At 35.5% G+C, this 57,671-nt stretch carries 43 protein-coding genes, 2 tRNA genes and 3 rRNA genes (2 of these 48 cut by a window edge); 18 read left to right on the top strand and 30 right to left on the bottom strand.

What is annotated here, in order from left to right; genetic code table 11:
- The 5 genes from QLQ95_RS22750 to QLQ95_RS22730 all read right to left on the bottom strand — a co-directional run.
- Window positions 1-1,956, bottom strand: partial view of a TonB-dependent receptor gene (locus QLQ95_RS22750; protein WP_482501822.1) — the 5' portion only. It extends 441 nt beyond the left edge of the window; only the first 1,956 of its 2,397 coding nucleotides appear in the window; it begins with the start codon at window positions 1,954-1,956; its stop codon lies beyond the left edge, outside the window.
- A 438-nt stretch (window positions 1,957-2,394) separates the two neighbouring features.
- Window positions 2,395-3,387, bottom strand: coding sequence for an FAD:protein FMN transferase (locus QLQ95_RS22745; protein ID WP_482501820.1), 993 nt, complete (start codon window positions 3,385-3,387; stop codon window positions 2,395-2,397).
- A 249-nt stretch (window positions 3,388-3,636) separates the two neighbouring features.
- Entirely contained in the window at window positions 3,637-5,820 is a 2,184-nt protein-coding gene (locus QLQ95_RS22740; protein ID WP_482501819.1) for a PepSY domain-containing protein, read from the bottom strand.
- Between the two features lie 129 nt (window positions 5,821-5,949).
- Window positions 5,950-6,432, bottom strand: a complete 483-nt coding sequence (locus tag QLQ95_RS22735) for a DUF2271 domain-containing protein (protein WP_482501817.1) — start codon at window positions 6,430-6,432, stop codon at window positions 5,950-5,952.
- A gap of 105 nt (window positions 6,433-6,537) precedes the next feature.
- Window positions 6,538-8,028, bottom strand: coding sequence for an ankyrin repeat domain-containing protein (locus QLQ95_RS22730; protein WP_428238094.1), 1,491 nt, complete (start codon window positions 8,026-8,028; stop codon window positions 6,538-6,540).
- 791 nt (window positions 8,029-8,819) lie between these two features.
- On the opposite strand from QLQ95_RS22730, the gene QLQ95_RS22725 reads away from it, so the two are divergent.
- Both QLQ95_RS22725 and QLQ95_RS22720 read left to right on the top strand, forming a co-directional pair.
- Window positions 8,820-9,794 (top strand): ribonucleotide-diphosphate reductase subunit beta, encoded by a 975-nt coding sequence (locus tag QLQ95_RS22725; protein WP_320493855.1) that lies wholly within the window; start codon window positions 8,820-8,822, stop codon window positions 9,792-9,794.
- Window positions 9,795-9,812: 18 nt separating this feature from the next.
- Window positions 9,813-11,510, top strand: coding sequence for a ribonucleoside-diphosphate reductase subunit alpha (locus QLQ95_RS22720; RefSeq protein WP_320493856.1), 1,698 nt, complete (start codon window positions 9,813-9,815; stop codon window positions 11,508-11,510).
- Between the two features lie 67 nt (window positions 11,511-11,577).
- On the opposite strand, the gene QLQ95_RS22715 is transcribed toward QLQ95_RS22720, so the two are convergent.
- The 3 genes from QLQ95_RS22715 to ribB all read right to left on the bottom strand — a co-directional run bounded on the left by QLQ95_RS22715 (window position 11,578) and on the right by ribB (window position 14,136).
- A complete protein-coding gene (locus QLQ95_RS22715) occupies window positions 11,578-12,552 on the bottom strand; it encodes an IS110 family RNA-guided transposase (protein ID WP_320494668.1) in 975 nt (324 codons plus the stop codon).
- A 348-nt stretch (window positions 12,553-12,900) separates the two neighbouring features.
- Window positions 12,901-13,473: a Crp/Fnr family transcriptional regulator gene (locus tag QLQ95_RS22710; RefSeq protein ID WP_172426917.1), complete on the bottom strand. Its 573-nt coding sequence runs from the start codon at window positions 13,471-13,473 to the stop codon at window positions 12,901-12,903.
- Window positions 13,474-14,136 carry a 3,4-dihydroxy-2-butanone-4-phosphate synthase gene (gene ribB / locus QLQ95_RS22705; RefSeq protein ID WP_482501814.1) on the bottom strand — a complete coding sequence of 221 codons (663 nt, stop codon included), beginning with the start codon at window positions 14,134-14,136 and terminating at the stop codon, window positions 13,474-13,476.
- 173 nt (window positions 14,137-14,309) lie between these two features.
- Here ribB and QLQ95_RS22700 point away from each other — a divergent pair, with 173 nt between their 5' ends.
- Window positions 14,310-15,914: a Na+/H+ antiporter gene (locus tag QLQ95_RS22700; RefSeq protein ID WP_482501812.1), complete on the top strand. Its 1,605-nt coding sequence runs from the start codon at window positions 14,310-14,312 to the stop codon at window positions 15,912-15,914.
- A gap of 95 nt (window positions 15,915-16,009) precedes the next feature.
- Here QLQ95_RS22700 and QLQ95_RS22695 read toward each other — a convergent pair whose 3' ends face one another.
- Window positions 16,010-17,782 (bottom strand): MutS-related protein, encoded by a 1,773-nt coding sequence (locus tag QLQ95_RS22695; protein WP_482501811.1) that lies wholly within the window; start codon window positions 17,780-17,782, stop codon window positions 16,010-16,012.
- A gap of 62 nt (window positions 17,783-17,844) precedes the next feature.
- Complete coding sequence (locus QLQ95_RS22690) at window positions 17,845-18,678, bottom strand: universal stress protein (protein ID WP_095930397.1); 834 nt, start codon at window positions 18,676-18,678, stop codon at window positions 17,845-17,847.
- Between the two features lie 181 nt (window positions 18,679-18,859).
- Between QLQ95_RS22690 and mnmE the strand changes: the two genes are divergently transcribed.
- Both mnmE and QLQ95_RS22680 read left to right on the top strand, forming a co-directional pair.
- On the top strand, window positions 18,860-20,260 hold the full coding sequence (gene mnmE / locus QLQ95_RS22685) for a tRNA uridine-5-carboxymethylaminomethyl(34) synthesis GTPase MnmE (RefSeq protein WP_095930398.1): 1,401 nt from the start codon (window positions 18,860-18,862) through the stop codon (window positions 20,258-20,260).
- A 223-nt stretch (window positions 20,261-20,483) separates the two neighbouring features.
- The gene (locus tag QLQ95_RS22680; protein WP_095930399.1) at window positions 20,484-21,521 is read left to right on the top strand and encodes a threonine aldolase family protein; all 1,038 of its coding nucleotides are present in this window, start codon (window positions 20,484-20,486) and stop codon (window positions 21,519-21,521) included.
- A gap of 166 nt (window positions 21,522-21,687) precedes the next feature.
- Here QLQ95_RS22680 and QLQ95_RS22675 read toward each other — a convergent pair whose 3' ends face one another.
- From QLQ95_RS22675 to QLQ95_RS22665, 3 genes are all read right to left on the bottom strand, one after another.
- Window positions 21,688-21,879, bottom strand: a complete 192-nt coding sequence (locus tag QLQ95_RS22675; RefSeq protein ID WP_095930400.1) for a cold-shock protein — start codon at window positions 21,877-21,879, stop codon at window positions 21,688-21,690.
- Window positions 21,880-22,424: 545 nt separating this feature from the next.
- A complete protein-coding gene (locus tag QLQ95_RS22670; protein ID WP_095930401.1) occupies window positions 22,425-22,859 on the bottom strand; it encodes a GNAT family N-acetyltransferase in 435 nt (144 codons plus the stop codon).
- A 798-nt stretch (window positions 22,860-23,657) separates the two neighbouring features.
- Window positions 23,658-23,963, bottom strand: coding sequence for a hypothetical protein (locus tag QLQ95_RS22665; protein ID WP_482501808.1), 306 nt, complete (start codon window positions 23,961-23,963; stop codon window positions 23,658-23,660).
- Between the two features lie 375 nt (window positions 23,964-24,338).
- Here QLQ95_RS22665 and QLQ95_RS22660 point away from each other — a divergent pair, with 375 nt between their 5' ends.
- Window positions 24,339-25,058: a hypothetical protein gene (locus QLQ95_RS22660; RefSeq protein WP_482501807.1), complete on the top strand. Its 720-nt coding sequence runs from the start codon at window positions 24,339-24,341 to the stop codon at window positions 25,056-25,058.
- Window positions 25,059-25,200: 142 nt separating this feature from the next.
- Here QLQ95_RS22660 and QLQ95_RS22655 read toward each other — a convergent pair whose 3' ends face one another.
- From QLQ95_RS22655 to QLQ95_RS22590, 14 genes are all read right to left on the bottom strand, one after another.
- Window positions 25,201-26,019 (bottom strand): alpha/beta fold hydrolase, encoded by an 819-nt coding sequence (locus QLQ95_RS22655; protein ID WP_428238796.1) that lies wholly within the window; start codon window positions 26,017-26,019, stop codon window positions 25,201-25,203.
- Between the two features lie 224 nt (window positions 26,020-26,243).
- Window positions 26,244-28,610, bottom strand: coding sequence for an FdhF/YdeP family oxidoreductase (locus tag QLQ95_RS22650; protein ID WP_482501806.1), 2,367 nt, complete (start codon window positions 28,608-28,610; stop codon window positions 26,244-26,246).
- Between the two features lie 18 nt (window positions 28,611-28,628).
- Entirely contained in the window at window positions 28,629-29,501 is an 873-nt protein-coding gene (gene fdhD / locus QLQ95_RS22645) for a formate dehydrogenase accessory sulfurtransferase FdhD (protein ID WP_428237228.1), read from the bottom strand.
- A 115-nt stretch (window positions 29,502-29,616) separates the two neighbouring features.
- Entirely contained in the window at window positions 29,617-30,132 is a 516-nt protein-coding gene (locus tag QLQ95_RS22640; RefSeq protein ID WP_428237227.1) for a DsbA family protein, read from the bottom strand.
- Between the two features lie 12 nt (window positions 30,133-30,144).
- Window positions 30,145-30,597, bottom strand: coding sequence for a redoxin domain-containing protein (locus tag QLQ95_RS22635; protein WP_428237226.1), 453 nt, complete (start codon window positions 30,595-30,597; stop codon window positions 30,145-30,147).
- Window positions 30,581-31,300 carry a YoaK family protein gene (locus QLQ95_RS22630; RefSeq protein WP_428237225.1) on the bottom strand — a complete coding sequence of 240 codons (720 nt, stop codon included), beginning with the start codon at window positions 31,298-31,300 and terminating at the stop codon, window positions 30,581-30,583. The genes QLQ95_RS22635 and QLQ95_RS22630 overlap by 17 nt, the downstream gene beginning before the upstream one ends.
- A gap of 11 nt (window positions 31,301-31,311) precedes the next feature.
- Window positions 31,312-32,352, bottom strand: a complete 1,041-nt coding sequence (locus tag QLQ95_RS22625) for a cupin domain-containing protein (protein ID WP_482501803.1) — start codon at window positions 32,350-32,352, stop codon at window positions 31,312-31,314.
- 245 nt (window positions 32,353-32,597) lie between these two features.
- Window positions 32,598-33,149: an antibiotic biosynthesis monooxygenase gene (locus QLQ95_RS22620; protein WP_482501802.1), complete on the bottom strand. Its 552-nt coding sequence runs from the start codon at window positions 33,147-33,149 to the stop codon at window positions 32,598-32,600.
- 45 nt (window positions 33,150-33,194) lie between these two features.
- Window positions 33,195-34,163 carry an NAD(P)H-quinone oxidoreductase gene (locus QLQ95_RS22615; RefSeq protein WP_482501801.1) on the bottom strand — a complete coding sequence of 323 codons (969 nt, stop codon included), beginning with the start codon at window positions 34,161-34,163 and terminating at the stop codon, window positions 33,195-33,197.
- An 11-nt stretch (window positions 34,164-34,174) separates the two neighbouring features.
- The gene (locus QLQ95_RS22610) at window positions 34,175-34,606 is read right to left on the bottom strand and encodes a lipocalin-like domain-containing protein (protein ID WP_320493874.1); all 432 of its coding nucleotides are present in this window, start codon (window positions 34,604-34,606) and stop codon (window positions 34,175-34,177) included.
- A gap of 50 nt (window positions 34,607-34,656) precedes the next feature.
- A complete protein-coding gene (locus QLQ95_RS22605) occupies window positions 34,657-35,214 on the bottom strand; it encodes a hypothetical protein (protein ID WP_482501799.1) in 558 nt (185 codons plus the stop codon).
- A 288-nt stretch (window positions 35,215-35,502) separates the two neighbouring features.
- Window positions 35,503-37,710: an ATP-binding protein gene (locus QLQ95_RS22600; RefSeq protein ID WP_095930415.1), complete on the bottom strand. Its 2,208-nt coding sequence runs from the start codon at window positions 37,708-37,710 to the stop codon at window positions 35,503-35,505.
- A gap of 83 nt (window positions 37,711-37,793) precedes the next feature.
- Window positions 37,794-38,489, bottom strand: a complete 696-nt coding sequence (locus QLQ95_RS22595) for a LytR/AlgR family response regulator transcription factor (RefSeq protein ID WP_111289323.1) — start codon at window positions 38,487-38,489, stop codon at window positions 37,794-37,796.
- 46 nt (window positions 38,490-38,535) lie between these two features.
- Entirely contained in the window at window positions 38,536-39,009 is a 474-nt protein-coding gene (locus QLQ95_RS22590; RefSeq protein WP_250836272.1) for a Dps family protein, read from the bottom strand.
- A gap of 286 nt (window positions 39,010-39,295) precedes the next feature.
- On the opposite strand from QLQ95_RS22590, the gene QLQ95_RS22585 reads away from it, so the two are divergent.
- Complete coding sequence (locus QLQ95_RS22585; protein ID WP_482501798.1) at window positions 39,296-42,553, top strand: AsmA family protein; 3,258 nt, start codon at window positions 39,296-39,298, stop codon at window positions 42,551-42,553.
- Window positions 42,554-42,594: 41 nt separating this feature from the next.
- Here QLQ95_RS22585 and QLQ95_RS22580 read toward each other — a convergent pair whose 3' ends face one another.
- Both QLQ95_RS22580 and QLQ95_RS22575 read right to left on the bottom strand, forming a co-directional pair.
- Entirely contained in the window at window positions 42,595-43,200 is a 606-nt protein-coding gene (locus QLQ95_RS22580) for an NAD(P)-binding domain-containing protein (protein WP_320493877.1), read from the bottom strand.
- A gap of 188 nt (window positions 43,201-43,388) precedes the next feature.
- Window positions 43,389-44,675, bottom strand: a complete 1,287-nt coding sequence (locus QLQ95_RS22575; RefSeq protein ID WP_095930420.1) for a hypothetical protein — start codon at window positions 44,673-44,675, stop codon at window positions 43,389-43,391.
- Between the two features lie 308 nt (window positions 44,676-44,983).
- On the opposite strand from QLQ95_RS22575, the gene QLQ95_RS22570 reads away from it, so the two are divergent.
- Entirely contained in the window at window positions 44,984-45,625 is a 642-nt protein-coding gene (locus QLQ95_RS22570) for a hypothetical protein (protein WP_482501795.1), read from the top strand.
- Between the two features lie 260 nt (window positions 45,626-45,885).
- On the opposite strand, the gene QLQ95_RS22565 is transcribed toward QLQ95_RS22570, so the two are convergent.
- Window positions 45,886-47,292 (bottom strand): alkaline phosphatase, encoded by a 1,407-nt coding sequence (locus QLQ95_RS22565; protein ID WP_482501794.1) that lies wholly within the window; start codon window positions 47,290-47,292, stop codon window positions 45,886-45,888.
- Window positions 47,293-47,428: 136 nt separating this feature from the next.
- Here QLQ95_RS22565 and QLQ95_RS22560 point away from each other — a divergent pair, with 136 nt between their 5' ends.
- From QLQ95_RS22560 to QLQ95_RS22515, 10 genes are all read left to right on the top strand, one after another.
- Window positions 47,429-48,865, top strand: a complete 1,437-nt coding sequence (locus tag QLQ95_RS22560) for a DUF3108 domain-containing protein (protein ID WP_320493881.1) — start codon at window positions 47,429-47,431, stop codon at window positions 48,863-48,865.
- Window positions 48,866-49,293: 428 nt separating this feature from the next.
- A complete protein-coding gene (locus QLQ95_RS22555; RefSeq protein WP_095930423.1) occupies window positions 49,294-49,950 on the top strand; it encodes an outer membrane beta-barrel protein in 657 nt (218 codons plus the stop codon).
- A 332-nt stretch (window positions 49,951-50,282) separates the two neighbouring features.
- The gene (locus tag QLQ95_RS22550) at window positions 50,283-50,540 is read left to right on the top strand and encodes a hypothetical protein (protein ID WP_482501792.1); all 258 of its coding nucleotides are present in this window, start codon (window positions 50,283-50,285) and stop codon (window positions 50,538-50,540) included.
- 68 nt (window positions 50,541-50,608) lie between these two features.
- Window positions 50,609-52,122, top strand: a 16S ribosomal RNA gene (locus QLQ95_RS22545).
- A gap of 126 nt (window positions 52,123-52,248) precedes the next feature.
- Window positions 52,249-52,322: transfer RNA gene (locus QLQ95_RS22540), tRNA-Ile, on the top strand.
- 87 nt (window positions 52,323-52,409) lie between these two features.
- Window positions 52,410-52,483 (top strand) — tRNA-Ala (locus QLQ95_RS22535).
- Window positions 52,484-52,615: 132 nt separating this feature from the next.
- A 23S ribosomal RNA gene (locus QLQ95_RS22530) occupies window positions 52,616-55,497 on the top strand.
- Between the two features lie 153 nt (window positions 55,498-55,650).
- A 5S ribosomal RNA gene (gene rrf, locus QLQ95_RS22525) occupies window positions 55,651-55,760 on the top strand.
- Together the 16S, 23S and 5S rRNA genes with 2 tRNA genes alongside form the textbook arrangement of a ribosomal RNA operon.
- A 324-nt stretch (window positions 55,761-56,084) precedes the next feature.
- A complete protein-coding gene (locus tag QLQ95_RS22520) occupies window positions 56,085-57,134 on the top strand; it encodes a proline iminopeptidase-family hydrolase (protein WP_095930155.1) in 1,050 nt (349 codons plus the stop codon).
- 274 nt (window positions 57,135-57,408) lie between these two features.
- On the top strand, window positions 57,409-57,671 hold the 5' end (the start) of the coding sequence (locus QLQ95_RS22515; protein WP_482501790.1) for a T9SS type A sorting domain-containing protein. Its footprint extends 2,419 nt past the window's final position; the window shows 263 of its 2,682 coding nt (coding positions 1-263); it begins with the start codon at window positions 57,409-57,411; the stop codon falls past the right edge of the window.

Here is a 57,671-nt window from a genome sequence, read left to right as displayed (position 1 = left end):
AGCTTCAAAACCAACAGACTGTGCTTTTCCTAAATTGACAAACGGAGAAGCTTGAATGGCTTCATTTACACGGTCACTAATCTGACGGACAATTTTATCTTCGGTATTTCTCCAAAAAGCATTTCCTGAAACGGTAAGCTTATGATTATTCATTTCGTAAGGACCAAATCGCAAGCCAGCATTAAAATTATTGCTCTGTTCAGGTTTTAGACCAGAATTACTGATGATATTTTCTCCAGGATTACCAAATATTTCATTTTCTGAAGGAAGTCTGATTGCTTTTTCAGCAGAAGCCATCACCATTACTTTTGGAAGAATAGAATAAGAAGCGGCAATTCCGTAACCCGTATAATTTGTTCTTTTAGAAGTAACAACTTCTTTTACGACATTCTGACCATTTTCGGTTACAACTTGCGGATCTCGCTGTTCATTTTTGAGATTGTAGTTTTTTACGAAAAGATTGGCTCTCATTCGAGATTGAAACGCCGTCATTTCATAAGCAAAAGAAGAAACAGTCTTGGCTAAATCTCTAGTAATGATAAAGTTTCGTGTAATTTCGGGTTGCATTTCATCAAAATCATTTCGATCAAGAATATAGGTCATTACATTAACCAATACTTTATGATTTTCGGTTATCGAATAGCTTAAACCCGCTCGAGTATTAAAAATATCCGATTTCATATGGTTGATAGTAGGCGCGCCTTGTTGTGCTCCAGTATTGGTTAGAATGGGTTGGCCGTAGAGACCAAGTGCTTTTTCGCCATTCCAATTGTAATTCCATTTTACGGTATCGTTGATCACATCGTTTCTATGACTATAAACAGTAATAAGAGAAAAATCAAGGTTTTTAATTAGAAAGTCTTTTTTGCTGTAATTCAAACTAAAAACATTTGCTGCAGATTCGCTAAAACGTCCTTTATAAGGTTTTGTCATATATTGTCCATGCTGAATCTGATTGTAATCTTGAGATCCATTATAGCTAATAAGAAGATTGTCTGCCCAATCTACATTGGTAAAACCAGCTTCTAATCTTCCTCCAAAAGATCGATACATGCTTTCAAATCGCTTGGCGCGAATGTATTCGTAACGTCCGTTTGGCGCTATGTTGTAAACCCATTTTCCCCAAACTTCATAATCATTATCAGAGTAATTTTGAAAAGCATTTGCCTTTACTGTGAATCCGTTTTTATCTCTAAAAGAAGCATTAACATTAGATTGAACGGTATTAAAAGAACCGTAAGAAACAGAAGCATTCAAACTATTTTTGGCACCTTTTTTCAAAACGACATTAATTGCACCTCCAAGCGAATCATCTGCTAAATAAGCAGGAACTACTCCTTTAAAAACTTCAATTCTTTCAATTAATGCAGGTGGAATGCTATTTAAGCTAAAAGAGGCCCCATAAGTCTGAATTGGAACTCCGTCAATAAAAATTCTGATGGCATTTCCAGACATTCCGTTGATATTGTAAGTAACAGCAGAACCTAAACCTCCATTTTGTCTGATTCTTACACCTCCCGAACGGTCTAATAAATCGTTGGTTTGCAAGTTTCTTTTTGCCGCTTCTTGGGTTTCAATCACGTTAACAGCAAAACCTTTTTCTATAATGTCTTTTTTGAAGGTCTTTTTTTCAATTTTTACTTCTTTAAGCGCTTTCGGATCTGTTATTTTTTCTAATGCAATATTGATCTGGTGCAACGGACGATTAACAGAGATATTTATTGTTTTCGGTTTAGCCTCCATAGAAGAAATTTCTAAGTTGTAGCTTCCGTAAGCCAAACCTTTTATTTCAAACTGACCGTCATTGTCAACTACAACAAACTTTTTCGTTCCTGCAACTTGAACCGATGCACCAAAAGCGGTTTCGTTATTAGCAAAATAGACTTTTCCAGTAATTTTTCCGGTTTGTGACCAAGCCGAAATGGTAAATAAAAATAGAAGTAAAACTGTTCTCATATTGAGTCTGCAAATAAAAGTGCTGCAAACTTATATGATAATTTAAATTTAATCTAAATAAAGCAATTAGAAGATCATTAGAATTGAGTGGAGGATTCTAATGTTATTTTAATGTTGTTTTTGAGTTACGAGTTGTGAGATGTTAGATGTTAGATGTGAGATGTGAGTTGTGAGATGTGAATAGGGAATTTGTGTTGTCCTCCTGAGCGAAGTCGAAGGATATGTACAAAGTGGATTTTTTAATCTCGCAAAAGTCGCGAAGTCGTAAACTTTGAATTAAAAAAACTTAAAAGAACAGGAAATAAACTTCGCGTCTTCGCGACTTTGCGAGATTATTTCATTCCAATTATCAATACTATACTTTGCGTATATTCTTCGAATTCGCTCAGGAAGACAGTCGAATTATCATTTCACATCTCACATTTGACGTTTCACCATTTACAATTTATAAGAGAAGTTTTTAGACTTAACAACTTTCCCTTTATCAGTAATCATAACACAACTATAATCAGGGAATTTTTGAAGTAAAAGCAAGCCTTCTTTTAGGCCTAAAACCATCATTGAAGTGCTTAATCCGTTTGCGGTTTCTGCGTTCGGACCAAAAACGGTTACACTGCATAAGCCCGTTGCAGGATAACCCGTTGCAGGATTTATGATATGAGAATAACGTTTTCCGTTAAAAACAACAAACTTTTCATAACTGCCAGAAGTAGTTACAGCACCTTCTTTAAGCGGAATTGCGGCCAAAATCTTTTCGGGCATAAACGGATTTGTAATTCCGATTTTCCAATCTTTTCCGTTGGGTTGTTTTCCCCAAGTGCTCATATCTCCAGAACCGTTTATAATTCCGGCTTGGACACCTTTTGCAATCATCATAGCACGACATTTATCGGTTGCATAACCTTCGCCTAGAGCGCCAAAACCAATTTTCATTCCTTTTAATTTCAAGAAAATAGTTGATGCTGTGCTATCTAAAATGATGTTTTTATAACCCACTTTTTCCACCGATTTTTTTATGGCTTCCGCCGAAGGCATTTCGGTCATCGAACCATCAAATTTCCAAATGCGATCTAAAGCAGCAAAACTAACGTCAAATCCGCCATTGGTAATTTTAGAAAGTTTAATCGCTCTTTGTGCTAATTCGAAGACTTCGCGATCTACTTTTATAGGTTTTACTCCAGCATTTTGATTGACTTCAGAAACTTGAGAAGTGGGTTTCCAATCGGAGATTAGATTTTCAATTCTTGTAATTTCAGCAATAACTTCATCTATATTTTTTTCTGCAGAAATTGAATTTTTATCTACAATAGAAATGTCAAAACGTCCGCCCATAAGAAGAGTCGTTCTCTTACGTAATACTTGCGAATATGAAGATAAACAGCAAACAATTACAAAAAATAATGAAATTTTATATGACATTAATTTATTCATGAAAATGTATTTAAAGAGCTCCGGAGGAGCAAAATATTTATAGAAATAGATTAGGCATCCATGGATAAAGCTCCAGAGGAGTGATATCTCTAGATTATTTATGTCGCCCCTCTGGGGCTTTAGCTGTATGCGGATAAAATTGAATCTATAAATATGTCATCCCTCTGGGATTTGTTTTAAAATTAAGAATTAAGAATTAAGAATTAAGAATTCAACTTAGAAATCAACAATCTAAAATCTAAAATTACTCTAATAACAGTCTGTCAAAAATTGTTTATTGGCTTTGTATTCTTCCAGTGTTTTTAATCCTTTAGCTATACACAATTCACTTAATATAGCTTCGACATCTTTCTGCATGGCAAGCGAACCGCAGATCATAACGACACCGCCTTTTTTGAATAAATTCGTAAAGAATGATGAATCTCTTTTAATCAAATCCATTACATAAATATGTTCGGCTTCACGAGATAGTGCCACATGAAAATTATCCAGATGCTCTTTTTGCATCATTATGTTAGCAAACTTTTTATATGCCATTAACGTAGGCGTTTCCATCCTAAATCCGCTATACAAATGAAGTTCCTGTTTTGCTTTGTTCTGTTCGATCATTCCTAAGAAAGGAGCAATTCCTGTTCCGTTAGAAATAAAAGCCACCTTTTGCGCTTTCTTTGGAAGATGAAAAGCAGGATTTTTTACAATTTGTGCTTTTATCACATTTCCTGGCTCCAGAGCATTCAAAAAGCCAGAACCTAATCCGTTTGGATGCAGTTTTACAACAAGCTGAATATTCCCAGAATGATTCCCGATAGAGTAGAGGCGCTCTCTAGAATCGTTGGCCGGATAAATTGCTAATAAATCTCCTGAACTAAATTTAGCTCTTGCATTTGCTCTTAAAGTCAGAATAAAAGTATGTTCCGTTTCAGAAATTGGTGTTTTATCCAAAACCATTAATTTTTGCAGACCTTTTGGAACATGGTTGTATAATGATGGAGTGGTAGCCAACGGAATTCCCGTTTTTTCACTCCATAATTTTACCCATTCTACAAACTCAACAGCCGATTTATCATTTACAGTTTGCAAATCTAAATAACGATCTGCCCATTTTTGCTTTTCTAAAAGCTGGTCAATTTCAATAGCAAATTGGCAAAAATCAGGATATGATTTAGAACCAAAACCAACCACAGAGAAATTAATATTCTGATCTTGATTTTGTCTTTCTAATATAGTTTTGAATTGAGTTGCATTAGAAGGAGCATCTCCCAAACCATGAGTTGAAGTAAAAACAATAATGTGTTCCGCCTTCGGATAAGTCGAAAATTTATTTAATTCGCTAACAAAAACTTTTTGTCCATGATTGATTAATTGTTTCTGAATTGAATTGGCAAATCGGAACGAACTTCCATTCTCTGAACCAACCAAAAGAATAAAAGTACTTTCGCTGGCTTTAAATTTATTTTTAATTCGGCTAGATCTTCTTTTTAAAGTAATGGCAAAACCAGAATAAATAAAGAATAAAATATTGATGCAAGCAATTGCTAAAATTACAGCCCAGATTCCGTTAATTCTTCCAGTATGAAGATCTAAACTTAATGCTGCAAATTGAGTTCGCATTGGCGAAAGCTTTTCAGAAATTACAGCTCCTGTAACCTGATTTACTTCAACCTCTCGGTCTTTCAATTCAATAATATAATATTCTTCGGGATCATCAGTAAAAGGAAATTCAATTTTCTTTACATCAGATAATAAAGTGGTATTGAAAATTGAAGTTGTTTTGGCTTTGTCTGAAAGTTCTGTTTTTACGGGTTTTGTTTTTTCTTCGCCCATAAAAAAGTTGAATCTTTCTAGCGATAAATAAGTTCCGGTAAGTGAAATGATCAAAATCGGAATTAAAGCCAATCTTCCTAAAAGCACATGATAGTATTGCGCAAAATATTCTTTGATTATTTTAGAAAAGAAATTTCGGATGCCGCGCTGTCTTTTTAAAACTAGTACGAAACCTGAAATTGATATTAGAAATAAACAAAAAGAAATTACGCCCACAAAAAATCGCCCTGCTTCATGAAGAAACAATGAACGGTGCAAACTTGTAATCCAATTTATAAATTCAATTTTCTTTGCTGGAGTTCCGAGTGTTTTTCCCGTTTTTGGATCAATGTAGGCTTTAACGTCATTTCCATCTGCATCAATTGCCTGAAGTGTTACAAACTGATTGTAATCTACACTCAATTCTGTAATTTCTGGATACACTTTCTTTAAAATTGGCAACGTTTCGCCCAAAGTTATTTTATTAAAATCTTCTGCTTTGTACGGAAGTGTTTTTTCCTGAACCGCATCGACAGCCAGAATGATTCCTGTTACCGAAGCCAAAAGCAAAAAAATAGAAGAAAATAAGGCTAAAGCCAAGTGCGCATAACGCCAGAAAGAAAGAGTCATTGAGTATTCTATTATAAAACGTTTAAAGCTTTGTCAAAGTTTAAAACGATGACAAAGCTCAGATTTTAATTCTAAGCACAAAAATAAAATTTGTACTCATTATAAGGTTAAAAAATAATGTGCTAAAGATTATATTTTGTTTAACCTTACATATTTGATGTAACCTTTACCGTCTGTTTTTTCAGCTAGACCTTCAGTTGTTAGCGGAATTTCAAGATCGCTTACATAGTATTTCTGGTCTTCAACAGCCGACTCAAAATGAAGTTTATAGCCTTTATTGATTTTAGAATTTTCGATTTCGATTGTTGTCACACTGCGGTCTCCGCCAGTTACAGAAGCACCAGTTTTAGCGCTGATATCATCATTTTTCTGAGTATGGAATTTGTTCCATTCTTTTAATGATTTGTACCATTTTTTATCATCGCCCATTACATAAAGTGTCTTTTCGTACTCACCAGCCGAATTAACAAGAGAAACAACGATATAAGCACCTTCTCCCATATAGTTATTCATTTGAAGCATGATTTTGTATTTGCTTGATTGCGCCTGAGATTGGAAAGAAACTAAAAAGATAAAAGCGCTGGTAAGAGCAATTTTTAATATTGATTTCATGAAAAATTATTTGTATTGATTGTAATTTAAATTCCAAAAATCAAATTCCAAATTCCAAACTCTATTCTTGGAATTTGGAATTTAAAATATTGATTATTAATTATTTTATTTTAAAAACTCAACTGAGATATTATTTTTGGTAAGCAGATCATTTTCTTTTGCTAAAGCATAAGCCGTTTCGTCAAACTCTGTGCTGATGTCTTTTTTAGCTCCTGCTGAAACTAAATATTTTAAAATAGCATCATCTTTAGAGGTCATTGCCGCTCTGTGCAAAGCCGTTAAACCATCTTTATTTTTAGCGTTGATGTCTACTTTTAAATCAGTTATTTTTTTAAGAAGAGACACGTCGTTTTTCGTAATCGCAATATGATACAAAGTGTTTCCATCTTTTTGAGGAGTTGCAAGGTTTAACCCTTTGTCTTGAAGTAATTTGGCTTTAGCATCAAAAGGATCTTTGGCCGCTTTTTCTCTTCCTGCAGGGCGATACGATTGTACTAAATAAACCCCTAAATTATTTCCGTCTTTATCTTTTACGTTTACATCTGCGCCTTTCGTCAAAAGTAAATTTACAGCATCTGGAGTTCCGTTTCTAACAGCAAAAGTCAAAGCCGATTCTCCTTTTAGATTTTGTGCATTTATGTTTTTAGCTTTCGGAAGAAACAATTCTAAAACAGCAGTTTCTCTAGCTCCAGCTGCTACCATAATTGGTGTATTTCCTTCTTTATCGGCGATGTTTGCATCAACATCTTTTCCTAAGAAATATTTAATGATCTCAGTTTGATTTGGTTTTCCAGCCAAGAAGTGTAATACATTTTGTCCCGCTTTATTTTGAGAAGTCGCTTTAATTTTTACTTCTTCAACCAAATATTTATAAGTTTCAAGAGTATTAGTTTCTCTACGGCTTCCTTGCGCAGCAAATAAAAGTGCATTGCTAGTTGGTTTAATGCCTTTTTCTAAAAGTTTTTTCAAAAGAGCAATATTCCCAGATCTTGCAGCATATGTAAAAGCAGTGTTTCCATCATTGTCTACATCTTTTAAAGACATTCCTTTTGTAGCGAAATAGTCAGCAGCTTTTAAATCTTTATCAGAAGAAATGGCTAAAAGCAAAAGGTTAGCTCCATTCGCATATTTTTTTGTCGGATTAAGTCCAGCTTTAAAGAAAGCGTCGTACATAGCAGCATCTGATTGGCCGTTTGAAGCGGCGAAATCAGCAGGAGCAGTTCCGTGGCTGTCTTCAAAATTTATATCAGAACCTTTTCCAATTAAGTATTGAACCAATTCGGTATTTCCTCTATAGGCTGCCCAGTGCAGGTAGATACGATTATCGTGCGTTAATTTTGTGATCGAATTTCCAGGCTGCTCCACTAAAAACTTGATAGTTGCAAAAGGAGCATCATTATTAATAGCCAACGTTGTAACATCAAATGCATTAGCATTAGCTTCAGCTGGATTATTTCCTTTAGCGATTTCTGCCTGAACCGTTTCAACAGTCGGTGAAGTTTTCCAGAAAGCAGCATCTAGCAACGCGTTTTTTTGCTGAGCACTTACAAATAAAGTAGCAGCAAATGCAAAAGAAACGAAAAGATTCTTTTTCATATTTCGATAATTTATGGTTATTGAATTGTACAAGATTAAATTTATTTTTTAGGAATATTTTATTCTATTTAGAATAAATAAAAATAAAAGCAAATGTAAAAATTAATATTCTTAAACCAAGAATAATTTGATGTAAAAGGGGAATTTGATGCTATTTTTCTAAAAATTAAGAATCCCTTAAGTAAATTTTAATTTTGTTTTAATTCGGTCTCTTTTTATAAGAAGAAAAAATGCTTTCGAGATGGTTTTCTAACTTTATGGAGATAATAAGTTTGAAAGCTAGGATTTGTGCTGCTAATTCATTTCTGAGGTGCTGATTTTACTAGGATAGTATATAATTTTAAGATTTCTTTTATTGTAAATATTTGTAGTAAAGTAGATTACAGTTTTTTATAGTATCATCGTTATTTAGAATTATTATTAATAAATGACGTTTTTTTAGTTTGAAATTTGACTTTAATTTTCTCTTTCTTGAAATCGGATGTTGATAACTGTTTTGGTTTTCGACCTTAAAAAGCACTTTTTTTCATGTTAATAACTCAACATTATTTTTAGGGAAACTGCTAGCTCATTGTAGATTACAGAGCAATATTTTCATGTTGATAAAATTTGCTTCATCTTGATTTTTTGAAGTTTTAAAACTGTTGATAATTGAGCAGATTTTTAACATCTAAAATTGGACAAAACAATAACTGTGGGCTAAATTTGTAAATATAGAAATCACGCTAATACCTCCCCAAAATAAGCGCTCGTATTTCTATTTCAAAACAGTCACTTAAAACTCTATATATATGTCAATTTTTGATAAAAGAATCAATTATAAACCTTTTGAATATCCTGAGGTTCTGCAATTTACCGAAGCTATTAATAAAGCTTATTGGGTACACACTGAAGTAGATTTTACTGCCGACACACAAGACTTTCATGCGCATTTGGATTTGGCAGAAAAAACAGCAATTAAAAATAGCTTATTGGCTATTGCACAAATAGAGGTAGCTGTAAAAAGTTTTTGGGGTAATATATACGAGCATTTTCCAAAACCAGAATTTAACGGATTGGGAACTACTTTTGCAGAATGTGAATTTAGACATTCTGAAGCCTATTCTCGTTTGTTGGAAGTTTTAGGGTATAATGATGAATTTGAAAAGCTATTGGATGTTCCTGTAATTCGCAGACGTGTAGATTATCTTTCGAATGTATTGAAAGACACGAAGTCTCAGGACAATAGAAAATACATGGTGTCACTAATTTTGTTTAGTATTTTGATTGAAAACGTTTCTCTTTTCAGCCAATTTGCCATTTTATTGTCATTCACAAGATTCAAAGGATATATGAAAAATGTGAGCAATATTATTGCTTGGACATCAATTGATGAGCAAATTCATGCTAATGGCGGAATTTATATCATTAACAAAATTCGTGAAGAGTTTCCAGAGTATTTCGATGCAGGGACTTTAAAATTAATTAGAGAAACAGTTAAAGAATCAATTTCTGTTGAAGCAGATATTTTAGATTGGATTTTTGAAGATGGAGCGATTGAAACAATAAATAAAGAAGATTTGGTTAACTTCATGAAATTTAGAATTGATGAAAGTTTGAAACAAATCAATATCGAAACTATCTTTAATGTTTCTCCAGAAGAATATTCAAAAATGACTTGGTTTGAAGAAGAAGTTTTTGCAAACAGTTTAGATGATTTCTTTGCGAAACGTCCAGTAGAATATACAAAACACGACAAGAGTATCACAGCAAACGATCTTTTCTAATACAAGCCCATAATACATATGAATACGATAGACACAAACCCAGCAAATAACAATTTTGAGCCACAAAACGATGCTAAAATGTGGTGGAAAAATTCTGAAAGTGAACAGATTTTAAATCGCGGTTATCTTTTAAAAGGAGAAACTGTAGAAGGAGCAATCGATAGAATTTGTACCGCCGCAGCTAGAAGGCTTTACAAACCAGAATTGAAAGAATCTTTCATGGAAATGATCGAAAGAGGTTGGATGAGTATCAGTTCGCCAGTTTGGGCAAATATGGGAACAGAAAGAGGTTTGCCAATTTCTTGTTTTAATGTGCATGTTCCAGATAAAATTGAAGGAATTACACATAAGCTTGGAGAAGTAATCATGCAAACTAAAATCGGAGGAGGAACTTCTGGTTATTTTGGTGAATTGCGTGAACGCGGAAGTGCTGTAACTGATAACGGAAAGAGTAGTGGAGCAGTAAGTTTCATGAAGCTTTTTGATACAGCTATGGATACTATTTCGCAAGGCGGAGTTCGTCGTGGTGCATTTGCAGCTTATTTGGATGTAGATCATCCAGATATTGAAGAGTTCTTGAAAATTAAAAGTATTGGAAACCCAATTCAGAACTTGTTTACAGGGATTTGTGTGCCAGATTACTGGATGCAAGAAATGATTGATGGTGATGCAGAAAAAAGACAAATTTGGGCAAAAGTATTAGAAAGCCGTCAGCAAAAAGGGTTGCCTTATATTTTCTTTAGTGACAACGTAAATAAAAATAAACCACAAGTTTATAAAGATCAGAATTTAAGAATCAATGCCAGTAATTTGTGCAGTGAGATTATGCTTCCGTCAACTCATGATGAATCATTTATCTGCTGTCTTTCTTCTATGAACTTAGAGTTGTATGAAGAATGGAAAGATACTGAGGCAGTAAAATTAGCGATCTTTTTCTTAGATGCTGTTTTACAGGAATTCATCGAAAAAACAGAAGGAAACTATTATCTTTCTGCAGCTAATAAATTTGCTAAAAGACACCGTGCATTAGGTTTAGGAGTTTTAGGATGGCATTCTTATTTACAGAAAAATATGATTCCGTTTGAAGGAATGGAAGCAAAAATGAAAACAACAGAGATTTTCAAACATATTAGCGATAAAGCCGATAAAGCAAGTCAAGAACTTGCTAGAATTTATGGTGAGCCAGAATTGTTAAAAGGTTACGGAAGACGTAATACAACCACAATGGCAATTGCACCAACGACTTCATCTTCTGCAATTTTAGGACAAACTTCGCCAGGAATTGAACCTTTTAGCAGTAATTATTATAAAGCTGGATTAAGCAAAGGTAATTTCATGCGTAAAAATAAATACCTTAAAAAACTGTTGGAAGAAAAAGGATTGGATAACGAAGAAGTTTGGAGAGGTATTATGCTAAACGGAGGAAGTGTTCAACATATGGAACAATTGACTCAGCAGGAAAAAGATGTTTTCAAAACATTCAAAGAAATAAGCCAGTTAGAAATTGTGCAGCAAGCTGGAATTCGTCAGAAATTTGTTGATCAAGGACAGAGTTTAAATCTTAATATTCCAGCAGAATTAGCCATTAAAGATGTAAACCGTTTGATGATCGAAGCTTGGCAGCAAGGAGTTAAAAGTTTGTACTACCAAAGAAGCCAAAGTGTTTCTAAAGAATTGGTAACAAGTCTTGTTTCTTGCAGCAGTTGTGAATCATAAAAATCATAAAGCCGAATCTTAAATTTGATTCGGCTTTTTTATTCATATCTATTTGTCATTTCGATTTCTATGATAAAACCAAATCTTTTTCATAAAAGGTTTGGTTTTTTATTACTGCAAAAACTCTATGGATTATTTTGTTTCTCACAGCATTTAAAACACTCATTTTGTTTTTTCCTTCATCAACTTTTCTAATGTAATATCTTCTCAGATCATTATCGAATCTAATTGCACTCATTGCTGCCAAATGCAGAATGGTTTTTAGGTTTTTATCTGCAAGCATTGATACTCCGGGTCTTCTTTTTAATGATGTTCCAGATTGAAAATCAAAAGGCACGACTCCGCTGTAGCATGCCATTTTTCTTGGATCAGTTATAACTGTAAAACCTTCTGTTTTTGATAATAATGTCCATGATAGAACTTGGCCCACTCCAGGAACAGATCTTATCAGTTTCTGTTGCTGGCTTAAACTTTGGTCATTATGTATTACTTTTTCAATATCATTTTCAATAATCTTAATCTGTGCATCAATGCTTTTAATAAGTTTGATGTTTAAGCTTTTCAATTCTTTATCCATTGCAATGCCTTTCATTAATTTGTAGTCATGCTGCTGAACCATAAGCTGTTTTTTGATTTTTATTCTTAAAGCTCTTTCGGTTAATAATATTTTTATCTTTTTAATGGAGCAGGAACTTGGTTTCCATTCCCTATTTTCCTGATAATTTTTTTCAATAAAACTACAAATTCGCAACGCATCAATTTTATCATTTTTGCCTCTGACAAGACCTATGCTTTTCTTGATATGCAAAGCAGATATTACATAAACCTTAAAGTTGAATTTTTCAAGTGCTTCAAACAGATTCCAATTGTATCTGCCAGTATTTTCCATAGCGATCATTACATTTTCACCTGAATATTTTTTGAAAAAATGCTTTATTGCCTGAATCTTATTCTCAATAGAAAAATAATTTACTGATTCCTCTTTAACACAAATATCCAAAGTCTTGCTGCTGATATCAATGCCGATAATAATGTTTTTCATAACTTTGCTTTTACGATTCAACAAATGATTTGAGAAATTCATCATAAGCTCAACTCCTTAATAACGGGTCACTAGCCCAAATTTCTATCTGAGTCTTTGATGAAAAGGAAGCTAAAGTCTTAATCGAAATATGAGTCACAAGCTCGGAGGAACGAACAGTTTACTTTTGCTTCCTTTCTCAATCATAAATCTACTTAAAATTTCAAAAAACAAATCTAAAGGAGGAACGAGGAATCACACGCGAAAATCCACAAAGATTTTCCACGTAGTTTTGTCATGTCGACGGAGGAGACCCGAGCAATAGCGAATTGGCGAAGCACATCTCCGCAAGTAACTCCGTAATCAAAATCAAACTTTCGACTTCAACCGACTCAAAGTTTCCTGAGAAATATTAATGTAAGAAGCTACAATTTTATTAGGAAGCCGTTTTACAATTGCGGGATTTATTTTCAATAGCTGATGATATCTTTCCAAGGCATCCATAGTGGTAAATGACATTAAACGATTGGCATTATTTACATACGCTTTCTCCAAATAATTGCTGTAAAATGTTCTCCATTCTGGAATAATTTTCATTAAATGATTAAAATCCTCATGTGAAATACTTAATAGTTCAGATTTTTCAATAACCTGAATGTTTTCAGTCGCGGGCATTTTGGTAATAAAACTTACCAAAGCGGTAGCAAACTGATTTTCAAAAGCAATATATCGTGTAACGTCTTTTCCTTCTTCATTTATAAAAAAGATTCTTAAACAGCCTTTTGCAACAAAAAAAGTTTCATGACTAATTTGACCTTGAGCTAGCAAGATTTCATTTTTTCCTTTTTTTATAAGTTTGAAATAAGAGAGAATGGTTTCTAGATCTTCATCAGAAACGTCAATGCTTTTTCGAATGGAATTGCTAAGCTGTTCGTATATCATTTAATTATAATCTCTAACGAATTTGCGGTAATGAATAATATCTTCAATAGATAAAACCACCAAATCGTGTTCTTGCGCAAAGCTAATGATTTTGTCTAGTTTAGCCATGCTTCCATCTTCGTTCATCAACTCACAAAGCACAGCTTCGGGTTGCAGATCTGCTAGTTTCATTAAATCGACACTTCCTTCGGTGTGGCCGTTTCTTCCTAGAACGCCATTATCGTTTGCTCTAAGTGGAAAAATATGTCCCGGTTTTGCTAAATGTTCTGGTTTTGCATTTGTTGCAATCGCTGTTTTTATAGTGGTAATTCGATCTTTTGCAGAAACTCCAGTTGTCACTCCGTTTTTAGCTTCAATAGTTATGGTAAAAGGAGTTTGAAAACTGCTGGTATTTTCTTTTACCATGTAGGGGAGTTCCAATTCGTTTGCTTTTTCATTAGTAAGACAAAGACAAACAATACCGCTGCATTCGCGAATCATTAATGCCATATCCTGAACGTTGATATGATGTGCAGAAAAGATAAGATCGCCCTCGTTTTCACGGTTTTCATCGTCGGTTACCAAAACACCTTTTCCGCTTTTAAGCTGTTCTAAAGCGTTTTCAACACGTTCTTTACTCGAAATTCCAAATTGCACTAACGGACTTAATTCTGTACTTATCATGATTTATTTTTAGAAATAATAAGAAACAAATCTAAAGCACCTTAAAACCAAAAACTTTGATGTAAGTCAATAAATGGCTGTTCTATTTTTTAATTCTAATTTAATTTAGTTGTCATAAAATCTTAATTTAGCATCAAATTTTACAACCCAAAATTTAATAAATACCACCTCAAATGGAGAATATTACCGTAATTATAATGCTGCTTTTTGGCGTTGCATTTCTTAGCCTTGTTAGTAAAAGATATAATTTCCCGATTCCGATTGTTTTGGTTTTATGTGGCGTTATTATTAGTATCGTTCCGGGACTTCCTGTTATTGCTTTAAGTCCAGAAATAGTATTTATTATATTTTTGCCGCCTCTTTTGTATCACGCTGCTTGGCATACGAGCTGGTCTGACTTTAAGCAATCCATACGTCCGATAACTTTTGCCGCTGTTGGTTTGGTTTTTTTTACGACAGGATTAGTAGCTGTTTTTGCACATTGGCTTATTGATGATATGTCTTGGCCGTTAGCTTTTTTGCTTGGGGCAATTGTTTCGCCTCCAGATGCGGTTTCTGCAACAGCCATTACAAAAGGTTTAGGGCTTAATCCGAGATTAATTGCTATTCTAGAAGGAGAAAGTTTAGTAAACGATGCTAGTGGTCTTGTGGCGTACAAATATGCGCTTACGGCAATCACAGCAGGTAATTTTGTTTTATGGCAGGCAGGATTAAATTTTGTCTTAATGTCGGTTTTGGGTATTGCAATAGGTTTAGCGGTTGGTTATATCATGTTCTATATTCATAAAAGATTTGTTTGTGATGATATTATCGAGGTAACACTAACATTATTGACTCCATTTGCTTCGTATTTGCTTGCCGAGCATTTTGAAGGCTCAGGAGTTTTGGCTGTGGTAACGACAGGTCTTTTTCTGGCGGCGAGATCGGGAACCATTTTTTCTCATGAAAGCCGAATTATGACGAATACGATTTGGGATGTACTCAATAATATTCTAAACGGTTTGATTTTTATTTTAATCGGACTTCAGTTGAGGCAGATTATTGCTGGAATCAGTAATTATTCGGGAAATTCTTTACTTATCTGGGGTGCAGTTATAAGTATAGTGGTGATTTTGGTTCGTTTCTTATGGGTTATTCCAGCAACGATGATTCCCAGAATGATTAGTAAAAAGATTCGGGAGAAAGAGCAATTTGATTACCGAAATATGATCATTTTTGGTTGGTCTGGGATGCGTGGTGTGGTGTCTATGGCTGCAGCGCTGGCACTTCCTTTAATGTTGAATAAAACAGAAGAATTTCCGCTTCGAAATTTAATTATCTATCTAGTTTTCTGCGTTATACTTTCGACTTTGGTAATACAAGGTCTTACGCTTCCATGGCTTATCAAAAAACTGAAAATTGAGAGATACTCGATATTGGCAGAAGAGTATAATATTAGAAATGTAATTGTCTCTGAAACTATCGCCCATATTGAAGATAATTTCTCCTTGCTGAATGATGAATTGCTTCATAATATTAAAAGTAAATATGAGGTAAAATTCAACCGTTTGCAAAAGACAGAACTTCCAGCGAATTTCTTCGGAAATGGAAAACTTCTTGGAGGTGAAATTTTTAATGATTTCACTAAAATCCAAATCGATCTGCTGAATGTAGAACGTGCAAAATTAGAATCGATGCATAAATTGGGTTCTGTAAACGAAGAAATCTTCCGTAAAATAGAAAAAGAACTCGATTTGGAAGAAACGCGTTTGTGGATGGAAATGTACGAGGAAAACTAATTGTAAATTGTAAATTGTGAATTGTGAATTGTGAATTGTGAATTTCTTCTTTACACACAGAGAATAATTAATAATTTACCATTTACAATTCACCATTAAATTACGTTCATTTTCTGCATTAAAAATGTTGCGCTTTTGTTTCTACAGATTCCGTTTCGGAGTTTGTAATCGAAGTGAAGATCGTTGTTTTGAATTTCAACTTCGAAACATTGATTGGTTAAAATTTCAGGATATTCATTCGTAGTCAGACAAACTTCAATATCGTGTGTTGCGATGGCTCCGATTGCTTTTTTAGAAATTATTTTCTTCACGACCTCGATTGTTCCGTTTCTTTTATCGTCGGAATTTGTACCTCTCAAAATCTCATCTAATAAAACAAAAGCAGGCTGATTTTCAAGAGCATCCATGATCTGTTTTAAACGTTTAATTTCAGCAAAAAAGTAAGATTCAGAATCGGATAAAGAATCTGACAATCGCATTGAAACTAATACTGGAAGTGGATGAATCTTAGCTTCTGATGCACAAACAACAGAGCCAATTCCGCCAAGCACCATATTGATTCCCAAACTTCTTAAAAACGTACTTTTTCCTGACATGTTAGATCCAGTTAGAATCACAAAAGATTGCGGGAAAAATTGCGTGTCATTTCCAACTCTTGTAGCAGGATTAAGCAATGGATGACTTAGATTTTTAAATTCGATTTTATATTCAGAATTGATTTCAGGGAAAACGAAATCGTCGTTGTTGTACGCTAAATTAGCCAGACTGTTTAATGCTTCAATTTCGCCAATAATAGAAATCCAATGATTCATTTCAGAAGCATAATCTTCTTTCCATTTTAAAAGCGCTCTTAAAACGTGGAGATTGAATAAAAAAGTTCCATTAAACAAAGTCGCTGTCACAAAGTTATTTATCGTATCCATTCTCGAAAACAACTCCGAAAGCTGTTTTAAATGCTGACTTGCTTTGGCATTTTTAAAATTAAGCTGTTCTTGTAAACGAATTAGTTTTTTAGATTGAAAAGATTCGCGTTCGATTTTTTCAATCAATAAACTGTATTGCTTTATGATTTTATCGACATTATCTGCTTTAGCTATTTCCGATTGAATTCTCTTTACAGCTCTTCCTAAAACAATTAGATTGGCAATAAAGACATACGTTAAATAAGAAAGTATAATGGTTTTTGATGTAATAAAATACGCAGTCAGAAATCCAAAAAATGTGACTGGAAGAATAAATGATAATGCAACTAAAACTTTAGGTAATGAATTATTTGTAAAAGAAGTCCAGTGCTTTATCGCTTCATAAGATTGTTTGGAATCTTCACTAATAATTGACAAAGCCTGAAATTCCTGTCTCCAATCGATTTTACTTTTTAATTCGTTTACAGCTTCTTGATTTTCTAAAATTTCAGCTTTAGGCAGTGTATGCAGTAATAACTCTGCAAGTGTTTTTTTTCCGATAAAAGAAGCGGTTCTGTTTAGATTTTGGAATAACGAATGTTCTCCAAAAATATCCAAATCGTAAGCATACGGATGATGGTAATCTATAAATTCAACTCCATTTTCGAAAGAAGTTTTCTCTCTTTTCAAAAAAGAAATTTCATTCTGATTAATCTTTAAAAGTGTTTCTGCAAGCAATCTTTGAAAAGATACTCGAGAATGTATTTTCATAAAAAAAATAAAACCAGCAAAAGATAAAACAGCTAGAATAACATAAAGTATTTCGTTTGTTTTGATGTAATAAAACATAAAAAACAAAAAAAGAAAAATACTTAATAGCCTCAAAAGGCTTATGCTGTTGTATTTTTTGTTGGTTTTATTATAGAGTTCCGAGTATTTTGCAACGTTATCTGGATATGCTTTCATTCTATTATTTTGCTTGAAATACAAATATAGCTTTTAAGTTACAAAATCATCAAGGATTGAAATTAATCTTCGTGCATTACCAAAATCGGAATAGTTACTTCTTTGGCTATTTTTTTTGAAAAACTGGAGTCAAATATACTTTCAAAGAACGAACGTTTATGTGTTATTGTGGTTAGAACATCAATGTCCTTGTAAAGAATAAAATCAAGAATGGTTTCTTTAACATCATCACTTGGTAAAACTAAAAATTCCACATTTTCTTCAGCAAAATCTCTTTCCCATTCTTTTCGGGTTTCCTCTGTAACATCAGAATTAGAAGTTTTAACGTATAAACTCTTTACTTTAGCACCAGTTTTTTTAGCGATTTTCAGGATTTTTTTAAGTTCTTTTTTGTCTTTTTCTCGGTAGCGTGTCGTAAAACCAATCGTTTTTACCTTTTTGTATTTGGCGTCGATAGGAACACACAAAACAGGAACTTCAACCCCAGAAATCACAGATTCAGTATTAGATCCCGTAAAGAATTTAGTCCAGTCAGAAGCACTGTTGGTTCCCATAATTACAAAATCGACTTGGTCTTCTTCGACCGCATTTTTAAGATTGTAAATTAGATCACCATCCATTAAACGGTGTTTGATTACAATATCTTCTAGATTACGTTCGGCAGCAATTGTTCTCAATTTCGGAATTTCATCCTTAAACATTTCAAATTTTGCTAACTCAATGGAGCTGTATATAGAAGCATAATTCTCTGGAAAGAATTGGCTGTCGTAAACAGGTATCTCGAATGTATGAAGTAAGATTAATTCGGCGTTTACAACTTTAGCAAATTCTAAAGCATGAACAAATGCATTGGTAGCAGCGTCAGAGAAATCGGTTGGAAATAATATCTTTTTCATAGTATTTAAGATTAAGGTTTGTCTCTCAAATTTACTCATTCTGCGTAGAAATTAACCTGACATTTATCAGTATTTTAACACTTAATGATTTATTAATATGAATTATTGCGAAGATTTCTTGTTGGATTGAGGACAAGATTGTACCGAAAAGAAATTAAGCCTTTTTTTATACCTTTGCAGCATGATAAATCAAGATTCTATAGTTGCTTTAGCTACGCCTTCAGGAGCTGGAGCTATCGCCATAATTCGTATTTCTGGAGCTGAAGCCATTACAATTGGTAATTCGGTTTTTAAATCTATTAAAAACAAAGACTTAACCAAACAGAAAACGCATACACTCCATTTAGGGCATATTGTAGATGGAAGCAAAACGCTAGACGAAGTTTTGGTTTCGGTATTTAAAGGTCCAAACTCGTACACGGGTGAAGATACTATTGAAATTTCGTGTCACGGATCTACTTATATTCAACAGCAGATTATTCAGTTATTGCTTCGAAATGGATGTAGAATGGCAGATGCAGGTGAGTTTACTTTAAGAGCTTTTTTAAACGGAAAATTAGATTTATCGCAGGCAGAAGCAGTCGCAGATTTGATTTCGTCAGATAACGAAGCTTCTCACCAAATTGCGATGCAGCAAATGCGTGGCGGATTCAGTAATGAAATTGCAAAACTTAGAGAAGAGCTTTTAAATTTTGCTTCTTTAATTGAATTGGAATTGGATTTTGCAGAAGAAGATGTAGAGTTTGCTGACAGAACACAGTTTCATGAGCTATTAAACCGAATCGAATTTGTTTTAAAACGCTTAATTGATTCGTTTGCTGTTGGAAATGTGATTAAAAACGGAATTCCAGTTGCAATTGTAGGTGAACCAAATGTTGGTAAATCGACGTTATTGAATGCTTTGTTGAATGAAGAAAGAGCAATTGTTTCGGACATTGCTGGAACAACTCGTGACACCATCGAAGACGAATTGGTAATTGGTGGTATCGGATTTAGATTTATTGATACTGCTGGAATTCGTGATACTAAAGATGTTGTAGAAAGTATTGGAATCAAGAAAACATTCGAAAAAATAGATCAAGCGCAAGTTGTGATTTATTTATTTGACGGATTGAAATTTCAGGCTTCAAGTTCTGAATTCGTAAATGAGATTGAGCAGATTAAGAACAAATATCCGCTTAAGCCTTTGCTTATTGTGGTAAACAAAAAAGATATTTTGTCTGCTGATGAAGTAGCAAATATTACCAATCAGCTAGAAAACTTAAATGCAAAACTTTTATTGATTTCTGCAAAAGAAAAGATAGGAGTAGAGGATTTAAAGAATGAATTGTTATCTTTTGTTAATACAGGAGCACTTCGCAATAACGAAACAATTGTTACGAATACAAGACATTATGATTCGTTATTAAAAGCTTTAGATGAAATTCAAAAAGTAAAATTCGGTTTAGAATCTGGACTTTCAAGTGATCTTATGGCGCTTGATATTCGTGAAGCTTTATACCAATTTGGACTTATTACAGGTCAGGTCTCTAATGACGAATTGCTAGGGAATATCTTTGCAAACTTTTGCATCGGCAAGTAGAAGGCGCAAAGAAACACTAAGAAAAAGAAGTAAAAGAGTTAAAATGTTTAAGGAGCATTTTAGCTCTTTTTTTTATTACTTTTTGGGAAGATGGGAGAGACTGGATTTGACCAAGTTACTTGTTCAGCTGCAAATCCTGTATGATATTTTGGTGCAAGAAATAAATTATTAGTCGCTTTGAGGAAAAGAAATCTATTAGCTTTGCGCTTCTAAATTTTATTTTATGTACAGTTTTAAAAATGATTACTCTGAAGGGGCGCATCCGGATATTCTTAAAAGCCTGGTGGAGAATAATTTTGACCAGCAGAATGGATACGGGGATGATGAATATTCTTTAAAGGCTAAAGAATGCCTGAAAGAGAAAATGAATAATCCTGATGCGGCTATTTATTTTGTGTCTGGAGGTACCCAAGCTAACCTTCTTGTAATATCTGCTTTACTGCGTACCCATGAAGCCGTCATCAGTGCTGAAACAGGACATATTTTTGCCAATGAAACCGGGGCAATCGAACTTACTGGCCATAAGGTAATCGCAGTTCCAACACAGAACGGTAAATTAACGGCCGCTGATATTCAGAATACTTTTGACTCCTATCAGCTGAGGCCTCATGTGGTTAAGCCCAAATTAGTCTATATCTCCAATTCCACAGAAATAGGAACTTTTTATAATAAAGCGGAGCTTTTAGAACTTGCAGAGGTATGTAGGTCGCTTAACTTATTTCTTTTTATGGACGGTGCCCGACTCGGCCATGCACTTACTGCTGAAGCTAATGATCTTACCTTATCTGATGTTTCAAATCTTACCGATGTGTTTTATGTTGGTGGAACAAAAAATGGCGCTCTATTCGGTGAAGCTATCGTATTTAAGAATTCACAAGTGTGCAGCGAATTTGATTATGTTCTCAAGCAGCGCGGTGCTCTTCTGGCAAAAGGAAGGGTGTTGGGAATCCAGTTCTATGAGCTCTTTAAGGAAGATTTGTATTTTGTTCTGGCAGAAAAAGCCAATAAGTATGCTGCGCAGATTGCCGAAGCGATTAAAGAGGCTGGTTATGAATTTTTAACCGAATCTGCCACCAACCAGATTTTTCCGATTCTGCCTAAAACTGTGATCAGCTCGCTACATGAAAAGTTTGCATTTTATGTCTGGAAAGAGATTGATGAGAGCAGGTCAGCTGTACGTTTAATCACTTCTTGGGCAACGGATCAGAAAAGCGTGAATGAAATTATAGAGGATATTAAAAACAGCAGTGTTCTGGAATAGCAGTTTCGCCGTATGCTTAAAAAAAGGTTTGCCAGTAACACTTTAAGCGAAAAAGTTGCAATCACAAATTAAATCTCTGTGGACTACATAATGATTATTAGAAATCATTTAAATAAAAAAGCACCTGTTTTTGGACAGGTGCTTTATAAACTAGTACTATAGTATATTATGCTACGATTACGTTTACTGCGTTTGGACCTTTTCGGCCTTCTTGGATGTCATATCGAACTGAATCGTTTTCACGGATGTTTTCTGATAGACCTGAGGCATGGACAAAAATTTCGTTTCCTCCATCATTAGGAGTTATAAATCCGAATCCTTTTTCCTCATTGAAAAATTTTACTGTACCTTCTTGCATATTAAATATTTAATTTGGCCAAATGTACTCTATTAAATAGTAGCAGCTTCAGATTTTTTTAAAATTGTGTTTTAATTAACTTTAAGTGCAGACAATCCAATTTTATGGAATATGAACAATCTTTGAAAAAAATGCAACTCATCTGATCTGCATTTTTTTTTAATCAGCGTTCTCTGCTTTTCTTGATTTTGATCTTCTCCGGAAATAATGCCATTATTTTTTAGATTATATTATGCAAATGTTCCCGTTTTTTATAAAACATTGTGCCGTCATCTGACTTAATAATCTTCAATATACACAGAAATTTTAGGTTGTGTTTGGGGATATTAATACTATTTCTTTTATATTGGCCTCAACTGCTAGATTAAAATGTTCTCTGAAAAGCTAGATATTTTTCCAAATTATCGGATACATGACAAATGATCTTTTTTCAGACTTAAATTATTTCATTAAATTTGTAGGAATAAATGAGCCTATCTTACTTATTAATAGAGCTTTTCTGTTGTGCACTTTAGCAAAAAAAAACTTTCGTTTTCATGTTTTTATCAGTGTAGTTTTTTTGATAGATATATCCTTCGATGCCCTTTTGGAAAATCTTTAATTTCACCAATTGGCTCATATCCGTTTTTTAAATAGAAATTTTCTGCTTGAAAGTCAAATGTATCCAGTATTGAGATTTCGGCTCCTTTTTCTTTCGCTGTTTTTTCAGCATATTGTAAAAGTAAAGTTCCGATCCCTTTTTTTCTATAACTTTCTTCTACCCACAAAACTTTTATTTCAAGCTCATTCCAATATCCAATTTCTGCTAATATTCCCCCAATCTCAGTTCCTTTTTCATTTTTGACTGTAAATTCTAATGGAGTGGAAATATGATTAGTTGCTGAAACTTTACTTAAATTGTATTCAATAATTCCGTCGATTATTTTTTTTGTGCTTTTCCTATCACAATTTTCAACAGTAAATTCAAAAGTTTTTTCCATTTATGAAAGATTTTATTTAATTGCTATTTTTCCATCGGCTACAATCGAATCTAAATTATTTTAGAATCACTAATTGTCATTAAAAAAGAAAAGCTAATGTATTATTTTTGAAAATATTTTTGATCATTGTCAGAAGAATGTTGGAAAAACAGCTTAACTTTTAAAGAAATAAACAACACGTAAAGGCATGTAAGTACTTATATATTCAGTTACTTATTGTGAGAATAACGTGATTAAAAGAAAAGTATAACAATTGAAAAAAAGTTTAGAATTGCTTAATCCGTAGACACCAATTAAATGCATAATAGATTTAAATATAAGAGAATTTCAGTTTAGAGATACAGCTTAAGTTTTGGAAGTTTTTAGAGTTTGAAATTGAATTAAAAATTCTAGCAGAAGGAGGAGTTAATCTTTCAAAATCTTCCAAAAGAACTTCCGAAAATTAATTGACCGGTTTATTTTTTCATCGGGAAGAAAGATTTTCAGACTAATCATGTCATTGCAGAAGAATATTTTAAACATCTCAAAGTGCCAAAGAAGAGAATATTCCTGGTTGAAGATGCTGGACATTCCGTACTTATGGAAAAGCCTGAAGAAATTCAAAAAATAATTATCGAACAAATCCTAGATAAAAATTAAAAGCTGATCATAAATAAAAATAGGAGTCAATTCTGATGGTGAACCTAGTTTTATAGTAAAAAAATTGATGCCAATATGGCACACAGTAATTGTTTAATATATTTGCGAATAGATTTCTCCACCGATAATTCTGTCGTTTTTTATTTTTACCCCTTCTATTTAATAATAGGTTGATTCTACATACGGATCGTAGATGTCTGCATCCCATTGATTATCATTAAACTCATCCAAAAGTTGATCGTCAGATTCTGGATCAATTATGCTTTCGTATTCGTTTAGGTCATGAGCTGCATGCAAAAACTCGCAGTCAAAGTCCGGTTCATCTTCACTTTTATGGTATAAATTGCCTAATAGCTTTGAATTTTGTATGTGCTGAATTGCTGTATTTGTGAAATTCATGTTAGATTGTGTGCCAGATTGAGAAACTGATATAACAACCGGAAGGATTGCTGTTGCTTTTTTCATAATGTAATTCATTTCGTTTTGTATAAATTGTATATGCCAAAAATAATGTGCACTGCAATCTTTTTAGTTATACAATTCTGCTGTGGAGTTATATAATATCTTATCGATTACTAAAATTTTCATTTTTTGCATTGCATAAGAGAGCAGGGGACAACGTTAACATTAGATACATTCTATGCGGTTAAATGTAAATCGTGTGGTATTTTTTTTTGTATTTTCGTGACGATTGGATAATTTACGAACAGTTTCAAACTGCGAAAATAGTACGCTGTAAATCTTAAGTGAATTTTTCACAGTATAAGAAAAAGCGCGGCTTGGTTTTAATTTTAAAATTTAGAGGATTTTTGGGTTTGAGGTTTTTAACACTATTACTAAATGATTTATAATAAAGAAAATTTTCCAAAAGTATCTTCTGAACGCCATATTTCAGCTACTCTTTTAATGTATTCGATGTTTGGATTTTTGATTCTGGCAATGCTTTCTTTATTTATTGGAATACCTTTGAGTATGCAGCTGGAGTATAACAGTCCTTTATCTCAAGGAGAGCTAATTTTTGACCTTATATATTATCCTCTACTGCTTTGGGGGATCTGGATTTTATTTAAAAATTATAAGCGTCAGAAACAGAATAAAGTCATTTCAATTTCTGTGAATCGTTACGGCATGCACCAACACCAGTATAACGGCAATGTCGAAAGTGTTCTATATGAGGATCTGGAAAAGAGCACAGAAGCATATGTAAGTGATATCGATAGAAAAATAGGAACAAAATATTCGCCTGGCTATATTTTTGGATTTAAGAACGGGAAGCAGATTCCCATTCATTTTTCCAGAGCTGACAACGGGATGACTTATATTCCTAAAAATAAATACCTGCTGATTGGCCATTTTCTGCAGGGCGTCGTTTTATTTTGTCCACATATTAAGATTTCCCCGACTGTATATGCTGATTATTTTATTAATCCTGAGACTTTTGAATTTAATAGAAAAGCTCAGATAATTACATATTTTCTAATTTTTATTGTTCTGATCGTAATCCTAGTTTTAATCGATTTATTTATAAAATATACTAAAGGGTTCTCGATATTATTCTAAAGTAAAAATGCTAGATTTCTTGCATTGAATAGGAGGACTTCACGTAATGATGGGGTTTTCTCAAGCGATGTCTTTTTGTGCTATAAAAAAGCCATTAAACATTACATCTAATGGCCTTTTATTCTTGTTTTTACCTGCGTTCTTATTTTTTGATAAACTCTAAAATATCTTTATTGATAGTTTCTGCCTCTGTTGTAGGCATACCATGAGGAAATCCAGGATAAGAAATTAATTTTCCATTTTTCAAAAGAGCAGCAGCTTTAGGTGCCTGATTATATGGAACGATCTGATCATCTTCTCCGTGAAGAACCAGTACAGGTATATCTAAACTTTTCAAATCTTCAGTAAAATCGGATTCAGAGAAAGCTTTAATGCCTTCATAATGAGCCAGTACAGAACCCATCATTCCCTGACGCCACCAATTGTGTTTAATGCCTTCTTGAATTTCTTTTCCTTCACGGTTCCATCCGTAAAATGGAATAGGGAAATCATAAAAATATTGTGCTCTGTTAAATCCGGTTCCTTTTCTAATTTCGTCAAAAACAGACAATGGAACACCATCAGGATTTGCCTCATTTTTAATCATGATTGGTGTAACAGCACTAATAATAATTGCTTTTGAAACACGTCCTTTTCCATATTTTGCTGCGTAGCGAATTACTTCGCCTCCGCCAGTTGAGTGGCCAATATGAATCGCATCTTTTAAGTCAAGTGCAGCGGTCAATTCTGCTACGTCTGCAGCATAGGTCTCCATGTTGTTGCCTTCAGCACTTTGACCAGAACGACCGTGTCCACGTCTGTCGTGGGCAATAACTCTATATCCTTGTTTTAAGAAAAACATCATTTGCGCATCCCAGTCGTCTGCTGATAAAGGCCATCCGTGGTGAAAAACGATAGGTTGCCCTTTTCCCCAATCTTTATAATAAATTTCTGTTCCGTCTTTTACTGTAATTGTGCTCATTTTTTTGGTTTTTAAGATTAATAAAATTAAGAGTATCCTAATTTTGGTATTGTCGTTAAATTCTAAGTTTTATCATTTTTTATTTGACTTAGATTTCTTTGGCAAATTTATATAGGAAGAGTAGAGCAGTCGATTAACCTAGATTAAGTATTGATTTTTTGTTTTCTTAATCTGAGAGAAACGCTACTAAAAGTCTTCCGCTAAACATATCGTATTGAAAAGAATTACATGTGTTTTATCTTTTCGTAAATGGCAGGATCGTGTTTTTTTACTTTTATTTTTACGTATTTAGAAGCTGGCATATTGCTTTCTTTCACCACATTATTTACAGAAACCAAAACATTGGTTTCCGGAAAATAAGTAACCGTATTTCGCTCTGGAATTTGATAAGAGACGATAAGGAATAAAGGCGCAATTCTTTCAATGCCATCATTATAATTAAAGAGATCTACTTTGTCTCCCGCTTTAAATCCTGCTTTATCAATATCATTTTGATTCATGAAAATAACACGGCGTTCATTTTTTATTCCCCTATAGCGGTCATCCATACCATAAATAGTAGTATTAAACTGGTCATGCGTACGAGTTGTGGCCATCATGTATTCATCTTGAGCTAATTCATTATCTGGAATTTCTGTTAAAGTAAATGCTGCACGATCAGCTGATTCTTTAGCTGTAAATTGACCATGACGAGGAGCATTAGGCAAATAAAAACCGCCTTTTTCGCGAACTCTACTATTGTAATTTTCAAAACCTGGAATACAATTTTCAATAGCTTCTCTCACATCATCATAACTGTCGTGGTATCGCTTCCAGTCGATAACTGATTTTTCTCCAAGAACCGCCATCGCCATTCGGCAGACAATTTGAGTTTCGTTTATCAATTGATCCGAGATAGGTTTAAGCACGCCTTTTGAAGACTGCACCACGCCCATAGAATTTTCTGTACTGATAATTTGCACTTCGCCGTTAACGATATCCATATCACTTCGGGAAAGCGTAGGAAGGATAAGAGATTCCTTTCCGTGTACCAAATGGCCTCTGTTGAGTTTTGTCGATACACAGACCAGCAGTTTCAGTTTTCGAAATGCTTCTGCAGTGTAAGTCGTATCTGGTGCTGCTGATAGAAAATTACCGCCCATGCAGAACATAAATTTTACTTTCTCGTCATGAATCGCTTTTATCGTTCCAACCACATCATAACCATGATTTCTCGGCGGATTAAATCCAAAGTAATTTTCAAGACGATCTAATTGTTCATTTGTAGGTTTTTCATCAATAAGCATGGTTCTGTTTCCCTGCACATTGCTGTGTCCGCGAACAGGGCAGACTCCCGCGCCAGGTTTCCCTATGCTTCCTTTAAGCAATAAAATATTGACAATTTCTCGAATCATATCGACACCATTTGGCTGCTGTGTAAGTCCCATTCCCCAGCAAACGATAATTCTTTTTTTGAAAGCCAATATTTCCGCAGCTTCAATAATTAAATCTTTTGGAACTCCAGATAGAAAGGCAAGATGATCTAAGTCTAAATTTTCAAATTGTTTCTCAAAATTTTCAAAACCAGTTGTTTTGTCTTTGATAAATTCATGATCAAAAACTTCACCTGGATTTTTCTTTTCCAATTCAATTAGCAAAAGTTCAATAGCTTTTAAAAGTGCCATATCACCATTTATTTTTATAGGAAGAAAAAGATCTGTAAGTTTTCCGCCTGATCCAATTATCCCTTTTATAGCCTGTGGATTATGGAATCCCATTAAGCCAGCCTCGGGTAACGGATTAACCGCAATAATTTTTGCACCATTGTTTTTGCCTTTTTCTAAAGCGCTCAGCATTCTCGGAGCATTCGTTCCAGGATTCTGTCCGATTATCACAATCACATCGGTATCATAAAAATCTTCTAAAGTAACCGTTCCTTTTCCAATTCCGATTGTAGTTTTCAAAGCGGTTCCAGAGGTTTCGTGGCACATATTAGAACAATCTGGCATATTGTTGGTTCCAAATTCTTTTGCAAATAGCTGATAAAGAAAGGAAGCTTCATTACTGGTTCTTCCCGAAGTATAAAAGGCCGCTTCATTTGGAGATTCAAGCGTATTTAAATGCGAGGCAATTTTTGTAAAAGCCTCATTCCAACTTATGGGCTGATAATGCGTGCCATCAACGGGTAAATACATCGGTTCGGTCAATCTTCCCATTTTTCCAATTTGGTAATCGTCTAATTTTGAAAGACTGTAAACAGAGTTTTCTTTAAAGAAAGCAGCATCAACTTTTTTGGTTGTAGCTTCTTCAGCCAAGGCTTTTGCTCCGTTTTCACAATATTCGCCCAATGGAGATCGATCGTCATCAGGATCTGGCCATGCGCAGCTGGAACAGTCAAAACCTCCCATTTGATTCATTTTGAACAAAGCCTTTCCGCCTCTTAGCACTGTTTTATCTTCTATAAGATCGCTTACCGCGGCCATAACCGCAGGAACGCCAGCAGCCCATTTTTCTACTTTTGTTAGTTTAAGTTTCGAAAGGTGATACGGATTTTCTGCTTCAGGTAATTTATGGGCTAAATCATCTGTTTTTTGTTGAGGATCTTTCTTCATTGTATTGTGGTTTAATGGCTATTGTGTGATGATTACGGTTTGTTCTGATGAATGGTATATATTTAATCGGTTTTCTTTTAAAAACCCTAAAAGTGTAATATTAAACTCTGCCGCAAGATCTACGGCCAAACTGGATGGAGCGCCAATAGAAGCAATAATAGAAATTCCCGCCATTGTTGCTTTTTGAATTAACTCAAAACTTGCTCTTCCGCTTAGAAGCAAAATATGTTCATTTAATGGCAGTGATTGATCTGCGAGAGATCTGCCAATTAATTTATCCAAAGCATTATGCCTTCCAACATCTTCAGTTAAAAGAATCAAATCGCCTTGAATATTAAAAAGCCCTGATGCATGAAGACCGCCAGTGGATTCAAAATCGCTTTGAGCAATTCTTAATTTTTCGGGTAATTGATAAAAAACAGATGCATGAATCTGGATCTGCGGTCTCATTAAATTTCCAAATGGGCTTACCGTTTTTATAGATTGAATCGAACTTTTTCCGCACACGCCACAACTTGAAGTCGTATAGAAATTTCGATCTGTCTGCATCAAATTTGGCCTGAAATCTTCTTTAAGATCAACCTGAACAATGTTTTGTTTTTGTGACAAGCAATTCATTTTTATTGCAAAAGCATCTTGAATATCTTCAAAAGAAGTAATAATTCCTTCTGTAAACAGAAAACCAATTGCCAAATCAATATCATTACCTGGTGTTCGCATAGTAACCGAAATATTCTTTTGAATTCTCTCTGAATGAGAACCGTAAGAAAGCCTGATTTCAAGAGGTTCTTCAACAGAAAGCGTGTCTAAAAACGATGAGGTTCCGTTGTTTTCTATTCTTTGAACACTTACGTGTTTGATGGAAACTAATTCCGTATAATTTATTTCCATGATATTGTAATTGAAGTTGTTACGTAAATTTAATTAAAAATAGGTTCAAAAAATATACTTTCATTCATTAATTGAGAGCATACTATTCGATTTTTATATTTAATTTTCGACCTATTTATTTCACGATTTCACTCATCAGTTGTAGGAGATCTTCTGCGCCTGCGTTAAATTTTCTACCGTTAACAAAAAAAGAAGGTGTGCCATTTACACCGCTTAAAATGCCGCTTTCAAAATCAGAATCTACTTTTGTGGCAAGTTCAGATTTTTTAATATCAACATTAAATTGATGCGGGTCTAGCTCCAATTTCTCTACTAATTCTAATAAAAAAGGTTCGCTTAGAAGTCTCTGATTTTCGTAGATTGCATCATGCATTTCCCAGAACTTTCCCTGCAATGCTGCGGCTTCTGCCACTATTGCTGCAGGACGGGCGTATTGATGCATTTCTGATAAAGGAAAATTTCTAAAAACAAATTTTATCTGTTTGCCGTAATTCTGCATCATTTCTTTAAGAATAGGATAAGCTGCACCACAATAGGGGCATTGATAATCTCCATATTCTACGATTACTATACTAGCATCTTTTTTTCCTAGTATATGATCAGTTTTACTGACCGTTGGTTTTAGTGACATAATTAATTGGTTTTATAGTTTTTCTAAAGCTTCAAGAATCCCATCAGCACCTGGGTTTACAGCCATTGGCGAGAGATAACTCCATTGTATAATTCCTTCTTTGTCAATTACAAAAAGGGCACGATTGCATTCGCCTTCTATCTCATTGTATACGCCATATTTTTTTGAAGTGTCTCCTTTTGGTTCGAAATCGGCCAGTAAAGGAAAATGCAGATTTCTAGATTGAGAAAAGGCCATGTGGCACCATTTGCTGTCTACAGAAATACCGAAAATTGTGGCATCATATTTCTTAAAGTATTTCAGCATTTCGTTGTAAAGTGCCATTTGGTCGCTGCAAACTGGACTCCAGTCGGCAGGATAAAAAGCTAAAATCACGTTTTTTCCTTTAAATTCTGATAAAGTGATTTTTTGATCGGGTGTTGCAAATAAGGTAAAATCTGGCGCAACGTCATTTTTCTTCAGCATAAGATTTATTTTTAAGGTTAAAGTCAGTAATTGGCAGTAACAATGCACAAGCAAGTAGTAATGCAGCAGGTAAAATAAGTGTCCAATTTTTGAATAACGGAAGTATAATTGGTACGACAGAAGCCCCTAGCAAAAAGCCAATCCATAATAGTAAAAGCCGAAGAGCATTGAGTTTATAAAACTTCCGACTGTTTTTATTGCGAGATAGACTTAACATTGCTGTATTTCTTGCCAGACTATTCAGCGTTCCTGTCACGAAATCGGTATTTATTTTTTGAGTTCCAACAGAGGTTACAATGGTATTCATAACACCAGTTGAAAAAAGAATTATAGGTATCGACAATCCGTTGTTTATCGTATAATAATTGGATGCCATTGTATAGACAATCAATATGCCTGAAACGATATAAAATGGCAGTGTCTGAATTTTGGATTCTCTCCACAACGAAATACAGGTTCCAGCATATATTCCGAAGACAAAACAACCAATTACCGTTATAGACGAAAGAAGTACATTGAATTTGCCACTGGATAAAGCGATTCCCAATTGTGTGCTGTTTCCGCTTATAAAAGAGACATATACTTTCCATTTCAGGAAACCGGCAGCATCAAGAAAGCCTGCAATAAAGGCTAAAAATATGGCAAGTTTCTCTTGTGATCTAGTTTGTTCAGACGAATCTATGAACTGTGTTTGGACATCCACAATACTTATGATTACGGTTGAATAAACAGTTTGCTTTTAGGGAATTTTTCAATTTCGCCTTCTTCCAAACCAAAATTGGTTACCACGACATCTTTTGGATTTCCTGCAAGCCATTCGCTTAAATCAATAGATTGATAGGTGCCACTATTAAATCCAATTAAGATTTTACAAACTGTATTTCCAGTATTTTTAATGTAATGTCCAGCACCCATTGGTACATAACCGACATCTCCAGCGTTGAATTGTTCGGTAACGACTGTGCTTTCTGCTAAGAAAACAGACATTTCGGCTTGACCAGAAATATAATATTGCCATTCATCAGCATTGGGATGCCAATGCATTTCTCTTAAAGCGCCTGGCTGTAATTCTATAATAGATCCCGCCATTGTTGTGCTGATAGGGAATTCTTTGCTTGTTACCAATCTTTGCAAACCGCCACCTGGAATTATTCTAGGTTGTTGAGAATGCAAGGGATAACGATGTAAATTGGTTAACTCAATATCTGATTCTTCAGGTCGGGGAGTGGCAGTAAAGGATAATTCGTCAGGAACAATTCCGGCTGCAAAATAGGCTTCTTTTTGAGGTAATGCGACTACTTCTTCCAAAGTAATTCCCAAGTTTTGAGCAACAATTTCTGGTGGCATGCAGGATACAAAATCGGTAACGCTGAAAGTGTGATCTTCGGAAAAATTACCATTATCAAAGATTAAAATAAAATGGCATTCTTCTGTTCCTGTTGCTTGAATTGAATGTCCGTATCCTTTTGGAAAATACCAAACATCGCCTGGTTCAAAATTATCCGTGTAGCTTTTGCCATTTGGATGAATAATTGTTGTGCGAACCGTTCCTGAAATAACATAAGCCCATTCTGCTGCATTTGCGTGCCAGTGTAATTCGCGCATACTTCCCGGCTGTAGTCGCATGGAAACTCCTGCGATGCCAATAGAAGCTGGAAAATCCTTAACAGAAGCTCCTCTTGTTGTACCGCCGTCATTGGTGCGTGGTTCTTTTTTTTCTAGTTCGTATTTGAAACTTAATAATTCGGTAGTCATAATAATAGCTTTTTGATGATTAATTGTATTGGTTTTTAATTCTACTGTAAAGCTATTGAAGATATATGCTGAGTATAGTTTGAATTCGTTAGATGGGCAAAATCAGTCGTTGAATTTAGTAAGAGAACTTTAGTAATAATTTGAAGCTTTCTGATTGTAGAAGATTTGTTTCTTTAGAGTTTAAACCAAAAAAAAATCACTGCAAATTACAGTGATTTTTGATTTTATAAAGAGGGAAGTTTTAATTATTTATATAACCATTTTTTGATCAGTTTGGTATAATTGGGCATTACCACGAATACCATTAAAAAGACAATGAAACCTGAAATTACCAAAGCATCAAAATAATGATATGCCGGAATTTTCAAGAACCTTAAAAAGGGTAGTGCCAATAAAGGAATTAAAAGTGACAATGGGTAAATGGCGGACCACGTTACAAGAAATTGTTTCCAGCGAACAGGAACTTTGTTTCCTTCGTTTTCCCCATTAAAAAGAAAATCCAAACCTGATTTTATCTGGTAGTTGTCATTTTTTCTGAATAATGGATTTGCTTTTTTAATGAGTATTTTTCGGTCTTCCGATTCCATCCAGTATTTAAGATTTTCAATGGTGTCAAATCGGATGATAACTGTGTAAACAAAAGTTAAATGTGGAATTGGCCGTACGATCTGCAAATCGATAAAACCATTGGAGTGTTTGGTAATTGGAACAATTTTATCCAGCCATTTTTCATATTTCTGTTCTTTTCCATCCAAAATATGGTGAGTAATAACAACAGATGCGCCTTGATTTTCCATATCACGATTTGTTTTTGGTTGAGGTTTAAGTTTTGTTTGGAATAATTAACGAACTAAAATAATTTTACCCGTATGGCTGCCATCTTCTAATAATCGATGTGCATCAGGAGCTTCGCTGAAGGGAAAGGTTTTAAAAATAATCGGTTTGAATTGTTTTGACTCGATTAAAGGCCAGACATTTTTCTGCACTTGTTTGGCTAGCTGTTTTTTAAAATCATAGTCTCGGCTTCTTAAAGTGCTTCCGGTAATTGTTAAACGTTTTATCATTACTTTCCAAATATCCAGATCTACATGGCTGCCGCTTACGGCATTAATATGAACTAATCTGCCTTCGGGTTTTAGGATGTTTACATTTTTACTCAGGTAATTACCGCCAATCATATCTAAGATGACATCGACTCCTTCTTCCTGCAAAACGGTTTCAAAATCTTGGGTTTTGTAATTGATATAAGAAGCAGCGCCAAGATCGAGACATTTTTGGCCTTTTTCATCAGATCCTACTGTTACAATTACACGAATGCCAAGAGAATGGGCAATTTGGATTCCTGTAATGCCAATGCCACTATTACCGCCGTGAATCAAAAGAGTTTCTCCAGATTTTAGGTTTCCTCTCTGAAAAACATTTGACCACACTGTAAAAACTGTCTCAGGCAAACTTGCTGCTTCGGCAAAAGTCAGTCCAGCTGGAATTGGCAAGCATTGACCTTCCCGAACGCTTACGTATTCTGCATAACCACTGCCAGCGAGAATAGCGCAGACTTGATCACCGATTTTTAAATCGGTAACATCTGGTCCGCATTCGACTACAATTCCAGAAACTTCCAAACCTGGAATTTCAGATGAAACTCCAGCTGGTGCAGGATAATTGCCTTCACGCTGGAAGATGTCAGAGCGGTTTAAACCTGCTGCTTTAACTTCTATTAACACTTTGTCTCCACTTACTTTTGGAGTTGGATATTCCTGCAGTTTCAGTACATCTGGAGCTCCAAATTGAGTTATAACTATTGCTTTCATGTAGTTTGTGATTAGTGGTTTTTATTGGATTGTTCCATTCTTTTCCAAGTAAGTTTATGAATGACCCAACGTGAATTACTTATAAATGGTTTCTCTGTTTCTAAATGAAGCAATCCATCTTTAAAAAGAACTTTTCTGCTTTGTGTCTCATTTCTCCAATTTTCAAAAAGTGAAATAGACATAGTATGGCTGACTATTTGTTTTTCATCATCAGTTTTGAAGGGACCAGAATAGGCGAGATAAGGAGGACTGTCTTTTGTATCAGAATGTTCAAAATCAGTATTCATTATTTGTGCCGACATATAGCCGTCACTGTTGTAAATAATAATGCCTTTTGGTTTGGTTCCCATCGGATTTGTAATTTTTCCTTCCCCTAAAGGTACTTCAATCAATTCAACTAATGTCCAAGAACCGATTAGTATTTCAAACAAGCTATTTTTCATAATACTCAAAATAATAAGAGCGCACATTGGTGCGCTCGATTTCTATACTATTAAAACGGCTGATTGTATTTGCCAGTCAACGCTTTGTTTTCTATGCTTTTAGCAAAGTTAGGAGTTTCTTCATGATTGTGTGTATCAGAAGCAGCTTGTCTTGAAGCGGCAGCGCCGACTAGATCTACTCCGTGTTTTTTCAAGTATTCAAACATTTCTGGTGTTGCAGTTGCATGAATCTCGTTGGTGTAAAGGCAAGTGTTTTCATCAATTTTGGTTACTTTAAGCTCCCATAAAACCTGAACTTTAGTACGGCCGTTTTTAGTAATAGAATCTGAGATAGACAACATACGGCAATAATCTGGACGATGAACTGTTGCCACATAATGCTGCACCATTAAAGCATCGCCAATTGTTTCTACGTTAATAGACATGGGTTCTCCTTCATAGGTACTGGTAATTCCCGCACCAATATGCTGAGTGGAACAACGTTGGTATTCTGCATCAGGAAGGTTTAAAAGCCAGTCTGCAATATTTACTTTTTCAATTGGAGCATTAATAACTGCAGTTACTGCTGAATGTGATAATGCGTTTTCTTTGGTTTGGATGATTTCCATGATTTCTTGGTTTTAAATGTTTAACTGAAGTAAATTTACCGTCTTACATTCGTGTAGCATTCCACTATTCATCGAATGGGCAAAAACACTCGTTTAAATACGGAAATCAGTCGTTTGTTGTTTTGAAGTTTGGAATAAAGGCACAAAATTATATCAATTTCAGAAAACATAAGCACTGGAATGCAAAGAACAAAAAAAAGACCGCCTTTTACAGACAGTCTTTCAATTGAATAATATATAGTAAGATGGTTTTTCTTGAATTTAAAACGAGCTATTGTCTTATTTATTTCACAGTGATTCTAAAAAAACTTTAGCTTCTAAGAGTGACGAGTTCAGAATCTTTTCGACATCATTTAAAATCTGCTGTAAAGTTGCATTTTGTTCTGTAGCCAATTCAAGAATATTGAGTTTTTCTTCTAAAAGAGGCAATAGTCCCATTATAGCAGCACTTGATTGCAAGTCATGTGCTCTAAGTTTCACCATTTTAAAATCTTGATTTTGATAAGCCGTGATAAGCTGTTCTAAATGTAGCGGGACATTGTCAATAAACTGTTTGGTAACAGTTTGTTCAAACGCTTTATTACCGCCGCTTACCGATTGCATATACGAAAGATCAATATGTTGAAAAACAGGATCAGATTGTATAATGTTTGTTTCTTCCGAATTTGATTCTTTCAGTCCGAAAGCAGCAATTAGTTTAAAAAGTTCTTCTTCTTTTATAGGTTTTGAAATGTATTCGTTCATTCCTCGGCTCAAACATCTTTCTCTTTCGCCAGGAAGTGCGTGCGCCGTCATGGCAATTATAGGAATATCCAGTTTTAAGATTTCTCTAATTTGCTGAACAGCCGTATATCCATCCATTTGAGGCATTTGTAAATCCATTAATACCAGATCACAATCTTTTTTCCTTAGATATTCGACTGCTTCCAAACCGTTAGAAGCCATTTCAAAATCAACATTCCATTGTGAAAGCAAATGTTTCATCAAACTCTGATTGATCGCGTTGTCATCTACAACTAGAACCCTCAAAGCGCTATTTGAGATATCTTTAAAGTGGTTAATATTGACAATAGGTTTAGAATTGAGCTGTTCTTTAGCAATATCATACGGAATATAAAAGCTAAAGGTTGTTCCTTTTCCTTGTTCACTTTTTACTTCAATATCACCGTTTTGCAATAAAATCAACTTTTTTACTATTGATAATCCAAGGCCAGTCCCACCGTAATTTCGAGTTGTGGAATCTTCCCCTTGATTGAATCTTTCAAAGACTTCATTTAGCTTTTCTTTATCAATTCCAATTCCCGTGTCTGTAATTTTAAAGCCCACAACAATCTTATCGTCATGTTGGAGTTTGTTATAGACCTCAATGCTTACAGATCCCTGATGCGTAAATTTTATGGCATTTCCAATGAGGTTGACCAATATTTGAGTTAATCTGGTGGCATCACCAATTAAAGTATCAGGAATCGAATTATCGACTTTACTGGAAATGGTTAGTTTTTTTTCTTTTACCCGTTCTGAAAAAAGCGTTTCAACCGAATCCAATAATCCGTTAATGCTGAATATTCCAGGCGTAATGCGCATCATTCCAGCCTCGATTTTAGATAAATCGAGTATGTCATTAATAATGGTCATTAAATTTTCGCCCGAACGCTGAATAGAACTCACAAATTCTGCGGAAGTTTCATCCAAAGGTCTTTTCTGTAATAAATTGGTAAATCCTAAAATACCACTAAGCGGCGTTCTGATTTCATGACTCATATTAGCTAGAAAATTTTCTTTAGTCTGAGCAGCAATGGATGCTTTTTTTTCTGCAATATCCAATTCTTTGATCAGAAAATGTTGTCTTCTAAATTGGCGCATAATATGATATCCTATAACGGCACCACTCAAAACTAGTAAAACTAACAAAGAGATGTCATAAAGTTTTGCTCTTTGGCCCATTTCCAGACTTAGATTTCGCAGCTCCACCATGCGCAATTGACGCTTACGGTAAATCTTTGCTGTAATATCAGTAATCTCATTAGAAATTATTCTGGCTCTAGGATTGGCAATGGAGCTATCATCATCCATATTTCCTAAAGAATCATAACGATGTAGGAGTTTTCCTTTTGTGACCATTTTATCCTGAGCCAAAACTCCGAGTCTTTGTATTAATCTTTCCTCTTCAGGATCGGCATTATCTACAGAAAGCGAATCGAGAAAATTTCTAATCTGCCTGATCTTTTGATCAATTCCTTCTAAATGTGTAGTGTCATTAGTTGCGATCGAAGCTCGAATTCTGCTTTCGACACCCAAGATATCACGGTCAATTTCTCTTAAATGATTGCTAGAACGCAATTCATTTAAAAGGGTATTATTATTTCGTATGAGTTCTTTAGTATTTTGAGCCGAATTAATTTGTACAGCAATCAATAATATACTGCATAAAATAAAACTGCTGATTATAAAATAACTAAAGCGTTTGTTACCCATTACGGTAGACGTATTTATCATATAAATAAGTGTAATGAAATTGTATTATCTTAATTCAATAAGATAGGATTCTAGTTTACGCAGCAGAAAGAATAAAATGGCATTTAGAATACATTCATCCTAGTATTAAGCGCTTTTCTGTAAGCATCTGCAACAGGAATAAATTTTTTGTTAATCATAATACCTCCGTCTTGTAAAGTGTCAATTTTACCAATAGAAACAATATAAGAACGATGCACTCTAATGAAATCATCTTTTGGCAGACGTTCTTCGGCAGTTTTCATTTTGCCGTGAATGGCAAACATTTTTTCTTTGGTGTAAAACTTTACATAATCTCCCATTGCTTCAGCATAAAAAATATCATCTAGCTTTAATCGTCTGGTAATATTAGAATCTCTAACAAATAAAAATTCTTCTTTACCAAATTGTATATTCTCTTTTCTGCTCTCAATGATAGACTGTGCTTTACTTACTGCCTGTAAAAATCGGGCAGGAGTAACTGGTTTTAGAATATAATCTGCAATATTCAACTCAAATGCCTCCAGTGCGTATTCTTTTTTAGAAGATGTAAAAATGATGATGATATCTTTCCCTGAGAGATTTTTTGTCAACTCAATTCCTGTCATCTCTGGCATTTCAATATCCAAAAAAATTAAATCTACCTGATTTTCCTGTAAATGATGGTATGCTTCAATGGCATTAGAATATTCATTTACAACAGTAAGATTCGGAATTTGTTTTGCCAAATGAGATAAAGTGGTTCTTGCAATATCATTATCATCAACAATTAACGCTTTCATGGTATTTGGTTTTTGGTTTAGACAAATATACTTATTACTTGTTATTTTATCTAAAGTAAGAGCGTATCATCCATGCCATTTCTTCATGAATTTCTATTAAACCAGTAATAAAATCGCTTGAACCATAATCTTTATAATCATCAGCAAAAGGAGTAATGTTGCCACGAATAAATTCAATGATGCTTTCATGGTCTTGCAATAGATCTTTCATAAACCCTAAACCATCGTTGGTTCTTTCACTGTATTCTGTAAGATGCGTCAATTCAAGATAGGATTTTAAGGTAGCGGGTGCGTAGTGGCCAATTTTGCGCATACGTTCAGCAACGCTGTCAATAATTTCATCTAGTTGTTTATACTGATTTTCAAAGAAGATGTGATTCGCATGAAAATTATCGCCTGTAACATTCCAGTGTGCGTTTCTAGTTTTGGTGTAAAGTACAAATTCATCTGCTAACAGTTTTGCTAATTCGTTAGAAACAGCGTTTGTGTTTTTTTCTGTAATACCAATGGTTGCTTTCATAATCGTAAGTTTTTAAGTTATAAGCTCTGCAGCTTTGTTTTATAATGTAAAGGTCATTAGAAAATGGCTGTGGAGCATATGATTTTAGGTAAACAGGCAAAATGAGTCGTTGAAATCTAGAACTTGCTCTGTGAGTATAATTAATTTAGCGAAATGTTCTTTTGAAAGCCTGCCTGATGAATCAAGAAAAATTTTAATTGTTATTTTTGAGTTAATATCTCAATCAAGGTTTTTTCTTGACAGCTAAATCTATATTTTTAAAATCTTAAACGATACCCCAAAAAAAATGACTAAGAAGTTCTTAAAGAAAACGGCAATAAGTATTGCGACATTATTTCTACTTTTAATAATTGTGCTTACAATTGTTCCGTATGTCTTTAAAGACGAAATAACGGCGAAATTAGAAAGTATAGCCAATGAGAAACTAGATGCCGAAGTACGTTTTGATCAGATAGGACTTTCCGTTTTTAAACATTTTCCGGCATTGACCATTTATGCTAAAAATGTTACTGTAATGAGCAAAAAGAAACAGTTTGAAGCTGTAAGCATTGTAAAAGCAGGAAGAGTGTCTGCGGGTCTGAATTTTTACAGTTTATTGAAGGGAAAGATTGTTTTAGATGCCGTATATCTTGATGAAGCAGATTTAAATCTTGAAATAGATTCTAAAGGAAACGCCAATTTTAATATTGTCAAACCTTCTAAATCTGTAGATACAGCAAAGACAGAATTCAATATTAAAAAGGTTGTTATAAAGCAAACTAATATATCATACAATGACAGAAGCGCACTTTTAAAATTTAAGGTTCAGGATTTGAACTACAAAGGCAAAGGCGATTTAAGTGCCGATTTATTTGATCTTGATTCTAATGTAAAAATTAAATCATTCGATTTTGGCTTAAACGGTGTCGATTATGTTCGAAATAAACCCGTCAATGCTGAAATAATCACTTACATAGACGCTAAAGCACTTAAGTTTAAATTTGAGCGTAATGTTATCCGCATTAAAAATTTTCCGTTCTCATTTAATGGCCATTTTGCATTTATAAAAGGAGGATATGATTTTGATCTGCGTATGCAGTCGAAAAACTCTACATTAGAAGAAATGCTGTCCCTTGTGCCTCCAGCTTACGATAAGTGGCGTGAAGAGATGACCATTAGGGGTAATATTGATTTTAGGATTTTTGCGCGCGGAAGGTATATGCAAGACCTTTCAGAAAAGCCAATTGTTTCTGCTGATTTGCAAATTAATAACGGTACAATTGCTTATAAAAGAATAAAAGATCCAGTAAAAGATATCAATATATTAGCCAAAGCAGAGGTTAAAGAGTTAGACATTAATAAATTAAAGTTTGATTTAGATAATTTGTCATTTAATCTGGATAAAAAGAAAACGACAGTTAATTTCCATTCAGAAGGTTTTAAAAAGCTAAAAATTAAAACGGCTGTAAAAGCCGATTTAGATTTGGCAAAATTAAAAGAAGCCTTAAATCTTAATCAGAATGATATTCGTGGAGATATTGCTTTGGATTTAAAAGCCGACGGTATTTTTTTAAGAGATTTAGGTTTTAGTTCGCGTTTAAATAAAGTAGATACGATCATTAAAAGCATTCCTAAATTTCAGCTAAATCTTAGCCTGAAAAATGGATATCTTCAAAACATAAAGAAAAAAGATGCAGTAAAAAATATTCACCTAAATCTAACGGTGACAGCAAAAGACAGTATTTTAAGAAACGTTTCGGCTAAAATAGAGAATTTGAATGCGGAAGCTCTTGGCAATTTTGTTCGAGGACGATTCGAACTCCATAAGTTATATCCTTTTACTGTAGATACCGAATTGGAATCTAAAATCAATCTGGCAGAAGTGCACAAATTTTATCCTCTAGACAGTTTAGAAGTTAAGGGTGATTTAAATTTAAAGGTAAGCATGCATGGAATTTTAAACCGCAAACAGAAAAAATATCCCTCCTCAAAAGCAGTGGCAAGTATTAAGAACGGATATTTGAAATCACTCAAATTCCCTAATATGCCAGTTGAAAATATAAATCTAAATGCTGCGGTCTCAAGTGATAGAGGTACCGGAGAAGATTTAGATGTAAAACTACAGCAAGCGGAATTTGTTCTGGCAGGATCTCCTTTTAAAGTGCAGGGAGAGGTTAGTAATCTTTACGATTTGGTTTACAATATAAAAACTCAGGGAACATTGGACGTTGGTAAATTAACTCAAATATTCCCCATTAAAGATTTGAGCATTTCAGGAGTTATCCAGACCAATCTTATTGCTAAAGGATCTAAAAAAGATATAGATGCGAAAAATTATGACAATATTAAAAACGGAGGTAAGCTAGAAGCACGCAGTTTGGTGATTAAAAGCGCCATGTTTCCTGAACCCTTTGAGATTTCTAAAGGAACATTTAAGTTTTTTAAAGATAAGATGCGCTTTGAAGAATTTAATGTCACTTACGGTAAATCTGATATTGTATTAAATGGATACATCCATAATATTTTAAGGTATGTTTTTAATAGAAAATATCTACGCGAGTCTAACGAAAAGCTCAAGGCAGATATTAATCTATCGAGCAATCAGATTGATGCAAACGAGTTTTTTGATATGATTGCAAAGTATACAGACCAGAAAGCCGAAGAAGAAGTAGCTCAAAAAACAGATTCTATACCTGTAAATACAGTTCCTAAAAATAGCAATGCAAAGAATAAAAACTACGTAATTAGAATTCCTAGTAGCGCCGATCTAAAAATCGCAGCAAAAGTCAATAATCTTCAATTTGATACTTATAAGATTAAAGATTTTGTTGGAACTCTAGTGGTTAATGATCGTAAAGTTCAGGTAACAGAAGCCGCTTTTAATATGGCAGGAACTAAAATAGCCATGACCGGTGATTATAAAGCGCTGCATCGTCGTTTAGCAAAGTACAATGCAAATTTTAAAGCTAGCAATTTTGATATTCAACGTGCTTATGCTGAGATTCCGATTTTTGCCGAATTGGTAAGTATGGCTAAAGATGCCTACGGTTTGGTATCGGTTGATTACCAGTTAGGAGGAAGTATCGATCAGAATATGGATATTGACTTTAAATCTATTGAAGGCGAAGGAACATTGACCTTAGAGGATATTAAATTTAAAAATTTCAAGATTTTAAACCACGTAGCCAAAAAAGCAGATGCTGCCGACTTGGAGAAAGCAACTTTTAATAAAATTGCCATTCATTCGGCCATAAAGAATAATGTAATGACCATAACGCCAACAACCATGAAAATGGCTGGTTTTAGGGCGAAGCTAGAAGGGCAAGTTACTATGGATGGTAAAATAAATGTCGGGTTTCGTGTAGGGTTGCCTCCAATGGGGCTTATAAATATTCCGATGAAAATTACTGGAACGGCAGATGATTTCGAAATTTCGACCGGTAAGTTTAAAGAAGACGCAACTTTTGCAGAAGAGAGTGAGCTGAAAAATTTGCGTCCAGAACGCCGCAGACCTAGAGAGAAAGATTCTTTGAACACATCACATTCAAATGGTGAAAATCCGTAGGACAATTATTCATTTTGCTTAATAAGTTTGGTACGGAAAAATCAATTTGATTTATAATGATGCTCATACCAGACATTAAGTAAACTGTTCTTCTTATGAAGGAGGACGGTTTTTTGGGATTTTAATCTTGAAGAAAGGTCAAAAGGATCAAACCCGAGATCTTTTAAAAAAGTTTTGACAGTATTTTTTGAAGATGTATGGTCGCCTGCAAAATAGATTTCATCTTTGCTTTTGGTTACGAGCGACGTTTTTTGAGGCTGTAGCATTACTGGACTGAAAAGTTTTACCACATAAGCCTTAGGTAGCAGTGAAGCTGTAATCTGAAAAGTAAGGGCACTAGTAATGCTTGATACGAGAAGTTTCGGATTAAATATCAGTCCGCTGGTATGTACAATGATTTTGCCCGTCATGTCCGGCAACATTCCAATAGTTTTCTCGAGATCTTCTCTCGGAACAAAAAGTATGATAACATCTCCCATAGCAGCTTCCTGAAGTGAAACTAACTTAGCATTTCTTATGCTTTCGGTCGTTTGCTGTATGAAAGAGTTGCCGCGCGGATGATTAATAAGAATTTCATAACCTGCAGATGAGGCTCTCTGTGCCAGTTCTAGTGTAAGGCTTCCAATGCCTATAATTCCTATTTTCATACTTTTATCTTTTTAGTATTGCTTCTATTGAGAATATATACTAAAGTTATTACAAGAATTTGATTTACAGTACAGTATTTCTACCTGTTTTTAAATTTTTTGTAAGCAATGGAAGTTTTTTAGGCGCAAAAAAAAAGGAAACAGCTTAATAGATGTTTCCTTTTAATTTTTAATATGTCTTTAAAAAATTATTTGCCACTCGATGCAGTAATCTTTCCTATTTGAAGTCTAAAGTCAGGTCTTTTTGCATTGTAAATGTCAACAAAAGTTTCCTTATTATCAGTTTGTGAGTACACATTTGAAAATATAGTATTGCCATACCAGTTTTCTAAATCAGAATTATCTGTTTTATTTTCTGTAAAGATGTTACCTGTACACTGGTTGAAAAACATTTCTTCAAATTTGATTTTCTTTAAGTTCTCACCATTTACTACTGTTTGGCTATCTAGTAAAACCGCTGGGTTGAATCCAGAAATCACACTTCTTTTAAGCTCTAGAGCGGCGTTGTCTGCTACGTAAACAGCTTCTTTTATAAGACCAGCCTGAATGTCGGCTTTGATATTTTCACTGTCATTTAAAAGAGTAAGGTTTGATGCAGAAACGAAAGTAGATTTTCTTGTAAAGTCTGTTTCGCTTTTCTTTTCATAGGCTTTCACTTCTAAACATCTAGAACCATCTCTGTTACTTGACAAATAAGAAGATCTAACTGCTAATGAATTATAAAGACGACATTGCGTTCCTTGCGTCATTTTAAAATCATCATTTATAGATTTGTACGAAACCAATTGAGAAGCATTAAGATCTCCGCCATAAAAAGCAAATGAATCACCTCCTGAAAAGCTCACCATAATGTTTTCCAATACCGTTTTGTTTCCAGCTCCTGCAACAGTTAGTCCATTAAAACTATCTGCTCCTTTTACTTTTCGGCCAGCAAATTCAATACGAATAAACTTTAATACTCCAGAGCTGCTAGCTGCATTGTCTCCTCCATATGCAGTAAGAGAAGGGTCAAGATCCATGGTATAAGAACCAGCTCCACCAAATTTATTGATAGGGGCATCTCCTAAAACTACAAGACCACCCCAGTCGCCCGCTTTTTTCATGCTAGCGTTTGAAGTGAAGATGATAGGATCAGTTTCCTGTCCCTCTGCCATAATTTTGGCTCCTTTTGTTATAATAAGAGTTCCTTTGCTTGCTGCATCGCCAATAATTACCGTACCTGGATCAATAGTCAGAACGGCGTTATTTGTTACATATACATTTCCTTGAAGGATGTATACATTTTTTTTCATCAGTTTGGTGTTCTGTGTGATATTTCCAGCCAGTATTTGGTTGGCATCTTTAGACTCCGTTTTCTGCGGTTTGAATTCTGTCCAGTTGTCCAGCCAGTTCGCATATCCGATAATTCCCTTTTCCTGCTGTGCGTTCACGCCTGCGGCAAGTAGCAGACAGATCATTAGAGTAATTTTTTTCATAGTCTTTGGGGCTATTTGTAATGGTATTTTTTTTGGCTCTTTTAAAACTGATTATAAAGTTTTTTTGCTTTCGTAATAACTGGAGATAATATATCTGATCAGCGACTAAAAGGAAATTTTAAATCTTTTTTCTGAAGAGCTTCTAACAAAAATAAGCAAAAAGATCAGACTTTGCAGGGCTTTACTAATATTTAACATTTGTTCAAGCTAAGCTTAATATGTGTAAGGTCTTTCATCCTTCAATATTAATTTAAGTTTGATTTTTTTAAGTTAAAAGCAATACATTTGATTTTATTCGAATTATAAAAATGGGATTAGATTACGATTATAGAATATATATTAGGAGAGAGAGGCTTAATAGAGCTTTAGAATTCATTTATGAGCATTCAGAAAAAGAGAGAGCATCATTTGAAATAATCAATGATCAGCTGTACAAAATTGACCGCTATGCTAATGGAGAAATATCCAAAACCTTACTTGAGAACTTAGGGATAAATCAGAGGGTAGATACTTGTATTTTAGTAGAAGAAGATCAGACGATAGTAGAATATTATCTGTATGATTTAACTCAAAATTACACACCCGATTCTGCTGATGAATCGGACTTTATTGATTTTTACAAAGGCACAGAGGGCAAATGGTGGATTGGTAATGTTGAAATTTACATTAATGACTATTCTTCAAAAATAGAGGATTGTATCGAACTTCAATTTTGGGCTGTCACTAGTGATATGAGTCGTCTTTTTGCTAAATCAAAATCAATTGACAAATACTTTAAAGAGTTTTGCAGAGCTACAGAAGCAGATTATGGTTGTATTTATATGGAAGACAGCGGATACAGACTTATATGGGCAAAGGGGAATGAATACAATCTGACAGTACCAATTCTCTGGAATAGTTTTGAAGAACATGGGTTTGTTAAAGTAATAGGTGACGTTTTAAAACTATAAAACATTTGAAAATAGTGCTGCAAAAGTTATCTTTGGTTGCATTAATATAAGATTCTAACGTTAAACAAAATTTAAATGGAAGTTGTAAATGAGAATTTAGTGTTTCTTACGAACAGGCATTGGCAAATCCTTTTAAAGGAAAAAAAATAAAATTGATCATTACGAAAGTTGCAAAAAGCTTCAAATTTCTATGAAGCTTTTTGTTTTTAATATTATTTCGTTAATAAAACTTGTATCCAACAATACTTTGAATTTTCTATTTAAGATTCCTTTTCAATAGAAGCTTGAAGCATTAGATAGTGAAGATCTTTATTCTGTACAAAGGGGTTCAGCAGTTCGCTTCCAGGACCATACATGGCCAATTCAACATAATCTCCAGAATGATCCATACTGATCCATCCTACATTATTATGCTTTTTCTGAATTTCTGAATAGGCTTTAAAAGGTAACTTTTTATAATTATACAGACCATCTTCCTGCTTTTCGAGGCCAGAATAGAAATCCTTTAGATGCTTTGCTTCATCATCTGTCAGGCTAATTTTATTGGTTTCTTTAATCCAATCCTTAATCTGCTGCAGATTGAAATCGGCATGAATAGAATTTAAAATGTATTCGTTGGTGTATTTATAGTCTGCAATGCTGTTAAAGTTTTCTTTTGCATTAGCGCCATAGATAAGTCCCGGATTTGCATTTCCGTGATCGGTTGTAATGATTACAAGGGTTTCTTTGTCTTTTTCGGCAAAATCTATAGCTGTTTTAACCGCTTCGTCAAAAGCGAGCTGGTCATGAATCAGCGCAGCAATATCATTGGCGTGCGCAGCCCAATCTACTTTTCCTCCTTCAATGAGTAATACAAAACCATTTTTATGGTCTTTCATCTGGTCAATTGCCGCAGCACTCATTTGAGCAAGTGTAGGTGTTTTTTGTAATTCTGGTATATTGTTTTGATCGATCGTGTAGGGAAGAGCTCCAATGGCGAAAACACCTAAAGTTTTCCCTCCTTTTTTAATGTTTTCTAGATCCGATTTTTCTTTTAGTACCTGATAGCCTTTTTCTTCATAGATTTTATAGATATCTTTTTTGTCTTTTCTTTTTGATGGATTGAAGAATTCATCGCCTCCTCCCATCATAACATCAAATCCAAGTTCGGCATACATTTCGGCAATTTCATTTTCGGCATTTCTGCTGTCCGAGTTCACACAGAACCCTGCGGGAGTGGCATGAGTAATGGTAACCGTAGTAACACAGCCTGCTTTTTTTCCTGCATTTTTAAACTTTTGCCAGATCGGAAGAAATTTTTCGCCATTTGGACCAATATTCAACACACCATTTTTCACACGATGCCCACCTCCAAAAGAAGAGCTCGCCGCCGCAGAATCTGTAACTGGAGAACTGGCAGAGGCTGTGTCCATTAAGGCTCTTGAGACTTTATTCTCTTTATAAAGATTAATCCACTCCGTATTTTTGCCTAAAACATGTTGAGAGTAGAGATCCGCCATCTGAAGTGTTCCACAGCTCATTCCGTCGCTGATCAGGAAAATGATGTTCTTTGCTTTTTTTGCTTTCTTACTTATGGCCTCCACATCGTTTGCTAGGATAACGGAAGGGCCAAGGGTGAATAGCCCTGCTAGTGCTGAGGAGCCTTTTAAAAATCTGCGTCTGTTCATTAAGATAAATTTAGTAAAAGGTAAAATAAAGACATTTTAAAATTTAATGCAATGATGTTGCGTTAAATTATTGTTTTGTTTTGATCTGAAGATATTATAAGAATTAGATATTAGAGTAAAATTAAATGTGCTTCCTATGGAAAATTACCATGAAATCAGGTATTTTATTTTGTATATGATGTCTGTAAATTTGTTCCCAATCAAAATAATCACAATGAAAGCCAATATTCCAAATAGTATTACATCAAAAAAAGGTGTTTTTTTTAAAAATGAGAAATCCAGTTTGTTAAAACAGCTTTTTTATGTACTGTTTCTGCTTCCATTTATGGCAGTCGGACAAAAAGCACTTGTTCCTGGCGGTAAGGACATCAATACAAAGTATATTAAGCCAGAAAAATCACTCTACACTGTTTATTATGTTAAAGGTACAGAGTGGAAGAATATGGGAGCATTAACTTATGACATTACTTTGACTAATAACCAACTGACGTTGAATAATACTTTTACCCCAAAAGACAACGGAGCTCCTACAACGCGTATTAGTACAGCAGATGCGCAAACGCTTAGAGCTATAAGTTATGCTGATGAGACTAAGAACGCAAAATTAAATCTGAACTTTGCTGAAATCATTACGGGTAATTACTATTCTAAGAAAACTAAAAAAGACAAAAAACTAAAGCTTCAGCCTAAAGAAGAATATTTTGACTTCAATTGGTCCGATCATTTAATTACGACTTTACCATTAGATGTAGGGTATAAAGCACGTTTTCCGCAGTTTTATTATAATGATGGGTCAGATGTGCTTGTTGAATATTATACTATTAAAGAAGTAAAAAGTTTTGTCTACAATTCTCCGAGAACAGGTAAGCACGAGACATGGCTTGTTTCAGTTTTGGAAGAGAGCACTAACGCTACTTATAATTATGCTATAGACAAAAAAGATCATCGCCTATGGCAACGCGAAATGTCTATGGCTAATGGAATGTGGGAAATTACAGTTAACGAAGAATTAGATTATCAGCCTATTAAAAACAAATTTAACAAGGAAGAAGTTGCAAAGCAAATCTCCAATGGTAATAGTGTTATAATTGGTACGGCCTATGCAAGATCTGACTCAGGTAAGAGATTGGGCGGGTTGGTGAATACTGCTAAGAAACAATATGCGCCAAGAGGTACAGAAATTACACTTTTTCCAAGTTCAGCTTATTATGAAGAATGGGCAGAGGTCAACAAGAAAATTCGCAAGCAAAATAAAATGCCAGAAGTGCCTTTGAACAGTGATTTCGGCTATTCTATCAAAAAAACTAAAGTATATGACGATCAAGGACATTTCGAGTTTATGGATTTAATGCCGGGCACTTATATTGTTATGGTTAGCTTTGATTTTACCAACTCCTATAATTATTCATACGTATCTGGATATACAAACTACTACAATTATTATGGTTATCAAGGTTCTACAACAAATTATGGTACAGCAAAACAATCCTATTCTGATAAAGCCAATATTGAGAAAAGGGTAACTATAGATAAGGATGGCGATAAAAAAGAGGTGAACTTGAAAGAGATTTAATTGAATAGCTAAGCAGTAAAGTAAGGAATCCCCGCTGAAAAGATTTTCCATTATATATGAATAGATAGAATTGAGGAAAGATTTTAAAAAAAAGAAACAGATTGTAGTTGTGCTATAATCTGTTTCTTTTTTTTATGAATACATATCTTGTTTATAAAGTAAGGTAAGCAGAATATTATTCGATTAATTATAGAATGCTTATGCTTTGTGGCAGCGGTTGAGTCCTAGTTTAGGAAAAGTGAGTTAAAAAAAATGGTTTCATTTTATAATTTGCAACATGATAAAACTTGTTTTATTATGTTAAAATGTTTTTGTAGGATAACTTTGAAACGAGTTAATGGATTATTAAGATTACAAGTGCTACATCATGAAAAATCCCAGAATGTAGCTGCCATGCAAACAATAATTATAAATTAAATCTTGAAATTATGAAAAAGTATCATTTGTTAGTTGTCGTTTTTTTCTTTTCGCTGGGAATGTCAGCACAAAGCGCCCAGTCATTTTTACTTAATTTGTATGGAGGGTATACCTTTTCTGATAGGGTAGACTTTGATTCCTCTTACGCAAAAGTAGAAGATGGTTTTGAATATGGTATAGGTTTGGAATATTTTATAATGGATAATGCTTCAGTAGAATTAAAGTATAACAGACTTGATACAAATATGCCTTTGTACACAAAGGTTGCTATAATTAATGGGGCTAACACTATTCCTGCAGGAACTCAGCTAAATGCGGGAGATGACAAAGGTGCCATCAATTATATATTAGCTGATTATACTTATTATTTTGGTTCAAGCTCCCAAAAGGCACTTCCGTTTCTAGGAGCAGGTTTAGGAGTTGCGATTTTAGAAACGCCAAAGAGCGGTAGCGGAACTTATTTTGCATGGGAAATTAAGGCTGGTGTAAAAGTAAAAACGAATTCACCATTATCAATTAATCTAAATGCTTATCTGCAATCAATGTCGGCTGCAGTAGGATATGATTATTATTGGGACTACTATTGGGGGCCAGTAGCAGTTACTGATTATGCATCAACATTTCAATTTGGACTTGGCGCTGTACTTAGTTACGATTTCAGTAAATAATAATTACTTCACTATATTGTTTAAAACAGCTTGAGAATTTCTCAGGCTTTTTTATTTATGCGAGTTGAGTGTTGCTTGCGCGGCGTATTGAAGCGATTTAATAATGAATTTATAATAGTTGCAGGAAAGTTATTTTCTGAAAAGACAAAGAAAATAGCTTTTTTTAAGCTGTGGATTCAATAAAAACGGATTTTATCAGGTGCTATATTTGCTTAAAAAGCTTGGAGGTAAGAAAAAGCTTTATTTGTGTAAAGAGATTTTTAAATTTAAATATTGTGTTATCAATGAGTTAGGAAAAAGTTTGGGAAAAGTTAGAAAAAAACTCATTCAGAATGCTTGGAAATCTAAATAAAGGCTCTATCTTTGCACCCCGCAAAACACGGAAAGTTCATTGGGAGGCTGGGAGGAAAATTGGAGAAAAGGGGATTGAAAAAATCTCGAAAAAAAACTTTAAATTTTTCTTGCAGGAAACAAAAAGAAGTTTTAGTTTTGCACCCGCTTTGAGAGATAAGCGAAAGACAGAAAATTACGTTCGTAGACATATTGAATTGACAGCCGTTCTAACAGAGATGTTAGAACAAAAAGAATAAGAGCAGTAGAATCGTAAGATTCGAAAAGAACCGATAGAAAGAGCATCGATTATATAATATTAAAATATACGATGAAGAGTTTGATCCTGGCTCAGGATGAACGCTAGCGGCAGGCTTAACACATGCAAGTCGAGGGGTAGAGGCTTTCGGGCCTTGAGACCGGCGCACGGGTGCGTAACGCGTATGCAATCTGCCTTTCACAGAGGGATAGCCCAGAGAAATTTGGATTAATACCTCATAGCATTACAGGATGGCATCATCCTGCAATTAAAGTCACAACGGTGAAAGATGAGCATGCGTCCCATTAGCTAGTTGGTAAGGTAACGGCTTACCAAGGCGACGATGGGTAGGGGTCCTGAGAGGGAGATCCCCCACACTGGTACTGAGACACGGACCAGACTCCTACGGGAGGCAGCAGTGAGGAATATTGGTCAATGGACGCAAGTCTGAACCAGCCATGCCGCGTGCAGGATGACGGTCCTATGGATTGTAAACTGCTTTTGCACAGGAAGAAACACTCCGACGTGTCGGAGCTTGACGGTACTGTGAGAATAAGGATCGGCTAACTCCGTGCCAGCAGCCGCGGTAATACGGAGGATCCAAGCGTTATCCGGAATCATTGGGTTTAAAGGGTCCGTAGGCGGTCTTGTAAGTCAGTGGTGAAAGCCCATCGCTCAACGGTGGAACGGCCATTGATACTGCAGGACTTGAATTATTGGGAAGTAACTAGAATATGTAGTGTAGCGGTGAAATGCTTAGAGATTACATGGAATACCAATTGCGAAGGCAGGTTACTACCAATTTATTGACGCTGATGGACGAAAGCGTGGGTAGCGAACAGGATTAGATACCCTGGTAGTCCACGCCGTAAACGATGGATACTAGCTGTTGGGAGCAATCTCAGTGGCTAAGCGAAAGTGATAAGTATCCCACCTGGGGAGTACGAACGCAAGTTTGAAACTCAAAGGAATTGACGGGGGCCCGCACAAGCGGTGGAGCATGTGGTTTAATTCGATGATACGCGAGGAACCTTACCAAGGCTTAAATGCAGACTGACCGATTTGGAAACAGATCTTTCGCAAGACAGTTTACAAGGTGCTGCATGGTTGTCGTCAGCTCGTGCCGTGAGGTGTCAGGTTAAGTCCTATAACGAGCGCAACCCCTGTTGTTAGTTGCCAGCGAGTCAAGTCGGGAACTCTAACAAGACTGCCAGTGCAAACTGTGAGGAAGGTGGGGATGACGTCAAATCATCACGGCCCTTACGCCTTGGGCTACACACGTGCTACAATGGCCGGTACAGAGAGCAGCCACTGGGTGACCAGGAGCGAATCTACAAAGCCGGTCACAGTTCGGATCGGAGTCTGCAACTCGACTCCGTGAAGCTGGAATCGCTAGTAATCGGATATCAGCCATGATCCGGTGAATACGTTCCCGGGCCTTGTACACACCGCCCGTCAAGCCATGGAAGCTGGGGGTGCCTGAAGTCGGTGACCGCAAGGAGCTGCCTAGGGTAAAACTGGTAACTAGGGCTAAGTCGTAACAAGGTAGCCGTACCGGAAGGTGCGGCTGGAACACCTCCTTTCTAGAGCCCTATGTGTTAGCAGCAATGCACGCTGGGGAAATAAGATGCCGGACTATGGTTTTGGAATCTGAGATTGTATTGCTCTTGCTGTTAATTTAAAAAAAATGATAAAATTAAGTAAAACAGAGTCTCGTAGCTCAGCTGGTTAGAGTACTACACTGATAATGTAGGGGTCGGCAGTTCGAGTCTGCCCGGGACTACTATTTAACTTAAAAAAAGGAAATTCTAGAGTTGAGTTCTTATGAATAATCATTCATAATTCATAATTCACAATTCATAATTAGATTGGGGGATTAGCTCAGCTGGCTAGAGCGCCTGCCTTGCACGCAGGAGGTCAACGGTTCGACTCCGTTATTCTCCACTGTCCCGATAAATCGGGAAAAAGTTCATTGACATATTGAGATAAGAAAATAATAAGAAAGTAGAAAGCGTTTTTTGCAATTTATTGCAAAAGACAAAACAAAACGGTCTTGTTTTAATTAACAAGATTGGTGCAATAAGCAAAATAAGGGCGCATGGGGAATGCCTAGGCTCTCAGAGGCGATGAAGGACGTGATAAGCTGCGAAAAGCTGCGGGGACTGGCACACACAGATTGATCCGCAGATATCCGAATGGGGCAACCCGCTATGTTGAAGACATAGCACACCGATAGGTGGGCAAACCCGCTGAACTGAAACATCTAAGTAGGCGGAGGAGAAGAAAACAAAAGTGATTCCGTAAGTAGTGGCGAGCGAACGCGGATTAGCCCAAACCAGTTATGTTACGGCATAGCTGGGGTTGTAGGACCGCGACATTTCATGCATGAGGAACCGGAAGCTTCTGGAAAGGAGCGCCACAGAGGGTGACAGCCCCGTATGGGCAACAAATGTAATGGATAGCGGTATCCTGAGTAGGGCGGGGCACGTGAAACCCTGTCTGAATTTGGCGGGACCATCCGCTAAGGCTAAATACTCCTGAGAGACCGATAGTGAACCAGTACCGTGAGGGAAAGGTGAAAAGAACCGTGAATAACGGAGTGAAATAGATCCTGAAACCATGCGCTTACAAGCGGTCGGAGCCCTTTCGTGGGGTGACGGCGTGCCTTTTGCATAATGAGCCTACGAGTTAACGCTGCTGGCAAGGATAAGTGGTTAAGCCATGGATCCGCAGCGAAAGCGAGTCTGAATAGGGCGCTTTAGTCAGTAGTGTTAGACGCGAAACCGTGTGATCTACCCATGGGCAGGTTGAAGCTGTGGTAACACACAGTGGAGGACCGAACCGGTTGACGTTGAAAAGTCTTCGGATGACCTGTGGGTAGGGGTGAAAGGCCAATCAAACTCGGAAATAGCTCGTACTCCCCGAAATGCATTTAGGTGCAGCGTTATTTTAGTTATATAGAGGTAGAGCTACTGATTGGATGCGGGGGCTTCACCGCCTACCAATTCCTGACAAACTCCGAATGCTATATAATGATTGATAACAGTGAGGGCTTGGGTGCTAAGGTCCAAGTCCGAGAGGGAAAGAACCCAGACCATCAGCTAAGGTCCCCAAATATATGCTAAGTTGAAAGAACGAGGTTTGTCTGCCCAGACAGCTAGGATGTTGGCTTGGAAGCAGCCATTCATTTAAAGAGTGCGTAACAGCTCACTAGTCGAGCGGACGAGCATGGATAATAATCGGGCATAAGCATATTACCGAAGCTATGGATTTGCATGTATGTGCAAGTGGTAGGGGAGCATTCTGACAGGGCTGAAGGTGTATCGTAAGGTATGCTGGACCGGTCAGAAAAGAAAATGTAGGCATAAGTAACGATAATGCGGGCGAGAAACCCGCACACCGAAAAACTAAGGTTTCCACAGCTATGCTAATCAGCTGTGGGTTAGTCTGGACCTAAGGCGAACCCGAAAGGGACAGTCGATGGCCAACGGGTTAATATTCCCGTACTTCTTATTGCTGTGATGGGGTGACGGAGTGATGAAAGCGCCGCGAACTGACGGAATAGTTCGTTAAAGCACCTAGCTATAGGGTCTCTAGGCAAATCCGGAGATCTTGGTGAAATGCGATAGTACTCGGAGTCTTCGGACAAAGAGATAGTGCGCCTAAGGGCTTCCAAGAAAAACCTCTAAACTTCAGGCAGTAAGAACCAGTACCGTAAACCGACACAGGTAGTTGAGGAGAGAATCCTAAGGTGCTCGAGAGATTCATGGCTAAGGAATTAGGCAAAATAGACCTGTAACTTCGGGAGAAAGGTCGCCAGCAGCAATGCTGGCCGCAGTGAAGAGGTCCAGGCGACTGTTTATCAAAAACACAGGGCTCTGCAAAATCGTAAGATGAAGTATAGGGCCTGACACCTGCCCGGTGCTGGAAGGTTAAGAGGAGATGTTATCTTCGGAGAAGCATTGAATTGAAGCCCCAGTAAACGGCGGCCGTAACTATAACGGTCCTAAGGTAGCGAAATTCCTTGTCGGGTAAGTTCCGACCTGCACGAATGGTGTAACGATCTGGACACTGTCTCAGCCATGAGCTCGGTGAAATTGTAGTAACGGTGAAGATGCCGTTTACCCGCAGTGGGACGAAAAGACCCTGTGCACCTTTACTATAGCTTAGTATTGACCTTGGATAAATGATGTGTAGGATAGGTTGGAGACTATGAAGCGGCGTCGCCAGGCGTTGTGGAGTCATTGTTGAAATACAACCCTTTGTTTATCTGAGGCCTAACCCCGCAATGTGGGGGACAGTGCTTGGTGGGTAGTTTGACTGGGGTGGTCGCCTCCAAAAGAGTAACGGAGGCTTCTAAAGGTTCCCTCAGTACGCTTGGTAACCGTGCGTAGAGTGCAATGGCATAAGGGAGCTTGACTGAGAGACATACAGGTCGATCAGGTACGAAAGTAGAGCATAGTGATCCGGTGGTTCCGCATGGAAGGGCCATCGCTCAAAGGATAAAAGGTACGCCGGGGATAACAGGCTGATCTCCCCCAAGAGCTCATATCGACGGGGGGGTTTGGCACCTCGATGTCGGCTCGTCACATCCTGGGGCTGGAGAAGGTCCCAAGGGTTGGGCTGTTCGCCCATTAAAGTGGCACGCGAGCTGGGTTCAGAACGTCGTGAGACAGTTCGGTCTCTATCTACTGCGGGCGTTAGAAATTTGAGTGGATCTGATTCTAGTACGAGAGGACCGAATTGGACAAACCTCTAGTGTATCTGTTGTCCCGCCAGGGGCACCGCAGAGTAGCTACGTTTGGAAGGGATAAGCGCTGAAAGCATATAAGCGCGAAACCCACCACAAGATGAGATTTCTTTTAAGGATCGTGGAAGATGACCACGTTGATAGGCTACAGATGTAAAGGCAGTAATGTCATAGTCGAGTAGTACTAATAATCCGTAAGCTTATGCACAAACTTTTCCCCCCGGGCAATCGGGGGGAGGAAACTTTCTAAAATAATGCTTATTTGTTTCTTTATCTCAGTATGTTAAAATATTGTTTAATTGATAATTAACAATTTATAATTGATAATTAATGATTAAAAGCTGCTTGCAGCGAATAGCCTTAAGGTGGTTATTGCGGCGGGGCTCACCTCTTCCCATCCCGAACAGAGAAGTTAAGCCCGCCTGCGCAGATGGTACTGCAGTTTTGTGGGAGAGTATGTCGTCGCCTTTCTTTTGAAAACCCTATCCAAATTGGATGGGGTTTTCTGTTTTTTATATGTTTTGGAAAACTTCCCCATGGCTGCTTATAAATAGATAGGTGCGTTAGTGATGGGAGCGGCATCCTTTTGCGGGGCACGAAGGGCTTCTTTTTCCCCTAAACATCCATCCGCAAAAGATACAGCGGACAGCACGGCCCAGAGGGAAACGCCATTGACATTAGAAACTTTTCTGTTATTAGTTCTCTTTCTATACTAATTATTGAATTGATGATTAATGAAATTTAGTATATTAGAACTACAAAACGAGATGCTATTAATTTAAATCAAACGAACCTATGAATGTCTATACTAATATCTTTTTGTCAATTGTAAGCATGCTGTTTTTCTCGGCATGTAGTGATAAAAATACTGCTAAAGAAGAAAATTCGGATTTAAGTTCTTATTTGAAAGATGGATCTACAGGTATAAAGACAGGAGGGGTAAAGATGATTGAAATTAGTACCCCGAAGGGGAAGTTTAAGGTCTGGACTAAGCGTGTAGGTAATAATCCAAAAATGAAGCTATTACTTTTAAATGGAGGACCAGGAGCGACCCACGAATATTTTGAGTGTATGGAAAGCTTTTTGCCTCAGGAAGGGATAGAGTTTATTTATTACGACCAGTTAGGAACAGGCAACTCTGATAATCCAAATGATCCAGTATTTTGGGATTTGGATCGTTATGTGGAAGAAGTGGAACAGGTGCGTATAGCTCTTGGTTTAGATAAGAGTAATTTTTATTTATTAGGTCATTCATGGGGTGGGATTTTAGCTTCGCAGTATGCATTGAAGTATCAACAAAATCTTAAAGGACTTATTATTTCAAATATGATGATGAGCGCTATTGACTATGATAAATATGCGGATACAGTGTTAGCAAAGCAGATGGATCCTAAAGTTTTGGCGAGGATTAGGGAAATAGAGAAAAATAAAGATTTTGAAAATCCGGAATACATGCAGTTATTACTTCCTAATTTTTATACTAAACACATTCTGCGTTTAGATGCTGATAAGTGGCCAGAACCTGTAAACAGATCATTTAGTAAAATAAATCAGTCTTTGTATGTGACTATGCAGGGGCCAAGTGAATTTGGATTGTCGGGAAAACTTGAGAAGTGGGATATTAAAAAAGAGCTTCCAAAACTTGTCGTGCCAACATTGTCGATAGGGGCAGAATATGATACCATGGATCCTAATCATATGAAATGGATTGCTTCTCAAGTGAAAAATGGCACCTATTTGTATTGTCCTAACGGAAGTCATATGAGCATGTACGATGATCAGGATGTTTACATGAAAGGTTTGATTAAGTTTATTAAAGATACAGATAATACGACCATTAAATAATACATTGACTATAGAATTGAAAGCTCTCATATTTGGGAGCTTTTTCTTTTTATAGTGCTTTGTTTTAGTTATAGTTTAATTACTGCTTTTTTTTCTGAAACCTCCTCTCTTTTTTAATTTTGATAAAGCGGTATTTCTGATTTAGAAAGTTCTAATTTGCTCTCTATAAAATAATTAAAGCGATTGGCTTTTAATAGTATTAATATTTTTATTATTATTGTAGTATAGTACAGTATAGTATTGTGCTAAATCTTACTAACTAATAATAATAACTATGCAAGAAAAAATTACAAAAGAAAAAGTATCAGCTAAAAGCTTGCTGACTTCAATGCTGTTTTTATTAACGATTTGCAGCTGGGGTCAGAGTTATGAATTTGAAAATGGTAGCCGTACAGGAAATGCCGATATCCAAAACTGCGATTCCTGTTCGGGAAAAATAGTAGGTAATTTAGGAGGAACTGGCAGTGTCTCAGTAAATGTTACTGTCGCAGCAACAGGCTGGTACAATTTGCAATTGTTTTATTGTACAGGAGATCC

Source organism: Flavobacterium sp. B330r (assembly GCF_056824325.1).
The sequence above is the reverse complement of the archived record's forward strand: the minus strand, read 5'-3'. Positions and strand labels throughout refer to the sequence as shown.

Bases quoted from the DNA above. Each gene is read 5' to 3' on its own strand.
- QLQ95_RS22745 (WP_482501820.1), bottom strand. From the start codon at position 3,387: ATGAATAAATTAATGTCATATAAAATTTCATTATTTTTTGTAATTGTT.
- QLQ95_RS22740 (WP_482501819.1), bottom strand. From the start codon at position 5,820: ATGACTCTTTCTTTCTGGCGTTATGCGCACTTGGCTTTAGCCTTATTT.
- QLQ95_RS22735 (WP_482501817.1), bottom strand. From the start codon at position 6,432: ATGAAATCAATATTAAAAATTGCTCTTACCAGCGCTTTTATCTTTTTA.
- QLQ95_RS22730 (WP_428238094.1), bottom strand. From the start codon at position 8,028: ATGAAAAAGAATCTTTTCGTTTCTTTTGCATTTGCTGCTACTTTATTT.
- QLQ95_RS22725 (WP_320493855.1), top strand. From the start codon at position 8,820: ATGTCAATTTTTGATAAAAGAATCAATTATAAACCTTTTGAATATCCT.
- QLQ95_RS22720 (WP_320493856.1), top strand. From the start codon at position 9,813: ATGAATACGATAGACACAAACCCAGCAAATAACAATTTTGAGCCACAA.
- QLQ95_RS22715 (WP_320494668.1), bottom strand. From the start codon at position 12,552: ATGAAAAACATTATTATCGGCATTGATATCAGCAGCAAGACTTTGGAT.
- QLQ95_RS22710 (WP_172426917.1), bottom strand. From the start codon at position 13,473: ATGATATACGAACAGCTTAGCAATTCCATTCGAAAAAGCATTGACGTT.
- ribB (WP_482501814.1), bottom strand. From the start codon at position 14,136: ATGATAAGTACAGAATTAAGTCCGTTAGTGCAATTTGGAATTTCGAGT.
- QLQ95_RS22700 (WP_482501812.1), top strand. From the start codon at position 14,310: ATGGAGAATATTACCGTAATTATAATGCTGCTTTTTGGCGTTGCATTT.
- QLQ95_RS22695 (WP_482501811.1), bottom strand. From the start codon at position 17,782: ATGAAAGCATATCCAGATAACGTTGCAAAATACTCGGAACTCTATAAT.
- QLQ95_RS22690 (WP_095930397.1), bottom strand. From the start codon at position 18,678: ATGAAAAAGATATTATTTCCAACCGATTTCTCTGACGCTGCTACCAAT.
- mnmE (WP_095930398.1), top strand. From the start codon at position 18,860: ATGATAAATCAAGATTCTATAGTTGCTTTAGCTACGCCTTCAGGAGCT.
- QLQ95_RS22680 (WP_095930399.1), top strand. From the start codon at position 20,484: ATGTACAGTTTTAAAAATGATTACTCTGAAGGGGCGCATCCGGATATT.
- QLQ95_RS22675 (WP_095930400.1), bottom strand. From the start codon at position 21,879: ATGCAAGAAGGTACAGTAAAATTTTTCAATGAGGAAAAAGGATTCGGA.
- QLQ95_RS22670 (WP_095930401.1), bottom strand. From the start codon at position 22,859: ATGGAAAAAACTTTTGAATTTACTGTTGAAAATTGTGATAGGAAAAGC.
- QLQ95_RS22665 (WP_482501808.1), bottom strand. From the start codon at position 23,963: ATGAAAAAAGCAACAGCAATCCTTCCGGTTGTTATATCAGTTTCTCAA.
- QLQ95_RS22660 (WP_482501807.1), top strand. From the start codon at position 24,339: ATGATTTATAATAAAGAAAATTTTCCAAAAGTATCTTCTGAACGCCAT.
- QLQ95_RS22655 (WP_428238796.1), bottom strand. From the start codon at position 26,019: ATGAGCACAATTACAGTAAAAGACGGAACAGAAATTTATTATAAAGAT.
- QLQ95_RS22650 (WP_482501806.1), bottom strand. From the start codon at position 28,610: ATGAAGAAAGATCCTCAACAAAAAACAGATGATTTAGCCCATAAATTA.
- fdhD (WP_428237228.1), bottom strand. From the start codon at position 29,501: ATGGAAATAAATTATACGGAATTAGTTTCCATCAAACACGTAAGTGTT.
- QLQ95_RS22640 (WP_428237227.1), bottom strand. From the start codon at position 30,132: ATGTCACTAAAACCAACGGTCAGTAAAACTGATCATATACTAGGAAAA.
- QLQ95_RS22635 (WP_428237226.1), bottom strand. From the start codon at position 30,597: ATGCTGAAGAAAAATGACGTTGCGCCAGATTTTACCTTATTTGCAACA.
- QLQ95_RS22625 (WP_482501803.1), bottom strand. From the start codon at position 32,352: ATGACTACCGAATTATTAAGTTTCAAATACGAACTAGAAAAAAAAGAA.
- QLQ95_RS22620 (WP_482501802.1), bottom strand. From the start codon at position 33,149: ATGGAAAATCAAGGCGCATCTGTTGTTATTACTCACCATATTTTGGAT.
- QLQ95_RS22615 (WP_482501801.1), bottom strand. From the start codon at position 34,163: ATGAAAGCAATAGTTATAACTCAATTTGGAGCTCCAGATGTACTGAAA.
- QLQ95_RS22610 (WP_320493874.1), bottom strand. From the start codon at position 34,606: ATGAAAAATAGCTTGTTTGAAATACTAATCGGTTCTTGGACATTAGTT.
- QLQ95_RS22605 (WP_482501799.1), bottom strand. From the start codon at position 35,214: ATGGAAATCATCCAAACCAAAGAAAACGCATTATCACATTCAGCAGTA.
- QLQ95_RS22600 (WP_095930415.1), bottom strand. From the start codon at position 37,710: ATGATAAATACGTCTACCGTAATGGGTAACAAACGCTTTAGTTATTTT.
- QLQ95_RS22595 (WP_111289323.1), bottom strand. From the start codon at position 38,489: ATGAAAGCGTTAATTGTTGATGATAATGATATTGCAAGAACCACTTTA.
- QLQ95_RS22590 (WP_250836272.1), bottom strand. From the start codon at position 39,009: ATGAAAGCAACCATTGGTATTACAGAAAAAAACACAAACGCTGTTTCT.
- QLQ95_RS22585 (WP_482501798.1), top strand. From the start codon at position 39,296: ATGACTAAGAAGTTCTTAAAGAAAACGGCAATAAGTATTGCGACATTA.
- QLQ95_RS22580 (WP_320493877.1), bottom strand. From the start codon at position 43,200: ATGAAAATAGGAATTATAGGCATTGGAAGCCTTACACTAGAACTGGCA.
- QLQ95_RS22575 (WP_095930420.1), bottom strand. From the start codon at position 44,675: ATGAAAAAAATTACTCTAATGATCTGTCTGCTACTTGCCGCAGGCGTG.
- QLQ95_RS22570 (WP_482501795.1), top strand. From the start codon at position 44,984: ATGGGATTAGATTACGATTATAGAATATATATTAGGAGAGAGAGGCTT.
- QLQ95_RS22565 (WP_482501794.1), bottom strand. From the start codon at position 47,292: ATGAACAGACGCAGATTTTTAAAAGGCTCCTCAGCACTAGCAGGGCTA.
- QLQ95_RS22560 (WP_320493881.1), top strand. From the start codon at position 47,429: ATGGAAAATTACCATGAAATCAGGTATTTTATTTTGTATATGATGTCT.
- QLQ95_RS22555 (WP_095930423.1), top strand. From the start codon at position 49,294: ATGAAAAAGTATCATTTGTTAGTTGTCGTTTTTTTCTTTTCGCTGGGA.
- QLQ95_RS22550 (WP_482501792.1), top strand. From the start codon at position 50,283: ATGCTTGGAAATCTAAATAAAGGCTCTATCTTTGCACCCCGCAAAACA.
- QLQ95_RS22520 (WP_095930155.1), top strand. From the start codon at position 56,085: ATGAATGTCTATACTAATATCTTTTTGTCAATTGTAAGCATGCTGTTT.